The following is a 56,364-nucleotide window of genomic DNA, read 5'->3' on the forward strand; positions in this document are numbered from 1 at the left end:
CTTGAATGTCGTTGCCTGCTGGAAATAGGGGCGATCGGCCAGGTTGTACTTGCGCAGCGCCAATTGCACGCTGTAAGGGTGCGAAATGTAGTGATCGCCCTCTGGCGTCAGCACGAACAACACCGAAAAACCACCGGTTTTACGCAGGCTCTCCAGAATTTCGTGTTTTTCAGGATCGAGGTGTTCGGGAATGCCGTTCAAGGCAAGATCGATGGCCTGGCGTTCGGCGAGATGCCGGAATGCCCGGTTGCTGGCGACCAGCTTGAGCATTTGCAAAGGCTGCTCGATCTCCGCGTCCAGCCGTGCTGCCAAGGCATCGACAAAAGCCTGGTTGTCTTCGGCCCAACGCTCGACGGCCCATTCGTGCAGCGAGCCGCGCAGGAAAAAGAGGAGCAATGCCAGCGACAGCAAGGTCGGCAGCAATACCAGGGCAACGATGTGTCGCCGTTCACCCATCCAGCACCTCATCCACAACAAGTCTCCGCGATTATGCCTCGTTGGACAGCGGGAACAAGCGAGGATTTCCCCTAATGGGACGGATCGCTGACGAAACCGATCTTGCTTAGCCCGGAACGCGCGGCAATCGCCATCACCTGCGCCACCTGCTCGTAGGGCACCAGCCGGTCGGCGCGGATATGCAGCTCCGGCGCCACATCCTGGCCGGCGGCGGCGGCGCAGCGCGCCGGCAGCTCGGCCAGCGTCACCGGCTCGCCGTTCCAGAACATCTCGCCGTTCTCGCGCAGGCCAAATTCGATGTGCTCGGGCTTGGTCAGATTGACCGCACTCGACGCCTTGGGCAGGTCGATCTTGACCGCATGCGTGAGCAGCGGCGCGGTGACGATGAAGATGACCAGCAGCACCAGCATCACATCGACCAGCGGAACGACGTTCATCTCGGCTTTCGGCGTGCCATGCGCCTGACCGCGATAGCGGCGGAAATCGCCCCCGGCCATCAGGCGCCCCTGCCCGCCCCGTCGTTGCGGACGGTGAGCAGCACGTAGAGGTCGTGGGCAAAACCTTCCAAACGCGCCAGCCACAGTCTGTTGCGCCGGCTGAAAGCGTTGTAGGCAAGCACCGCCGGAATCGCCACGGCCAGACCGAGCGCGGTCATGATCAGCGCTTCGCCGACCGGTCCGGCGACCTTGTCGAGCGTACCCTGGCCGGACAGACCGATCTGCACCAGCGCGTGATAGATGCCCCAGACGGTGCCGAACAGGCCGATGTAGGGCGCTGCCGAACCGGCCGAAGCAAGCACCGTCAGGCCATGCTCGGCGGCAGCGGCTTCCTGGTCGATGGCGTTGTTCAGCGTGCGCGTAAGGTACTCGGCCAGGCCGCCGGCCGTCTTCAGGCTGTCCTCACCCCGCGCCGCTTCCTCGGCCGCATCGACCGCGTCGAGCGCCAGCCGGGCAAAGGCGTTGTCGATCTTTTCGGCGTGCAGGCGCGCCGCCAGTTCGCTGCGCGAACCGCCCTGCCAGAACCGCTTGAGAAAGGCCTCAGCCTGCCGCTGGGCCAGGAAATTACCCAGCCAACGGGTGACGATCAGGTACCAACTGGCCACCGACATCAGCAGCAACAGGCCGAGCACGACCCGCCCGACGCCATCGAGATGCCCGAGAAAATGGGCGAAGCCCAGACCTTCCACGACGACCGACTGCTCCATGAATCCTATCCTTCAAGTACGAAATTGAAAGGTTGCAAAGCGGTCGCCTCGACCGCCTGACCATTGCGTTGCGCCGGCGTGCACCGCCATTCGCGCACCGCCGCCAGCGCCGCCTCGTCGAGGCGGTTGAAACCGCTGCTTTGATTGACCGTCGCCTTGGCCACCCGCCCCTGGGCATTCAGGGTCACCCGCAACACCACTTTGCCGGTTTCGCCCAGACGCCGCGACATCGGCGGGTAGGCCGGTGACCGCCGCTCGGGACAGACCACCGACAACTCGCCGCCCAAGGCCACCGGCCCGGCCGGCAAGGGCATCGCCGGTGCTGCCGGCGCCGACTCGACCACCGGCACTTCGGGCAGCGGCGGCGCCACCGGCTCGGCCGGACTGAGCACCGGCGCCTGCGCCACCAGTTGCTGTGCCGGCTGTTTGGGTAAAGGCTTCGGTTCAGGCGGCTTCGGCGCCGGTTTGGGCGCCGCCTGCTGCAGAGCCGGCGGCGCGATGAAATTGACCATCAGGGTCACCGCCTCGTCGGGCATCGGCAACAAGCGCTGCGCCATCAGCCACCCGATGACCAGGACGTGCGCGATCAGGACGAAGGCAATCCCCAGCCAGCGGGTGGCGCGGGTCTGTGGCGGAACAACAGGAGATGACCGACGACTCACGATAAGCGGTGGGGATCTTTGAAGACTCGGGATGATACGCAAGAAGCCGGGCGCTGGCACCCGCCCGACGCACGCCTCGACTGCGACAAATCGTCGCAGCCCGGGCCAGGTCACCGTCGACACAGGCGTCGCCAACCGAGCACCACGCCACTGACGCTGACGGCAAAGCCCCCGAGACTACCGACGATCAGCAAGAGGTCCCACAACGGCCGACGCGCCAGCAGAGGCTGCCAGTCCCAGCTATGCAGCAGGGCAAACAGCCAGCGCTTGACCCGACCATGACTGTTCAGGCGCTGCACCACGGCACCGCTGCGTGGATCGAGGTAAAGCCAGGTCTGCGCAGGATCGTCGAACTGCAGGCGCAGCACCGGCAAGGGACGGTTCTGGTGTCCGCCCATGGTGTGCTCTGCCCGGGAATAATAGTGCCAGTCGTAGGCCTGCTGGACGAAGACATCGCTCACCCGGGCATGCGGCAGCATGGCGGCACCCGCCGCCAGCAGACTGGCCTGCTCATGCTCGCGAAACGGTGCGCAGCGTCCGGGCGACAACAGGCGACTACTGCCCCCGGCAGCGCGGGCGAGAATGAAAGATTCGTCGGCCAGCCGCACCCAGCTCAGTTCGCTGGCCGCAAACCCGGCGGCTTCTTCCAGGCAAGCAAGCATGGCAGCGGGACTCATTTCGTTGTCGGCCACTTGCACCACCGGCATGGGCGGACGCGGCCCACCGGCATCGAAGATTTTCCAGGGATTCATCGAAAGCAGGCCACTGGCGATCCAGGTCACGATCAGCCCGCCGAACGCCAGACCCAGCCAGTGGTGCCAACGCGCCCAGGGCGCCCGGTAAGGGCTGTGACTGCCGCTGGCGTAGGGGCGACGGCGCCAGCGCAGGCAGCCGGCCCAGAGGCCGGTCAGCCCGAGCACGGTCGCAGCCAGCGAGGAATAGATGACGATGCCGCTCCACCAGTCGTCGAACCAGCCGCCGCGTAGCGGGTACAACCAGTGCAGCCAGGCGCCGATCCAGTTCCACCGGCGTTCCGTCAACGTTGCATCGCGGACCACTTCGCCGGTGACGCTGGACACATACAGCCGGGTCCGCGCTTCGTCCTGCATGTCCACCCGGTGCAGCGGACGATGCCCGTCCAGCACTCGCGAATGAGTCCAGGCGTCTTCGTCGACCAAGCCCGCATACGTCGCCATGACGGGCATGAAAGCCTGCGCCGACTGCACCGCCAAGGCCGCGTCCGCGAGTGGCCGCAAGGCACCGCTACGGCCATCGATGGCGGCGAAGCGGTTCTTGTCCAGGGTCGCCACGTAGACCGGTGTGCCGGCAATCGAGGTCAGCCGCAAAGTGCGCACCACGCTGCCTGTCGGCAAAGCGGCCAGCGCCTCGCCCGCCGCCAGGCAGCAGGCGCCGCCGTCAAGCACCGGCAGACGTTGCCAGTGTTCCTGCGGCGTCAGTTTCGGATAACCGACGTACATCATGACGACGCCGGACAGGAACCAGAGCGCCATGAACACGCACAACAGGATGCCTAGCCAGCGATGCGCCAGGTAGAGATAGCGCTTCATGCCCGGCTCAGAAACTGGTCATGATCGACAGGTCGACCGTGCGCGGACGCCCCAAGTAAACCATGTTGGTCCCGGAGAAACTTTCGGCATAAATCTTGTCGGTCAGATTCTTGCCGCGCAAGACGATGCGCGTCCGGCGGTCGAACTGGTAACTGGCGTAGGCCCCGAGCAGGGTATAGGCTTCGCCGCTCAGGGTATTTGCCGAATCGGCATAACGCGCTGAGACATGACGCAGATCGCTGCCCAGTTCAAGCTTCGCCAGCGGGCGGTAGGTCAGCCACAGATTGCCGACCCGCTTAGGAACATTGCTCGGCCGGTTGCCGGCCCGCGAGACAGCCACACCGCCAACGGTTTCGTTGAACTCATCATATTGCGCATCGACCAGCGACAGGTTGCCGGCCACCTGCAAGGCAGGAACGATCCGGTAAGCAAGCGCCACTTCGATGCCGCGCGACGACTGCTGACCGACTGGAATTGTCGTTCCCGGATTGCTCGGATCGCTGACTGCGATATTGCGCCGGACGATGTCGTAGTACGCCACTGTGCCGTTACCCCGGCCGTCGGCAAAGGAAAATTTGCTGCCAATTTCCCATTGTTTGCCGGTGGTCAGATCGAAGTCGCGCACCTGGGTGAAGGTGGCGGTGGTCAGGATGCCGGACGGCGGATCGGCGGCCGTACTGTACTGCACATAGACATTGGCATTCGGCGTGACATCCCAGGCGAGCGCAATGCGCCCGGTGGTCGGGGTATAGCGACGAGCGAAAAATGCCGGATTGGTCGCCGTCACCGTGCGGTGGTTGGTCACTTCCAGATCGATGCGGTCATGCCGCAGCCCGGTCAGCAAGGAGAGCGCCGGGGTCAGCAAGGTACGGTTCTCGAGGAAGGCAGCCAGCGTCTTCACCCGGTTGCTGCGATCCGGATTGAAACCCGGCGTCACGCCCGGCAGGCTGAAGAAATTCTCGGTCGTGAAGTCATAGGGATCGACCGTGCCAAACGGCCCGGCGACCGACAACGGGAAACGCGTCTGTTTGTTGATGCTGTAATCGACACCGCCCGCCCAGGTCGTCGGTCGGCCACCCAGGCTATCCTGCCAGGTGAATTCGAAACGGTTGCCGCTCAGGGTCTGGTCGTGGCGCTGCAGCAGCGCATTCGAGCGAATGACGCCGGTGTTGGTGGCATTGAAGGCATAGGTTTCGACATTGCGATAGTCGCGCAAGGCGTCGTAATGGTAGATCGTGTTGCGCAGCTTGAGCCGCTCGCCCGCCTTGTATTCAAGGATCGAGCGCGCCCAACGCACGGTCTGCTCGTAGATGCCGTCGGCCGAGTTGTAATTCTTGAAGCGCGTTCCCTCGTCGATGCTGACACGGCTGCCGACCGGCTTGAGGATGGGCGTCCCCCAGTAGGGAGGATCCACTTTCTCGTTCTGGTATTCCAGCGCCAGGGTATGCGTCAGGGCCGGCGTCAGCCTGGCCAGCCAGGACGCTGCGACTTCACCGGCGTTGCGCTTGCTACCATCGCTCCAGCCATTAACGGCGCTGCGATTGACGTCGAGGCGCAGCGCCTGATTGTCGCCGATCCGGCGATTAGCGCCGACCGCCAACTGACGCGCGTCGAAGCGGCCGTAAGCGGCTTTCAGGTCGGTCAAATCACCCTCGGTACTGGCCAGGCGAGTCACGTAATTGATCGTGCCGCCCACCGCCCCGGCACCATGCAGAAAACCGGAAGCCCCGCCAACGGCCTCGACCCGGTCATAGATCCAGCTATCGACCGCCCGCCCGGCAATGGCGTCGTATTGCACGGTAATACTGTTGAACAACTGGGTCACGCTGGCGCCGCCAAAGCCACGATAGAACACCGCCCCCGGCGACCCCGGCGCCGAAGAAGAAGTGATGCCCGGCACGCTGTTCAGCGCCTCCTTGGTCGACTCAACGCCACGTCGCTCCAGGGTTTCGCGGTCCACCACCGTCACCGAAGCCGGCGTTTCACGAATGCTCAAGCCCAAGCGGCTGCCGGTCTGGTGTTGTCGCCCCAGATCGAGTGGATCGCCGAGTGCACTGTCGGTCACGGTCATCTCATCGAGAACGCTGTCGGCCGCCAGCGAGACCAGCGGAAAAGCCAGCAAGAACGCCAGCGACAAAGGTTTCAGGGCACCACGCCCGATCGATTCATGAATCCGCATCCGTTCCCCCGGAAAGACATCACCGACCAGACCTGCGGCCCACTACCACTGGCTGTCGGAAGGAGGCGGATGGTAGCCAGCCGGCACCCATTGGAGAATGTGACATATCGTCGCACCCCGGACACTGGCGTATCATCGGCCGCTTCGCCCCTGCCCAGCGCACCAGACCAGACAATGAAAACCGACACCCCGCAAACGATTTACCTGAAGGACTACACCCCGCCCGCCTGGCTGGTCGACACGGTCGACCTCGACGTTTCGATCGAAGCCGACGGCACCGTCGTCAGCGCCACGCAGACCTTGCGCCGCAATCCGGCGGTGGCCGACCAGCCGCTGGTCCTGGACGGCGAGGAGCTGGAGACGCTGGCGGTATCGGTCGATGGTCGTGAGCACCCCTACCTCGCCAGCGCCACTTCGCTGACCCTGAACGATCTGCCGGCGTCCTGCACGCTGCGCACCGTGGTGCGCATCCAGCCGGACAACAACACCCGCCTGTCCGGCATGTACCGGTCCAAGGACGGTTATTTCACGCAGTGCGAGGCGCAGGGTTTCCGCCGCATCACCTGGTTCATGGACCGGCCGGACGTGATGTCCACCTATACCGTGACCCTGCACGCCGACCGCGCGACCTTCCCGGTGCTGCTCGCCAACGGCAATCCGGTCGCCAGCGGCGACGAGGCCAATGGTCGCCACTGGGCGACCTGGGCCGACCCCTTCCGCAAACCGGCCTACCTGTTCGCGCTGGTCGCCGGCAAGCTCGACGTGCTGCGCGACACTTTCCGCACCGCCTCCGGGCGCGAGGTTCAACTCGCCATCTACGTCGAACCCGGCAAGCTCGACCAGTGCCCGCACGCGATGGCGGCGCTGAAAAAATCCATGAAGTGGGACGAGGAACGCTTCGGCCTCGAATGCGACCTCGACCACTACATGATCGTCGCCGTCGGCGACTTCAACATGGGCGCGATGGAGAACAAGGGCCTCAACATCTTCAACACGAAGTATGTGCTCGCTCGCCCGGATGTCGCCACCGACGTTGATTTCGAGAACATCGACCGGGTCGTCGCCCACGAGTATTTCCACAACTGGACCGGCAACCGCGTCACCTGCCGCGACTGGTTCCAGCTCTCGTTGAAGGAAGGTTTGACGGTATTCCGCGATCAGGAATTCGGCGCCGACCTGCACAACCGCCAGACTGCCCGCATCCGCGAGGTGCGCGGCCTGCGCGCCGCGCAGTTCCCCGAGGACGCCGGCCCGATGGCGCACCCGATCCGGCCCGAGAGCTTCGTCGAGATCAACAATTTTTACACCGCCACCGTCTATGAAAAGGGCGCCGAGGTCATCCGCATGATCCAGACGCTGATCGGCCGCGATGCCTTCCGCGCCGGCATGGACGAGTATTTTCGCCGCCACGACGGCCAGGCCGTGACCTGCGAGGATTTCGTCGCGGCGATGGCGGCGGCCAGCGGTTTCGACTTCACGCAATTCATGCGCTGGTACCGCCAGCCTGGCACGCCGCGCATTGCCGCCGACGGTTTCTGGGATGCCGACAGCGCCAGCTACACGCTGACCCTGAGCCAGTCCAACCCGCGCGCCAGCGACGACGCGCCCTACCTGATCCCGGTCCGGGTCGCGCTATTTGCTGCCGATGGCCGCTTGCTGCCGGGCAGCGAGCGCCTGCTGCAACTGAGCGCGAGCAGCCAGTCCTTCGTCTTCGAGAACGTTGCCGAAGAGCCGGTGCCGTCGCTATTGCGCGATTTCTCGGCGCCGGTCTACCTCGATTTCGACGATACGCCAGAGCAACTGACCGTACTCCTGGCGCATGAGAGCGACCCGTTCAACGCCTGGGAAGCCGGCCAGCGCCTGGCGACCCGGCTGATCCTGGCCGCCAGCACGGAAATCGCCGCCGGCCGCACACCGGTGTGGCCAGCGAGCTTCGTCGACGCCGCCCGCCAGTTGCTGCAGAGCCATGCCGAACGCGGTGCCGCTTTCGTCGCCGAAGCGCTCACCCTGCCCGGCGAAACGACGCTGGCCGAACTGATCAGCGTGGTCGATCCGGACGCCCTGCACGCCGCCCGCAACAGCCTGAGCCGCCATCTCGCCGAACAGCTCGAAAACGAGTTCGCCGGCCTCTACGCCAGCCTGACCGTCAGCGAAGCCTACACACCGAGCAGCGAACATGCCGGTCGCCGCGCGCTGCGCAACCTGTGCCTGTCCTACCTGGTCGAGTTCGACGGCGAGGCGGTGCGCGAACTGGCGTTCAAGCAGTTCCGGGAAGCCGACAACATGACCGACCAGTTCGCCGCGCTGGCGGCGCTGGCCAACATCAACGCCGCCGACTGCCGCCAGCGCGACAGCGCGCTGGCCGAGTTCTACGCCCGCTGGCAGGATGAAGCGCTGGTCGTCGACAAGTGGCTGCAGGTGCAATCGACCAGCCGCCGGCCGGACACCCTGGCCACGGTGAAGGCGCTGACCGCCCACCCGGCCTTCGACCTCGGCAACCCGAACAAGATCTACGCGCTGATCCGCGCCTTCGGCGCCAACCTGGTCCGCTTCAACGCTGCCGACGGCAGCGGCTACGCTTTCATGGCAGAACAGATTCTGGCGCTGCACGACCGCAACCCGCAGGTCGCCTCGCGGCTGGCGCGCTGCTTCGACCGCTGGAAGAAATTCGACGCCGGCCGGCAAGCGCATGCACAGGCCGCGCTGAGGCGCGTTCGCGACCATCAGGGCTTGTCGCGCGACGTGCTTGAGGTGGTTACCCGGGCACTGGGCTAAGGGATATCCACAAGAAAATTTGCTGGAAATTATTCCCTTGTCGTGATCAAATGCGAACAACATGACTCGCGCCCGGAGACAGCCGACATCGTCGCCGGAAAGAACGCCCGAAGACTCAGGTGACCAAGCGGAGAACAGCAGATGGGAATACTCGACCAGCTCAAGGCATTGTTCGGCCGTCCGGCGATGGTGCCGGCCAGTCAGCCACTGACGGCAGCCCCGGCGCCTGAACGACGGCTACAGCCGCGACTGAACGCCCGCGACGGCACGCGCGTACTGATCATCGACGACTCCAAGACGGTCCTGGCCGTGCTGCGCAAATTCCTGCGCTCGGCCGGCTACGAAACCATCGAATGCCTCGACGCCGAAACCGGCCTGGTCGCCCTACGCGAACAGAAGCCGGAACTGGTCTTCCTCGACATCATGCTGCCGGGCATGAACGGATTTGCCGCCCTGCGTGCCATCCGGCGCGACCCGCAAACCCGTGAGACGCCGGTGATCATGATGAGCGGCAACGAGCAGGCCATGGAGCAGTTTTTCGGCACCCGCATCGGTGCCGACGACTTCATGAAGAAACCCTTCTCGCGACACGAAGTCTTTTTCCATGTCGAACGCCTGCTCGATGAAGACGGCATTCCCCGACGGGCGGCACCGCGCACCGCAGCGCCGCACCTGCAGCCCGAAATCCGCGTCGTCCGGGCCGCCTAGGCCGTCAGTTCGGCACGGGCAGTCGCCCATTGCCGGCGGCTGACCGGCAGTTTTTCGGAAACGCCGCGCAGCAACGCCCAACCATAAGCCTCGGCATCGTCGCCGGCTGCCTTTTCGAACCCTGCCAGCGCCGGGCGCGCGACCAGCACGGCGCGGTGCAGGCGCAGGAAGCGTTCGGGAAACTCTTCCTCAAGGTGGGTCAACGATTCGTCGAGCAGGTATTCGCGCTCAACCGTCCGCGCCGTGACGTATTTCAGGTCGGCCTTGAAGTAGAGGACTTCAGCCACCGGAACCAGCAGCAGGCGCCCGCGCTCGTGGCAGGACAGGTGGGTCCGGCCGCCACCACGCACCACCTGACCGATGCCGGCAAACAGGGCGCTGTCCGGGCGTTGGCCGGCTACCTTCTGCAGCGCTGCCAGCAGCCGCTGGGCACGTACCGGCTTCATCAGGTAATCGACGGCATTGAGGTCGAAGGCCTGGACCGCATAGTTGTCGTATGCCGTGGTGAAGATCACCGCCGGCGGCCTGTCCAGCCGGCCGAGATGCGAGGCCAGTTCGATGCCGTCCATGCCCGGCATGCGGATGTCGCTGAGCACGACGTCAACTGCCGCCTGCTGCAGGAATTCCAAAGCCTGAACACCGTTGGCCGCTTCGCCGGCAACCTCGACCGGGCATTGCCCGGCAATGTCGCCAAGCAGGGTACGCAGACGCTCGCGCGCCGGCGGTTCATCATCGACCAGCAGGATTTTCAGCGGGGTTTGCGTTGGCATGGCAGGACGATACGGACTTCGTAGGAATTGTCGCCGGCTTCGGTTTCCAGGCGGGCTTCGAGATCGTAATACAAGGCAAGGCGTTCGCGGATATTGGCCAGGGCCATGTGGTTGCCGGCAGCATGCGTCGCCTGAGCAACGGTTGGATTGGCGATACGGACATGCAGTTCGTCGCCGCGCCGACGAATCTGCACACTGACCACGCCGCCGGTCGCCGACGGCTCGATGCCGTGATATACCGCGTTTTCCAGCAAGGGCTGCAGCATCAGCGGCGGGATCGGCAACCCCAGGAGGGTCTCGTCGACCTGCCATTCAGCCGACAGACGCTCGCCCAGACGCAGTTGCTCCAGCTCGAGATACTGCCGGCCAAGCGCAACTTCGTCGGCCAGGCTGACCAGTTCCGCCGGATCGCGCATCGCCGCCCGGAACAGGTCGGACAGCGACTCCAGCGCCGCCTCGGCCTGCTGCGGCTGCGCCCGGATCAGCGACAGCACGGCGTTCAGCGAATTGAACAGAAAATGCGGCCGGATGCGGGCATTCAGCGCCGCCAGCCGCGCCTCTGCCTGGGCCGGCGAAAAGGCCCGCGAGCGAAGCTCGAAATAGGCGAGCAGCAAGCCCGTCGTCGCCAGGGTCAGCAGGATGCTGCGGCTGACCGCCCCGTCAACCAGATTCAATGAGGCCGCGTAGGCGTGCATCGCCCCCGCCATGACCGCCGTCAATGCGAGCACGCAGGCCTGCCCGTGACGCAGGCGCAAGCGCCACAGGACGTCGCGCAGCAAGGACAAGATGCCGAGACAAAGCAGCAGCAAGGGCTCGACAATCGACGCCAGATCCATGAATCGCTCGCCCCAGGAGAGCAGGTCCGGCGCCTGAACCAGCGCCCCAAGCGCCGCCAGCACATTGACCCCGAGCAGCACGCGCAGCATGACCCCGAAGTTGCGCCAGTCGGGCAGCGGGTAAGTCGCCGGAAAGTGACGGATACGCTTCAAGGTTTGATCACGCCTCAGCAAAATTGAATCTGGCAGGATTTTACGGCTGCGTGCCAGCGCTCATGCGCCATCCTTGACAAGGATGGCGCCTCAACCTAGACTGCTTCCCCATTTAAATCAAGGCCTTTCCCGTGTCCGCGGACTTACCGCCCAATCGTCCAGCCACTCCCGCCCTTGCAAACGACACGACTGCAGCGACATATTTCTGGCTAGTCCGCATCCTACCACTTGCCATCGCCACGTTGCTCCTGGCCCTTGTTCATGGCAGCGACATGCCGGCCATGATGTCTGCATTCCAGCAATACACGCGAACCCTGCCAGACGCAGTCTGGGCCTCGCTGACGATGCTGGGCCACGGCAGCGTGCTGCTCGCACTCGTCGTACTGGCCTGGAAATACCGGCCCGACTGGATATTAGCCTGCGTCTGTGGCGGTATCGTCACCGGCGCCTTCAGCAACATTCTCAAAAATCTGATCGGCGGCCCCCGACCGGCAGCCGTCATGCCGGCGGACCAACTGCACGTCATCGGATCCCAGTTGCTCAACCACTCCTTTCCTTCAGGACACACTGCCACCGCCTTTCTTTTTGCCGGCATTGTCCTGATGTCTCGCCGCCCGCCGCCGCTGGCAGCTGTGGCAGTCCTGAGCCTGGCCATCCTGACTGGCCTGTCGCGCATCGCCGTTGGGGCACACTGGCCGATCGACACGATCGCTGGCGCCGCTGGCGGCTGGTTCTCGGCTGCCGTCGGCATCGCCTTCGCCAACAGGCTTCGCTGGCTGGACACTGCCCACGCCAGACTGGCAATCGCACTGTTGATCCTCGGTTCGTCCATCAGTCTGTTTTTCATATCAACCGGCTATCCCCTGGCGTTACCTGTGCAGTATTTCTGCGCATGCCTTGGCGTAATCGTCGCAGGTCAATGGGGGCTCAAAGAATGGTCAAGGCTGCGCTGATCCGCCATCTGCTGTCGCTGGCAATTGCCCTGCTGCTGCTGTGGTGGCTGACCCACAGCGACATGGTCGGGGTTGCCCTGAAGCAATTGACGACACTGCCGGCAAGCCTGCTGCTGACCTTGCTGGTCAGCCAGTCGCTGTCCTACCTGTGCCGCGCCGGCCGCTTGTTCAGCCAGTTGCAAGCACGCGTCCCGCTCGGAATCAGCGGTTACATGCGCCTTGTCCTGCTGCACAACCTGAGCATCAACGTCATTCCTTTCCGCGCCGGGGAGTTGTTCCTGCCGGCGGCGCTGAAACGTTACGGCCTGTCGGTACAGGAAGCGATTGCCACACTGTTCTGGCTGCGCATCCAGGATGCATTGGTTCTGGCCGCACTGGCAATCGCCCTCTGGCCGGCCATTCCCATGCCCCTGCGAATAATGGCCGGCATCGGCATGCTCGTCGCCATCTATCTTGGTCACGCCTACCTGCCTAGCTGGCGCCCCGGCAACCCGCGCCTGGCGCGACTGCTGGAGAAAATCCGCCCGGTCATCGATGCCTCCCCGGTCAGTTGGAGCTGGTGCATCGCCAACTGGTGCAGCAAGCTGCTGGGTCTGAGCATCGTCCTCGCCGCACTGGGCGGGTTCGCCCTCAGCGGCGGCGCCGCCGGCGCGCTCGGCGGGGAGCTTTCCGCGCTCTTGCCGATTCAGGGCGTAGCCGGTTTCGGCACCTACGAAGCGGGCGTTGCCTTCCTCGTCAATCTGGCTGAAGGACAGGGGCGACAAGCACTGGCGTCAGCCTTCGCGTTACACTGCCTGACCCTCTCCCTGGCCATCCTGGCCGGGACTTTGGCCTGGATATTCCTGCCCGGACATAAGCAATCGTCCTCACCCCACCCCGAGTCACCGTCATGAACATGCGCCCAACGCCTTCACACAGCCTTTCCATTGTCGTCCCGCTCTACAACGAAGAGGACTGCGTGGCGCCACTGGTTGCCCGCATGCACGAATGCCTGGGCAACTATCAGTATCCCTGGGAGCTGATCCTGGTTGACGACGGTAGCAGCGACCGGACAGTCGATGAAATCCGCAAGGCCGCCGGCATCTGGGGCAACCATGTCCACCTGCTCGAACTGGCACGAAACTTCAAGCAGACCGCGGCCATGCAGGCCGGCATCGATGCCGCTACCGGCGACATCATCGTCACGCTGGACGGGGATTTGCAGAATGATCCGATCGACATCCCGAAGATGGTCGACAAGCTGCTCAACGAAGATCTCGACCTGGTCTCCGGCTGGCGGGAAAAACGTCAGGACGGCTTGTGGCTGCGCAAGATCCCGTCGCGTATCGCCAACCGCCTGATCGGCCGGGTTACCGGCGTCCGCCTGCACGACTACGGCTGCAGCCTCAAGGTATTCCGGGCTGAAGTGGTCAAACGGATTCGCCTGTTCGGTGAAATGCACCGTTTCATTCCCGCCTGGCTGAGCACGGTCACCTCGCCCCGGCGCATCGCCGAAATGCCGGTCAGTCACCATCCGCGCACGCTGGGCCAGTCCAAGTACGGCATTTCCCGGACCTTCCGCGTCATCCTCGACTTGCTGGCAGTCTATTTCTACATGCGCTTCCGTGACCGCCCCGGACACTTCTTCGGCGGCGTCGGCCTGATGCTGTCGACCGCAGGCTCGGCGGTCATCGCCTACCTGTTCATCCTGAAACTGCTGGGCGAAAGCATCGGTACCCGCCCGCTGTTGCTGGTCGGCTTCTTCTCGCTGCTGGTCGGCGCCCAGTGCATCCTGACCGGTGTGCTGGCGGAGACGCTGTCGCGCATCTACTTCGCCAGCGACGCCGGGCGCTCCTACACCCTGCGCCGCTCGACCAAGCAGGAACACTCCCAATGGCACGCCCCCCAGGAGGAAAATAGGTGATCAGCAAGCAGCGTCTGGTCGACGCCCTGCCCATCATCCTGCCCTTCCTGGCGCTGCTTCCCTTTCTCGGCAACAGCCCGCTGTTCGATGTCGACGAAGGCGCCTTTTCCGCCGCCACCCAGGAAATGCTGGCTCGCGGCGATTACCTGTCCACCTGGCTCAATGGCTCGGCACGTTTCGACAAGCCGATCCTGATCTACTGGCTGCAAGCGCTCTCCGTCAGTCTGCTCGGCGCCAACGAATGGGGATTCCGCCTCCCCTCGGCCCTGGCTGCTGTCGGCTGGTGCATCGTCCTGGCGCGCTTTGCGCGTGAACATTTTGGCCGCGACGCCGCGCTCATGACCAGCCTGGTGGTGCTGACCTGCCTTGGCGTCCAGTTGATCGGCCGGGCCGCTACCGCCGACGCCCTGCTCAACCTGCTGCTGGCACTGGCGATGGTCGACCTGTGGCGGCATATCGAAGGCAAATCGCCCTGGGCTGCCCGTCGACTCGCGCTCTGGGTCGCGCTGGGTTTCCTGACCAAGGGCCCGATTGCCTTGCTGGTTCCCGGCGCAACCATGCTGCTGTGGACACTGTTCAGCCGGCAAACCGATGCCCTCGTGCGACTGCTGCGCTCGCCGGCCAACTGGTTGATCTTCCTGGCCGTTGCCTTGCCCTGGTACATCGCGGCCTACGCCATCCATGGCGATGCATTCATCCAGGGTTTCTTCATGCGGCACAACGTCCAGCGCTTCTCGACAACGCTGGAGGGACATAGCGGCAGCCTGTTCTATTACGTGCTGATCGTTCCCCTGCTGATCTTTCCCTGGCTCCCCTGGTTGTGGCAGGCATTGCGCCGGCTGCGCAACGACATCCGGCAACCCTTGCCTCGCTTCCTCTGGCTCTGGTGTGGCTTCGTCGTCGTCTTTTTCTCGCTCTCCGGCACCAAGCTGCCACACTATGCCCTGTATGGCTGCACCCCGCTTTTCGTGCTGCTGGCGGCCCGCCACGCCGATGTCAGCTCGCGCTGGGCGATCCTTCCCGGCCTGCTGCTGCTGGCCTTGTTTGCCGCCCTGCCGAGCATCCTTGGCCAGACCAGCGTCACCGACGGTTTTTACGCAGCCCAGCTCAGCCGGCTGCCTGAATTGCTGACCTGGCATTACGGGCTGTTTGCTGGCCTGCTGCTGTTGTTCGCCCTGCTCACACCGAAGCTCGCCGTCGCCGCTTGGCAGCGGGCCGGCATGGTCGCCCTGGGCAGCAGCCTGTTTCTTTCCGCCGCGCTGGCACCGCTGCTTGGCGAACTCCTGCAGGGACCGATCCGCAATGCCGGCGTGTTCGCCCGCACCTATCAGGAACCCGTCATCCAGTCGCAAACCCACTGGCCGAGCTTCAGCGTCTATCTGGGCCGACCGACCCCGGTACGTAACGCCGAGCCCGGTGAACTTGCCCTGACCCGAACCGATCGACTGCCCCCCGCAGGCGACTACGACACGCTGTACGCCGAAGGTGGCGTTGCCCTGATCCGTATCCATGCCACACCTGTCGCTCAATAAGCCCGGCATGGGCCACCGTCTCTGGCTGTCCGCGCTGCTGCTCGGCGGACTGCTGCTGGCCTGGCGAATCTGGGCGATCCACCTGTCGGGGATCACCCTGTACGTGGACGAAGCCCAGTACTGGGGATGGGCTCAGGCGCTGGACTGGGGCTATTTTTCCAAGCCCCCCGGCGTTGCCGTCCTGATTGCCGCCTCGACCGCCCTGTTCGGCGACGGTGTCATCGGCACCAAGCTGCTGGCCATGGCCTGCTATCCGCTGACCGCCTGGGTGGCCCTGCTGATCGCCCGCGAGGCCTACGATGAACAAACCGCCATTGCCTCAGGCCTGGCCGTCCTGACCCTGCCCATCTACGCCTGGCTGGGGCTGTTCGTATCCACCGATGCGCCGCTGGTGCTGCTCTGGTCAGCCGCCATCCTGCTCTATACCCGTGCCCTGACCCGGGGCGGCACCGGCAATTGGCTGCTGCTCGGCATTGTCTGCGGCCTGGGCCTGCTGACCAAGTACACGATGCTGGCCTGGCTGGGTTCGGCCATGCTGCATCTGCTGATCGTCGAGCGGCGGCGACTTCTGCAGCCCGCCCCCTGGCTGGCAGCCATGCTGGCCTGTGCTTTCCTGCTGCCCAACCTGATCTGGAACGCCGGCCACGACTTCCCCACCCTGCGGCATACGGCCGACATCACCCTGCAAAGGACTGCCGGCGGCTTGCTGCCCTTGCTCACCTTCCTCGGCGCCCAGTGGCTGGCCTTCGGCCCCCTCCTCGGCACCGCCTTTGCTCCCGCCCTGTTACCGCAGCCGGCCAGCGACAATCAACGCCGCTTGCGGGGTATCCTGATCTGCTTTGCCCTGCCGCTATGGCTGGTCGCCGCCGCGCAGGCAGCCGGCGGCAGCGCCAACGCCAACTGGGCCGCACCGGCCTTCGTTCCGGCCAGCATACTCGCCGTCGCCTGGCTGCTCGGGCGCGGCCACCGGCGCTGGCTGTTCATCGCCTTGAGCCTGAATCTGCTGCTTACGGCCACGCTGTACCACTGGCCGACGCTCAGCGCGAGCTTCTTCCCGCAGGTTGCCACGCCCTACAGCCGGGCGCTCGGCTGGGACAAGGTGGGCCAGCAACTGCGACCGATCGCTGCAGCCCATCCGGGAACGCCCTTGCTCGCCGAGGAGCGTACCCTGCTCGCCCATCTGCAGTACGAACTGCGCGACCAACCCCTGCGCGTCGCCAGCTGGAACCCCCAGGGGACACGCAACGACCACTATCAGCTGACTGCCAGCTTCACCCGGGGAGACGCCCTGATCCTGGTCCCGGACAAGGTGCCCGAACACATCGCCAGCCGCTTCGCCGCCACCCGTCATCTGGCCACGCTCGAAGCCGACACCGGCCCCCGCCGGAAACTACATTTCCAGGTCTACCTGCTGCATGACTTCCAGGGTTATTGAATTTCGCCTGCTGACGCTCCTCGCCGGACTGCTGACAGTCGTTTTCCTGGCCTGGCCGGAGATCGACCTGGCCACCAGCGCCCATTTCTATGCCGGGGAAGGTCGCTGGCTGTACACCAATGAAATGAGCTTGCCGGGAATCGCCTACGACTGGACGACCATCCTCGGCCGCCTCCTGATCGCCGGCGTGATCCTGACCCTGCTGGCTGGCAGATGGCTCCGCCGGATCGCCCCCAATGCCCGGCAGACCAGCATCTTCCTGCTGGTCGGCGCCCTGCTCGGCCCCGGCTTGCTGGTGGACGTCGGACTGAAGGGGCAACTCGGACGGGCACGACCGGTGCAGACGGATGTCTTCGGCGGCCAGGCCAGCTTCACGCCGGCTTTTGTGCCAAGCACGCAATGCAGCAGCAACTGCTCCTTCGTCAGCGGCCATGTCGCCACCGCCGCCTTCGTCATGGCCTTCGGCTGGCTGGGCAGCAGGCGCCAGCGACTGGCCTGGCTGGGAGGCAGCCTGCTGACGGCGGGCTACGTCGGCTGGGCACGCATTGCGGTCGGCGGCCACTATCTGTCGGACGCGATCTTTGCCTGGTTCGCGATCTATTTCGCACTGTGGTTCAGCGAGTGGTGCTTGAAACGCCTGGGCGTCCTGCCCCGGGGGACGCCGACCCCCTGACTGAAACTGCCGTATACTTGCCACCTTCTGGCGATTTCCCTGAAAGTCGCCGTCGATCTGCCCCAATCCAGACCCGAATCATGACTTCCAACGCCAATCAATACACCTGGGCCGGCCGCTTCTCCGAGCCAGTCTCCGATCTCGTCAAACGCTACACCGCTTCGGTCGATTTCGACCAGCGCATGTGGCGCCAGGACATCCGCGGTTCGCTGGCGCACGCCCGCATGCTCGCCAAACAGGGCATCATTGCCGCCGCCGACCTGGCCGACATCGAGCGCGGCATGGCCATCGTCACCGAAGAAATCGAATCGGGCAAGTTCGAATGGTCGCTCGACCTCGAAGACGTGCACCTCAATATTGAAAAGCGCCTCACCGCCCTCGTCGGCGACGCCGGCAAGCGCCTGCACACCGGCCGCTCGCGCAACGACCAGGTGGCCACCGACATCCGCCTCTACCTGCGCGACGCCATCGACGACATCCAGCTGCTGCTGAAGGCTTTCCGCGGCGCGCTGGTCGACCTCGCCGAGAAGGAAGCGGCGACGCCGATGCCCGGCTTCACCCACCTGCAGGTCGCCCAGCCGGTGACTTTCGGCCACCACATGCTGGCCTATTTCGAGATGTTCGGCCGCGACAGCGAGCGCTTCGCCGACTGCCGCAAGCGCGTTGCCCGCCTGCCGCTGGGCTCGGCTGCGCTGGCCGGCACCACCTACCCGATCGACCGTGAATTCGTCGCCGAACAACTCGGTTTCGAAGGTGTCTGCGAAAACTCGCTCGACGCTGTCTCGGATCGCGATTTCGCCATCGAATTCACCTCGGCCTGCGCGCTGCTGATGATGCACATCAGCCGCCTGTCGGAAGAACTGGTCATGTGGATGAGCCCGCGCGTCGGTTTCATCCAGATCGCCGACCGTTTCTGCACTGGCTCGTCGATCATGCCGCAGAAGAAGAACCCGGACGTGCCGGAACTGGCGCGTGGCAAGACCGGCCGCGTGTACGGCCAGCTGATGAGCCTGCTGACGCTGATGAAGTCGCAGCCGCTGGCCTACAACAAGGACAACCAGGAAGATAAAGAGCCGCTGTTCGACGCCGTCGACACGGTCACCGACACGCTGCGTATCTTCGCCGACATGGCCGGCGGCATCACGGTGCGCGCCGACAACATGAAGGCCGCGCTGACCCAGGGCTTCGCCACCGCCACCGACCTCGCCGACTATCTGACCAAGAAGGGCCTGCCCTTCCGCGATGCCCACGAAGCCGTCGGCCTGGCGGTCAAGGCCGCCGAGTTCAAGGGCGTCGACCTGCCGCAGCTGACGCTGGAAGAACTGCAGCAGTTCTCGCCGCTGATCGAGAACGACGTCTTCGCCGTACTGACGGTCGAAGGTTCGCTGGCTTCGCGCAACCACATCGGCGGCACCGCGCCGGACCAAGTGCGCGCCGCCGTGACCCGCGCCCGCGCACGTCTGGCCTGAAAAACCTGCGAGGGGAACCAGGCCTCAGGCCTCGCTTTCCCCGCTTTCCTGGCCGGTGGGAAAATCGCAACTGGCAACGCGGATGCTGACCGTGCGGCAGATGTCCATGAAATCCGGGTCGATGACGCGGTAGAAAATGCTGGTCCCGGCGCGCCGCTTGTCGATCACCTCAGCCTCGAACAGGATGCCGAGGTGACGCGAGATGTTCGGCTGGGACAAGCCGATGATGTCCACGATCTCGCCCACCGTGCGCTCCTGATTGCACAGGCTGGAAAGAATCCGTAAGCGCGTCGGATCGGAAAGCAGCCCGAAATACCTGGCCACCCGGTCGAAAACTGCCTGTGTTTCATCCATGAAACGCGTTGTATCCGGTCAATGAAGGCTCAATCATAAATCCTCTTCACGGCGCGCGCCCGGATCGCTGACCGCCCGCACCCTGGCCTCGTTCAGCGCCGGTGCGCACAACTCGATGAAGCGGTAGGCGAAACCGCGCAGGTAATGGCCGCGCCGGATCGCAATATGCGTGGTGTTCAAGGGGAAGAGGTGCTGGCAGTCGATCATCACCAGGCCTTCGTCGCGCTTGGGGTGAAAGGCCATCGAAGCGACGATGCCGATCCCCAGCTCCAGTTCGACATAGGTCTTGATCACGTCCGCATCAAGCGCCGACATGACGACATCCGGCACCAGCCCGGCCTCGGCAAAGACACGGTCGATGCCGGCCCGGCCGGTGAAGCCCTCGTGATAGGTGATCACCGGATACTCGGCAATCGCCTCCAGGCTGGGCCGGGCAGCCGTTAACAACGCGTGCCCGGCCGGCACGACCAGCGCATGGTGCCAGTGATAGAAATCGAAAGCCGCCAGTTCAGGATGCCCGGCGACAGCTTCGGTGGCGATGCCGATGTCGGCTTCACCCTCAAGCAGCAGGTCAACGATTTCCTGCGGGCTGCCCTGGTGCAATTTCAGATGCACGCGCGGAAAAGCCTTCTTGAACTCGGCGATCACCCGCGGCAAGGCGTACCGGGCCTGGGTGTGCGTTGCGGCGACGGTCAGCTGTCCAACGTCCCGCTGGCTGTACTGTTCGGCCAGCGTCTTGATGTTGCGCGCGTCGTGCAGCATGCGCTCGACCAGGACCAGCAGGTCCTTGCCCGGATCGGTCAGACCAAGCAGGCGTTTGCCCTTGCGCACGAACAACTCGACGCCGAGTTCGTCCTCGAGATCCTTGATGTGCTTGGAAACACCCGACTGCGACGTGAATAGCGCGTTGCCGACTTCGGTCAGGTTGAAGTTGCGGCGCACCGTCTCGCGGATGATGCGCAGTTGCTGGAAATTCATGCGGACGCTCCTTCGCGTTCGAATACCTTCAGGCGGGACGGGACCAACCGCACGGCCTGTCCATCCTTGAGCCCAAGTTCGCTGACCCGCTCGCGGGTCAGTTCAACCTCGAAATGCTGGCCACTCGAACCATTGATGCCATCCAGCTCGACCCGGGCGGTGACACCGAAGGCGAGCACACGGTTGATGCGCGCGGCGATGCCGGCGGTCGACGCCGGATCGGTGTCGATATCCAGTTCATGCGGCCGGGCAAAGGCAACCACCTCGGCACCGTGATCGAAATCGTGCGGCTCGTGCGGCAAGGTGTCGTCGCCGACGCGAACGGCTTCGCCTTCGACCCGACCGTGGAAGAAATTGACCGAGCCGAGGAAGCCATAGACGAAGGGCGTCGCCGGGTGGCGATAGACCTCTTCCGGGGTGCCGATCTGCTCGACCTTGCCGTGGTCCATCAACACGACGCGGTCGGCGACTTCGAGCGCCTCTTCCTGGTCGTGGGTGACGAAGATCGAGGTGATGTGCAGTTCGTCGTGCAGCTTGCGCAACCAGCGGCGCAGTTCCTTGCGCACCTTGGCGTCGAGCGCGCCGAACGGCTCGTCGAGCAGCAGCACGCGCGGTTCGACCGCCAGCGCCCGGGCCAGCGCGATGCGCTGACGCTGACCGCCGGACAGTTGCGACGGAAAGCGGTCGGCCAGCCAGTCGAGCTGGACGAGGTTGAGGAGCTCATGCACCTTGTCCTTGATCTTCGCTTCCGACGGCCGCTGGCCGCGCGGTTTCATGCGCATGCCGAAGGCGACGTTGTCGAACACGGTCATGTGCTTGAACAGGGCGTAGTGCTGGAAGACGAAGCCGACCTGGCGCTCCCGGACATGAGTGCTGGAAGCATCGTCGCCGTCGAGCAGGACCTGGCCGGAATCGGCCTGTTCCAGCCCGGCGATGATGCGCAGCAGCGTGGTCTTGCCGCAGCCCGAAGGCCCCAGCAGGGCGACCAGCTCGCCGGTCGGGAAGTCGAGGGTGATGTCGTCCAGCGCGGTGAAAGCGCCGAACTGCTTGTGAATGTTCTTGACCTGGATGCTCATGATGCGGATTCCTGGGTGTCTCGGTAGGAGCGGGCCGCCTGATGCTCGACCCAGTTCTTGATGACCAGCGTGACCAGTGCCAGCAAGGCCAGCAGCGAGGCCACGGCGAAGGCCGCCGAGAACATGTATTCGTTGTAGAGGATTTCGACGTGCAGCGGCAGCGTGTTGGTCTGCCCGCGGATGTGGCCGGAGACGACGCTGACCGCGCCGAACTCGCCCATCGCCCGGGCGTTGGTCAGGATCACGCCGTACATCAGGCCCCACTTGATGTTGGGCAGCGTGACGTACCAGAACACCTGCCAGCCTTTGGCACCGAGAACCACGGCCGCCTCTTCCTCTTCCTTGCCTTGCGCCTGCATCAGCGGGATCAGTTCGCGGGCGATGAAGGGAAAGGTGACGAAGACGCTGGCCAGCACGATGCCCGGCACGGCAAAGATGATCTTGATGTCGTTGTCGATCAGCCAGCTACCGAACCAGCCCTGGGCACCGAAGATCAGCACGAAGACCAGACCGGCGATGACCGGCGAGACCGAGAACGGCAGGTCGATCAGGGTGATCAGGAACTGCTTGCCGCGGAACTCGAACTTGGCGATCGCCCAGGCTGCCGCGACACCGAAGACCAGGTTGAGCGGCACCGAAACGGCCGCCGCCAGCAGGGTCAGCTTGATTGCCGACAAGGCATCCGGATCGACCAGCGCGGTGACGTAGGTTTCCCAGCCTTTACGGAAGGCTTCGACAAACACTGCGATCAACGGCATCAGCAGGAAGACGGTGAAGAAAGTCAGGGCAATGGCCAGGATGGTCCATTTGACCAGCGGTGTTTCGCTGGTCGCTGCCTTGTTCTCGAAGCGGGCAGCGTGATTGCCGCCCAGGTGCATGGTGGTTGCGCCGGCCATTACCGATCCCTCCCGGTGCGTTTGGCGGTCCAGGCCTGCAGGCCATTGATGATCAACAGCAGGATGAAGGAGAAGACGAGCATCACTGAGGCAATGGCCGTCGCCCCCTGGTAGTCGTACTGTTCGAGCTTGGTGATGATCATCAGCGGCGTGATTTCGGAGACGAAAGGCAGATTGCCGGCGATGAAGATGACCGAGCCGTACTCACCGACCGCGCGGGCAAAGGCCAGCGCGAAACCGGTCAGCAGCGCCGGCAGCAGGATCGGGAAGATGACGTGGCGGAAGGTCTGCCAGCGTTGCGCGCCGAGACTGGCGGCGGCTTCTTCGAGTTCGGTGTCGAGGTCTTCCAGGATCGGCTGCACGGTACGCACGACAAACGGCAGGCCGATGAAGACCAGCGCCACCAGCACGCCGAGCGGCGTGAAGGCGACCTTGATGCCGATCTCCTCCAGATACTGGCCGAGCCAGCCGTTCTTGGCATAGAGCGCGGTCAGCGCAATGCCGGCCACGGCGGTCGGCAGCGCGAACGGCAGATCGACCAGGGCATCGACGATCTTCTTGCCGGGAAAGCTGTAACGCACCAGCGCCCACGCCAGCATCAGGCCGAACACCGCGTTGATGGCTGCCGCCAGCAAGGAGGCGCCGAACGACAGCTTGTAGGTGGCGACGACCTGCGGCGCCGTAACCACCTCGACGAAGCGCGCCCAACCCATCCCGAAGGTCTTCAGGAAGACCGCCGACAGCGGGATCAGGATCAGCAGCGACAGGTAGCCCAGCGTGTAACCGAGCGTCAGATTGAAGCCCGGCAACACGCGGAAGGTTCTTGTTGCGGTCATTACTTCCTCGCGACGATCTGGTCATACAGGGCGCCGTCGGCAAAATGCGCCTTCTGCACCGCCGCCCAGCTGCCCAGCTTCTGCGTGAAGGTGACGCTGCTGACAGCCGGGTAGGTGTTGGATTGCGACATGGCAGGACTCCGGAAAGAAACGATGCGGCAGTGTAGGCACGAGGGCTTAGCAGCCAAACTAATAAAAATCGATTTTTATATTCGTTATTCAGCTAAACGAGGCCGCATCGAGCACTTCGCCGACCAGGAAACTGCCCTGGGCCGCCTGCATCGCACGCAGCATCGCCAGACCATCCGGCCAGGGGCCGAAACCGGAATCGACATTGATGTGACCGACCGCCCCCAGGCAGTGCAGCCGGCTGCCCCAGCGGTCGGCCCAGTAGGCGGCGCTGGCAAAGTTCATCCAGGGGTCGTTGGTGCTGGCGACGACCAGGCTCGGACAAGCCAGCCAGGTGTCATAGAGCCAGCGGGCGATGCTGCTTTCGTCGCGCTGACGGAAACCGGCTTCGGCAAAGCGCTCCGGATCGGCCGGCGCCACCAGCAAGGCGCCAGCCACCCGCTCCGGCCGGATCGATGCGGCAATCACACCGGCGAGGCAGCCGAAACTGTGGGCGACCAGCCAGACCGGGCCGTCGGCCCGGTCGATGGCATCGCCGACACGCCCGGCCCAGCGCCCGAGTTGCGGCGCCTGCCAGGCTATGCCTTCGACCCGCCGGGCTTCCGGCAATTGCCGCTCAAGCCAGCTCTGCCAGTGAGCAGGACCGCTGCCGAGATAGCCCGGCAGGATCAGGACGGGCTGTTTCATGATTCAGCGGCCGTAGATCTGGTCGAAGCTGCCGCCGTCGCTGAAATGCTTCTGCTGCGCCGCCTGCCAGCCACCGAGATCGTCGATGCGGATGAAATTGACCTTGGGAAAACGCGCCACATCGCGGGCATCGGCCAGTTCCGGCTTGATCGGACGGTAGTAGTGACGGGCCGCAAGTTTCTGCCCGACCGGCGAATACAGGTATTCGAGGTAAGCCCGAGCGACGGCTTCGGTCCCGCGCTTTCGCGCCACCGCATCGACCACTGCCACCGGCGGCTCGGCCAGGATGGAAATGGAGGGCACGACGATCTCGAACTTGTCCGGACCCAGTTCGTTGATCGACAGGAAGGCCTCGTTCTCCCAGGCCAGCAGCACGTCGCCCAGCCCGCGCTGGACGAAGGTGTTGGTCGCACCGCGGGCGGCCGGATCGAGGACCGGCACATTCTTCAGCAAGCGGCTGACGTAATCGCGTGCCGCCACCTCGCTGCCGCCCTTCTTCAGGGCATAGCCCCAAGCCGCCAGGTAGTTCCAGCGGGCGCCGCCGGAAGTCTTGGGATTGGGCGTGATCACCTGCACACCGGGCTTGACCAGGTCGTCCCAGTCCTTGATCCCCTTGGGGTTGCCCTTACGCACCAGGAAGACAATCGTCGACGCGTAGGGCGAGGCGTTGTGCGGCAGGCGCTTCTGCCAGTCGGCCGGCAGCTTGCCCGATTTTTCGGCAATCGCATCGATGTCGTAGGCCAGCGCCAGTGTCACCACATCGGCGTCGAGCCCGTCGATGACCGACCGCGCCTGCTTGCCGGAGCCACCGTGCGACTGCCTGACGGTGACCGACTGGCCGGTTTTCTCCTTCCAGTAACGCGAAAATTCGGGGTTGAAGGCCTGGTAGAGCTCGCGCGTCGGATCGTAGGAAACATTTAGCAGGCTCAATTCATTGCTCTGGGCAAACGACAGGGGCGCAACGGCAGCCAGGAGCAAGGCCAGCAACTGGCGACGGCTTGATTTGAAGATCATGGTTTTTTCCTCGGTTTGATTGGGGTCGAGGAAATGTACCCAGCGCCGCCGTCGCGACGAAGCGAGAAAAAATGCTGAGCTTATGAAGCGCTGCCAGTTGCCTCGCTGCATATTAGCGACTTAATATATAAGCACACATCAATAACCAAAGGCAGAACAGCATGTACAGCACCATCGTCGACAGCACCCCGCTGATCAAGGTCAGCACCGGCAAGCACGAAACCAGTTTCGCCCTCAACGGCAGCCTGATGAACCCGCTCGAAGGCTTCTACGCCACCCTGGCCGCCTGCGCCGCCGTCTATGCCAAAAAAGCGTGCAAGGAACTCGGCATCTCGGCCGAAGGCATCGCCATCGACTGCAAGCCCTTCGCCGGCCCCAAGGGTCCGCTGACGCTGGCCAAGTTCAAGACCGACGTGCGTTTCCCCGAGCATTTCAACGCCGAGCAGAAGGCCGCCATCCTCGACAGCATCGCTCATTGCGCGGTCAAGGAAGTGGTCATGGACGGCCCGAGCATCGAATTTCTGGTCGCCGAAGTCTGATTCCGGCAAACCTGGAATGACAAAGCCCGCCAATCGGCGGGCTTTGTCATTGGCGAAACGAAAACTCAGGGCTTGGCGATGTCGGCAAGCAGCGGTTGCAGTTCGCCGGACTGGTACATTTCCTTGACGATGTCGCAGCCGCCGATGAATTCGCCCTTGATGTAGAGCTGCGGAATGGTCGGCCAGTTGGCGTATTCCTTGACGCCCTGGCGGATTTCCTCGTCGGCGAGCACGTTGACCGTGACGAAGTCGGTGACGCCGCACAGCTTGAGCACCTGGACGACGGCGGCCGAGAAGCCGCACTGCGGGAAGCGCGCGTCGCCCTTCATGTAGAGGACGACCGGGTTGTTGGTGACGGTTTCGTGGATGCGTTGCTGAACGTCGGACATGCTGGCTCCAGAGGATTACAGTTGGCCGCCGGACACGCGATCGGTGCCGGCAAGGTCGGGATGGGTGAACGCCGCTTTGAACCCGGCGGCGGTCAATAAGTTCCGGCTGGCTTCGCCCTGGTCGTAACCATGTTCGAACAAGAGCCAGCCACCAGGCTTGAGGAAAGCGGGTGCGGCGGCGACGATGCGGCGGATGCAGGCCAGGCCGTTGCCGCCCGGTTCGAGATCGCTCAGGGCCATCTGCGGCTCGAAGGGGAGGCCGTCCCGGCGCAGGTGCGGATCGCCGTCGGCGACGTAGGGCGGGTTGGAGACGATCAGGTCGAAACGCTCGCCGGTCAGCGGCGCGAACCAGTCACCCAGGCGGAAATCGACAGCGGCACCGAGCCGGCCGGCGTTGTTGCGGGCAACGGAAATTGCCCCGGGCGACAGGTCGACCGCAACAATCCCGGTCTGCGGACATTCGAGCGCCAGCGAGATGGCGACGATGCCGGAGCCGGTGCCGAGATCGACGACACGCGCGGTTTTTTGCGTTTTCAGACGGTCGACCGCAAGATCGATCAAGACTTCGGTTTCCGGCCTCGGGATCAGCACCTCGGGCGAAACCTGGAACACCCGGCCGCGGAATTCGGCTTCGCCGACCAGATAGGCCAGCGGTTCGCCGGCGGCGCGCCGCTCGACCCACTCGGCGAACTGCGCATACGCCGGCGCGATCACCGGGGTTTCCGGACGCGCCAGCAGGTCGGCGTGGGTACAGCCGGTGGCGTATTCGAGCAGCAGGCGGGCGTCGAGCCGGTCGATCTTCTGCCGCGCCGCGGCCAGCGCCTCGCCCAGCGTCATTGCTGCTCGGCCAGTTCGGCCAGCAGGTCGGCCTGGTGTTCGGCAGCCAGTGCGCCGAGCAGTTCGTCCATGTCGCCGTCCATGATCGCGGCGATCTTGTACAGCGTCAGGTTGATGCGGTGATCGGTGATCCGCCCCTGCGGGAAGTTGTAGGTGCGGATGCGCTCGGAACGGTCGCCGGAGCCGATCAGGTTCTTGCGCGTGCTGGCGATGTGACTCTGCTGGGCGCGCACCTGCACGTCCTTGATCCGTGCCGCCAGCACCTTCATCGCCGACGCCTTGTTGGCGTGCTGCGAGCGGCCGTCCTGGCATTCGGCAACGATACCGGTCGGGATGTGGGTGATGCGCACCGCCGAGTCGGTCTTGTTGATGTGCTGGCCGCCGGCGCCGGACGCGCGGAAGGTGTCGATGCGCAGGTCGGCCGGGTTGAGGTTGACGTCCTCGACCTCGTCTGCTTCCGGCATGATCGCCACGGTGCAGGCTGAGGTATGGATGCGACCCTGGGTTTCGGTTTCCGGCACGCGCTGGACGCGGTGGCCGCCGGACTCGAACTTCAGGCGCGAATAGGCGCCGTAGCCGGCGATGCGGCAGATGATTTCGCGGTAGCCGCCGAGCTCCGACTCGCTCGCCGACAACACCTCGACCTGCCAGCGCTGGCGCTCGGCGTAGCGCGAATACATGCGGAAGAGGTCGCCGGCGAACAGCGCCGACTCGTCGCCGCCGGTGCCAGCGCGGATTTCCAGCAGCACGCTGCGCTCGTCGTTGGGGTCTTTCGGCAGCAGCAGTTTCTGCAGTTCGACTTCCAGCTCGGGCAGGCGCGCCTTGGCGGCGGCGATTTCTTCTTCGGCAAAATCGCGCATTTCCGGGTCGTCACGCATCGCCTCGGCCTCGGCGAGATCCTGCTCGGCCTGGCGGAAGGCGTTGAAATGAACGATCACCGGTTCGACCTCGGCGCGCTCGCGCGACAGCTTGCGGAACTGCTCCATGTCGCCGGCGGTTTCCGGTGCCGACAGCATGCGGTCGATCTCGTCGAGACGGTCGACCAGCAGATCGAGTTTTTGGCGGATGCTCGGTTTCATTGATGGGGCCGGGCCGGCGAAAGCGCTGGAAAGGGGCGTTATGGTACCCGAGTTCACCATCCCCCGGGAATCGACCGAGATTGCCTTGTCATTCTGCGAGCCGCATAATCACGCATTCCCGAAAAGCGACGCAATGTCCTCCTTCCCAAATTCCATCGTAGCCCTGGCCGCCACCCTCGAACGTGGCTGGCAAAGCTATCGCAGCTCTGGTGAGTTCGACCTTTTCGTCGAATTCACGCTGTCGCTGAACGGCCTGACCGAACAGTTGCATCGTCAGCACCTGCCCGGCCTGGTACGCGCCTGCCAGGAACTGGAAAACACCGCGCTGACCTTCTTCGCCGACCGCGAGATGCACCCCATCCCGCTCGACCAGGCGGTGGCCATCGAGCGCAAGTTGCAGATCATTCTCGGGGAATTGCGCCGCCACGAAACCCCGGCCATCCTGGCCCGACGCACGCTGGACACGGCGGAAGGACAAATCGGCGACTGCTGGAACCAGCCCCGCCGCGTCCTAATCGTTTCCCGGGAAAACCACCCGTGGTCGGCATCGCTGGCCGAACAACTCGGCTTCTTCGGCTTCACCCCGGAAGAAGCGCGCTGGGGCGAGCAACCGGCCAACGACGAACCGCCGCTGGCCATCACCTTCATCCCCGATGTCGAGGGACGTGCCTACCCGCCGGCCGCCATCTCGGCGATCATCGCCCTGCGCACCCGTTTCCCGACCAGCTATTTCTACTGCCTGTCGGTGCCGTCCAACCTGCAGAGCATCGTCCTGCTCCAGCGTGCCGGCGCCGATGCCTGCGTACCGGTCGGCAACAAGGTCAGCGACGTGCTGTCGCGCATCCTCGACCTGGTCGAAATGCACGAACAGGAAATGCACCGGGTGCTCATCGTCGAAGATTCGGCCACCGCCATCGCCCACATCCGCCGCTCGCTGTCGCAGCACGGCATCGACAGCAAGGCGATCAACGACCCGCGACTACTCTTCGAAGTGGCCAACGAATACCGTCCCGACGCCATCCTGATGGACATGTACATGCCCTTCTGCACCGGCGTCGAAGTCACCAGCGCTTTGCGCCAGATTCCCGAATACCAGGCGCTGCCGGTGATCTACCTGTCGAGCGAGAACGACATCGTGCAACAGGTCGAGGCGCTGCGCCTGGGCGGCGACCAGTTCCTGACCAAGCCGGTCAACCCGATCATCCTCGCCTCAGTGGTCAAGACCAAGATCGAGCGCTACCGGGAAATGCTCTATTCCGGCCAGCACGACAGCCTGACCGGCCTGTTCAACCATTCAACCTCGAAGGTCCAGGTCGAGCGCCTGCTGCACGCAGCGCAACCCGACGGGCAACTGGTCGTGGCGATGATCGACATCGACCGCTTCAAGACGATCAACGACAACTACGGGCACCCGGTCGGCGACCAGGTCATCCGCAGTGTCGCCTGGCTGTTGCGCGGCCGTTTGCGCAGCACCGACCTGGTCGGTCGCTATGGCGGAGAGGAATTCATCATTGCCCTGCCCGGCATCGACCCGGCCCAGGCGATCGGACTGATCGAACAGATTCGCGAGGATTTCTCGCAACTGCCGCACGCCCATGCCCACGGCACCCTGCGTGCCACGCTCAGTTGCGGCGTTGCCGCGCTACCGGACTACCTGACCGCCTCGTCGTTGATTGCTGCAGCCGACGACGCTCTGCTCGAAGCCAAGCGCACCGGACGCAACCGCGTTGTCCTCAACCGGGGCAATCCTCAGGGCCAGTAAGGCCCGACGACCTCAGTCGCCGCTGCGCAGGTGGAACAGTCGTTCGACCGCCGCATGCAACTGCACGCGGTCCTCACCGTCGGCCGCATTGAGGGTGCTGGTCGGTGCGTGCAGGAACTTGTTGCTCAAGCGCTGCGCCAGTTGTTCGACCACTTTCTCCGGCGCTTCGCCCTTGCCCAGGGCCTTGAGCGCGTGCTCGACCTCGTGGCGTCGGATCCGGTCAGCCGAGTCGCGCAAGGCGCGGATCACTGGCACCGTGTCCCGCGACTGCAACCAGCCGACGAACTCGCGGACCCGCTGGCCGATGATGTCCTCGGCTTCGACCACGGCAGCCTGCCGCGACTCCATGCCGCTTTCGACAATCTGGGCCAGGTCGTCGACGGTATACAGGAAAACGTCGTCGAGTTCGCCGACTTCCTCCTCGACGTCGCGCGGCACCGCCAGGTCGACGATGAAGATTGGCCGGTGCCGGCGTGCCTTGATCGCCCGTTCGGCCATGCCCAGGCCGATGATCGGCAGCGGACTGGCGGTACAGGAGACGACGATGTCGTGCTGCGGCAGGGCGTCGGCCAGTTCATCGAGCCGGATGGCCTTGCCACCGTAGCGCTCGGCCAGTTCGCGACCGCGTTCGACAGTGCGGTTGGCGATCGTCACCTGTTTCGGCTGTTCGGCGCAGAAATGCGCTGCGCACAATTCAATCATCTCGCCGGCGCCGATGAACAACACCCGCTGCCCGGCAATCGAATCGAAGATGCGTTCGGCCAGATGCACGCCGGCGGCGGCCATGGAAACGATATTGGCGCCGATCGCGGTTGTGCTGCGCACCTCCTTGGCCACCGAAAAGGCGCGCTGGAAGAGCTTGTGCAGTTGCGTGCCCAGCGTCCCGACCTCTTCCGCGGCACGCACCGCATCCTTGACCTGCCCCAGGATCTGCGGCTCGCCGATGACCATGGAGTCCAGTCCGCAGGCAACACGGAACGCATGGCGGATCGCTGCCGGCTGATCGTGTACATAAAGGAAGGGCGACAGTTCGTCATGCGCGACCTGGTGATAGGCCGTCAACCAGTCGATGACCCGCTGCGGCGACTCCGCAGCGCAATAGATCTCGGTCCGGTTGCAGGTGGACAGGATCGCAACCTCGCGCACCACCTGGGCATGTGCCAGCTCGGCCAGGGCATGGTGCAGCTTGTCAGCACCGAAAGCGACGCGCTCGCGGATGGCGAGTGGTGCTGAATGATGGTTGATGCCTAGGGTGAAGATCACTGGAAAACGCCAGGTGCAAATTTCGGTGGGCGATTATATCACTGCCGTGCGGGCGGGTTTTCCGGGGCGGGCCAAAGCAAACTGGTCGGAAAGCGGGAGAGCGGATATCATTCTCGCTTTCCCGGATGCCAGAACACCATGCGTACGCTCCTTGCCCTCCTGCTTGCTTCCCTGCTCAGCGCCTGCGCCACGAGCGACGATCCGTCCCGTACGCGCCAGGTCGCCCAGACCGGCAACCTCAAGGTGCACCCCGGTCTGCTCGGCCAGCCGGTGCCGACTGAGCTTCAGGTCCCACAGACCGTCGCCGCCCGCGAAGTCGAGCAAGCGCCGATGCGCATGGACGAAGAAGGCCTGCGCACGCAACGCAGCATCTATTTCGACCTCGACAAGGCCGACCTCAAAGCCGATTACGACCCGGTCATCAGCGCCCACGCCCGCTACCTGGCGCGTAATCCGAATGCCAAGGTACGCGTCGAAGGCCATGCCGACGAACGCGGCAGCGCCAGTTATAACCAGCGCCTGGGCCTGAATCGCGCGCAGACGGTACGAGCCACCCTGCTCGGCTACGGCGCTGGCAAGCAACAGGTCAGCATCAAGAGTTGGGGTAAAGCAAAACCCAAGCTGCTTGGCCGCAACGAAGAGGCCTGGGCCGAAAACCGCCGCGCCGACATCGTCTACGAATTGGAAAAATAAACGCCTTTCTGGCGCATCAACAACCCGCCCATCCGGCGGGTTTTTTTCGTCAACATCTGGACACATTGCAAAATCAGCATGACGAACAACACGAGCTATTACTAACGTTATATATTGCTGGGCTAAGCATCTCCATCGCCACGCTTCCGGACACAACATGAAAAACAATCAGCCCGTCACCCAGCATGAAGTGCATTTCCCCCGTGACACCTATCTGGTATCACGCACCGACCTCAAGGGCATAATCACCTATGCCAACGACGCCTTCGTCAACATCAGCGGCTTCACCCGCGACGAACTGATCGGCAAGAGCCACAATCTTGTTCGCCACCCGGACATGCCGGAAGCCGCCTTCCAGGATTTGTGGGGCACGGTGAAGAAGGGACTGCCGTGGCGCGGCATGGTCAAGAACCGCTGCAAGAACGGCGATTTCTACTGGGTCGAGGCCTTTGTCGTCCCGCTCAAGAAGAATGGCCAGATCACCGGCTACATGTCGGTACGCACCCCGGCCCCCAGCGCCAAACGCGCCGCCGCCGAAGCCGCCTACGCTGCTGCCGGACAGAAGGGCCGTCTACCGGCCACCGGTCGTAAATCGCTGTCGCTGCGCGCCCGTATCTGGGCAACCATGGCGGCGCTGGTCGTGTTGATGAGCGTGGTCGGCATTGTCGGCCTGACCAGCCTGAAGAGTACCGACGACGAGTTGATCGCCCTGTACAACGAGAACCTGGTCCCGTCCAACATCGTCAACCGGATGATGTTCCTGCTCTCGGACAACCGCTCGCAGATCATGCTCGGCCTGCAACACGACACGTCCAGCCAGTTTGCCAAACTGCACGACCACCCGATCGACCTGCACATCGACAACACCCTGAACAACCGCAAGGAAATCAACGAACTGCTCGACCGACTCAAGGCCATTTCGCTGACCGACAAGGAAAAGGCGCTGCTCGACAAGTTCGGCGAGACCCGCGAACGCTTCTCTCGCGAAGGCATCAACAAGGCCCGCGACCTACTGCGCCAGGGCAACTTCATGGACGCCAATGTCCTGCTGCTGCGCAACATCAACCCGCTCTACGCCGAGATGCAGCGCGATGGCCAGGCGCTGATCCAGGCCATCGCCGATGGCGCCAATGCCCGCTACGAAGCGGCCGACGCACACTACCGCTGGGTGCGCAATCTGAGCATCGGCCTGCTGGTCGCTGCCGTCCTGCTGGCGGTCATTGGCGGCGCCTTCCTGGTCAATGCCATCGTCGGCCCCATCCGCAAGACCATCGACCAATTCGACCGGATCGCCGAGGGCAAACTGACCGACGAGATCGACATCGAAGGCCGCGACGAAACCGGCCTGCTGCTATGCAACCTCGGCGTCATGCAGGGGACCCTGAAAGCCATGCTCGACGAGATCAACGCCGCCTCGCGCGCCATCGACTCGCGCAGCAAACTGCTTGAAACCCAGATGGCCCAGGTTACCTCGCAGTCCGAGCAACAGCAGGCCAGCGTCGAGGGTGTGGCCGCCGCGACCGAGGAATTCAGCCAGTCGGTCCAGGAAGTTGCCGCCAACGCCCAGGACACGGCCAGTGCCGCCCGCGAATCACAAAACCAGGTCAACCAGAGCAACACCAACATCAGCCAGAGCATGGCGGCGACCAACCGGGTGGTCGATGCCGTCAATGCCTCGAACGGCACCATCGATCAGTTGAACCGCTCAATCGCCAAGATCGGTGACATTACCAGCGTCATCGCCGACATCGCCAGCCAGACCAACCTGCTGGCGCTCAACGCGGCCATCGAAGCTGCCCGTGCCGGCGAGCAGGGGCGCGGCTTCGCCGTGGTGGCCGACGAGGTACGCAAACTGGCCGAACGGACAACGACCTCGACCGCCGACATCAATACCACGGTCAGCGAAATCCAGTCGGTCACCGCACAGGCCGTGGCCAGCATGGACGTCGCCTCGCAGGAAGTCGAAACCGGAATCGGCAAGCTGCGCGAGAGCGTTGCTGGTCTGGAAGGCATCACCCAGTCGTCGAGCCAGGTTTCCCTGATGGCCGGGCAGATTTCCGATGCTGCCCGCCAGCAGGGCATTGCCAGCGAAGAGGTCGCCATCAGCATGCAGCAGATCACCGACCTGATCGAGCAGAACACCAACGCCGCCCGCCAGGCCCGCCAGGCTTCGGCCGAATTGCTGCAGACTTCGAAATCGCTGGCCGACCTGATTTCCGGCTTCGAGCTGTACAAACGCTGATCGCCGGTCGACGGCAACGTAGAATGGGGGCTTCAGACCCCCATTTTTTCGTCTGCCGCACCATGCTCGCCCGCCCCTTCATCCTCTTGTTGTCGCTGCTGGCCCTGACCGCCAGCACCCCGACCTTCGCCCAACTCCCGCCGCCGGTTGTCCGTGCCCTGCAGGCGGCGCAGATCCCCTTGGACAAGGTGGCCGTGATCGTCCAGCCGGTCGACAGTGCGACGCCGACCCTCGCACACAATGCGGAAATGGTCATGAACCCGGCGTCGGTGATGAAACTGCTCACCACCTATGCCGCACTCAATCTGCTCGGCCCCGCTCACACCTGGCAAACCACCATCCTCGCCGAGCAGCCGGTCGAACGCGGCACGCTGCCGGGCAACCTGTACCTGAAGGGCAGCGGCGACCCCCGCTTCACCGTCGAACACCTGTGGCTGCTGCTGCGCCAGTTGCGCACCCGCGGCGTCGACCGCATCGCTGGCGACATCGTCCTCGATCGCAGTGTTTTCGCCAGCATGACCTTCGATCCTGCCGCCTTCGACAACAAGCCGTTGCGCGCCTACAACGTCGGCCCCAACGGCCTGCTGATCGATTTCCAGGCCCTGCGCTTCACCCTGCTGACGACGGACGGACAAGCCCGGGCATGGCTGGAATCGCCCAGTGCCGGCCTGATCGTGGACGACCGCCTGCAGACACTGAACGGCCCCTGCCCCGGCGACTGGCGCGACCGCATCGCGCTCGCGCTGATCCCCGACGGCAGCAGCCGTCGCCTGGAAATCCGTGGCAGCTACGCAGTGCAGTGCGGCGAACGCACGGTCAACCTGGCGCCGCTGTCCGCCGACGCCCATGCCAGCGGCCTGATTCTCGCGTTATGGCAGGAACTGGGCGGGCGCATCGACGGCCAGGTTCGCCCCGGTCAGACCCCGGCTACCGCCGTCGCCTTGGTGCGCCACGAATCCGCAGCACTGGGCGAAGTCGTGCGCGACATCAACAAGTACAGCAACAACGTCATGGCCCGCCAACTTTTCCTGACGCTCGGCAACGATGGCGCACCGGCCAGCAACGAGCGGGCGACGCGCCGCATCATTGACTGGCTACGCACGCGTCGCCTGGACTTTCCCGAACTGGTCATCGACAACGGCTCCGGCCTGTCGCGCAGCGAACGGATCAGCGCCGGCAACATGAACCGCCTGCTGCTCGATGCCTGGCGCAGCCCGGTGATGCCGGAATTCATCGCCAGCCTGCCGCTGGCCGGTATCGACGGCACCATGAAGAAACGCCTGAACGGCGACGCGGCCAGCGGCCGGGCGCATATCAAGACGGGCACACTGAACGGCGTACGCACCGCCGCCGGCTATGTGCTCGACGCCAACGGCCGCCGCCACGCCCTGACTTTTTTCATCAACGACCCGCGCGCCCAAGCCGGCGGCGAAGCCATCGACGCCCTGCTCAACTGGCTGGCCGACAGTCGATGACTTGCTGGTCACGGCTCGAAAAGCGACCGTGAATGGGTTAAAGTGAAGCTATTGGTGCGACAGCGGCACAAGAATCGCTGACGCCAAACAGAAGAGAAGGGAGTCTCTCATGCAACGCCGGCAATTTAGCCTGCTCGCCCTCGGGCTGAGCCTGGCGCCGCAGTTATTTGCCAATCCCTCCCGGCAGCGCAAGCATGTTGTCGCCTTCGCCCAGGACACCATGGCCAACGACTGGCGCGCCGCCCAGGTCCGCGACCTGCAGCAGGCTTTCAGCAAACGCCCCGACATCGAGTTCGTCTTCAGTGACGCCGGCGGCGACACCGCCCGCCAGGTCCAGGACATCGAGCAGTTCGCCGCACGCGGCGTCGACATCCTGATCACCAGTCCGCGCGATGCCGACCTGATGCGCGAACCGATCGCCCGCATCCATCGCCGGGGCATTCCGGTCATCCTGCTGTCACGGCGGGTCAATGGCGAGGAATTCACCCATTTCGTCACCGCCGACAACCGCGCCATCGCCCGTCAGGCTGCGCAATACCTGGCCAGGCGACTGAACGGCAAAGGCCGGATACTGGTGTTGCAGCACATCCCGACCTCGACCCCGGGACAACTGCGTACCGAGGGATTCATGGACGAACTGGCCAGACACCCCGGACTGAAGATTGCCGCCGTCAAGCGTGCCGATTCGCAACGCGCACTGGCCATCCAGAAAGTCGAGGAAGCCCTGGCCGAAAACCTGGCCTTCGATGCCATCTACGCCCAGTCCGACAGCATGGCACTCGGCGCCATCATGGCACTGAAGAAGGCGGGACGCGATCCCCGGCAGATTCCGATCACCGGCATCGACTTCATCACCGAGGCGCGCAACGCCATTCGCGCCGGTGACCTCGACGCCAGCTTCACCTACCCGACTTTCGGCCGGGAAGGCGCCGAGGCCGCGCTGAACCTGATCGATGGCGGCCGGCTGGCAACGCGCGAACGTATCGTCGCATCGATTGCTGTCACCCGCGACAACGTGGAGCGGATCGAACCGATATTCTGATCGTGCGCAAGCTGCCCCTGGCCCATCGGCTCCTCCTGCTGTGGTTTGCCGCAACCCTTGCCGTGCTGGTGGTTGCCGGCTTGCTGTTTTCCGTCCTGCGCGGGCAGCAACAATGGGAAGAACAGACGCGCACGATCGACGCCGCCTGGCATCACCTCGACACGGAAACCGAATATCGTGCCCAGGAACTGGCTGGGATGACGCGAACGCTGAGCGAATCGCCCAAGCTGCAGGCTACCCTGCACCTGTTTGACGGCTACTTCGACAGCGAACGCGGCAACCCCGACATCTTCGACTTCCCTGCCCGCGAACTCGCCTTGCTGCTCGGTGAAAGCGGCCGGACCAGCGGCATCGACTGGTTGCTGGTCAGCGGCCGGCACGGTCCGATCGCCGGCTATGCCATGCAGCAGAATCTCTACTGGTCGCAGCGCAGCGAAGGCGAGCCGGTGCTTTTCGCCAGCAAGGCCAGTCTGGCACCGTTCGAACCGATTGCCAGCATTGACCTGGCAGCACCAGCCAACGGCAGCGATAAGGTCCGTTTCGGGCGTTGCCGCACCGCCCCCGGCATCGCGCTGGTCCATGACCTGCCCGTCGTTTCAGCGGCCGGCGAAATCGGCCGGCTGTCGGTCGGCCGCTGCCTGGATCTCGCCTTCATCGAACGCACCGCCGGCGAAACCGGCCTGGCCTTCGCCATCGGCAACGACGAAACGCTGCATTCGGCACTGATGCCGCCCCAGGCATTGATGACCGACAGCGGCAAGGAACGCGAGCTGAACTTGCGCTGGTTTACCGACCTGCACCTCGGCAGGTCCGGAGAACACACCTTCTCCACCGCCACCGCACAACTGGTCGATGGCCCCGCCGTCAGCTTCCGTTTTGTCCGTCCGGCTGACATCGGTGATGCCTCCACGGGTTTGCTGATCGGCGCCGGCTTCGCCAGCCTGGCTGCCGTTTCGCTGCTGGTATTCATCATCGGCCTGATTTTCATGCGCCGGGAAATCATGAATCCACTCGACCGCCTGATGCAGGCCGTCGACTCGGCCCGCAGCGGGCACTTCGTGCCGGTCGACGGCAAGCTGCCGGACAACGAACTGGGGACGCTGGCGCGTGTCCTCAACGAGACCATGACGGCGCTGACCCGTGAGCGCGCGCACCTGCACACGCTGGTCGACACCATCCCCGACCTGATCTGGCTGAAGGATCCGGAAGGCGTGTACCTGGCCTGCAATCCGCGTTTCGAGCAGTTTTTCGGCGCCAAGGAAGAGGAAATCGTCGGCAAGACCGATCACGATTTCGTCGACGCCGAACTCGCCGACTTTTTCCGCGAAAAGGACCTGGCTGCCGTTGCCGCCGATGGACCAAGCACCAACGAGGAATGGCTGCACTTTGCCGGCTGCGACTATCAGGGCTTGTTCCTGACCACCAAGGTGCCGATGCGCCTGGCCGATGGCACCCTGATCGGTATCCTTGGGATTGCCCACGACATCACCGAACTGCGCGCCGCGATGGATGAAATTGCCGGCCACCGCGACCAGCTGGAGATCAAGGTCCGCGAACGCACCGCTCAGCTTGAAGCAGCCATCGAACTGCAGAAGACAACCGAACTGGCATTGCAGGAAGCCAAGGAAGTTGCCGAGGCGGCCAGCCAGGCCAAGAGTAGTTTCCTGGCCAACATGAGCCACGAAATCCGCACCCCGCTCAACGCCATCACCGGCATGGTGCACCTGATCAGCCGCGCCGGTGTCCCGCCCGATCAGCAGGAGCGCCTGCACAAGATCGACCTGGCCGGCCAGCATCTGCTGAACATCATCAATGCCATCCTCGACCTGTCGAAGATCGAAGCCGGCAAGTTCGAGCTCGAGGAAAACGAACTGCAGCCGGGCAGCATCCTCGCCAATGTTTCCTCGATGATGCTCGACAAGGCGCTGGAGAAGGATTTGCGACTGGAGATCGTCAACGCCGTTCCCGGTCTCGTGCTGCGAGGTGACGCCGGCCGCCTGCAGCAGGCATTGCTCAACTTCGCCGCCAATGCCATCAAATTCACCGACCAGGGCAGCGTTACCCTGAAGGTCAGCAGCGAACAGGAGGACGAGCACGGCGTCCTGCTCCGCTTCGAGGTCCGCGATACCGGCATCGGCATCGACCCGGCGGCCCAGGCCCGCCTGTTCTCCGCCTTCGAACAGGCGGACAACACGATTACCCGACGCTTCGGCGGTACCGGCCTGGGCCTGGTCGTGACCCGCAAACTGGCGCTGGCCATGGGCGGCGACACGGGGGTCAGCAGCCAACCCGGGCACGGCAGCACCTTCTGGTTCACCGCCCGACTGAAACACGGCCACGCCAGCATCACCGCACCGAGCCGCCCGAGTATCCAGGGAGAGAGCGCCGAAACATTGCTCGCTCGCGACCATGCTCACTGCCGCCTGCTCCTCGCCGAGGACGAACCGATCAATCGCGAAGTCGCACTGTCGCTGTTCAGCGATGTGAACCTGCAGGTGGATGTCGCCGAAGACGGTCAGCAGGCACTGGAGATGGCAACCCGCGGCAATTACGACCTGATCCTGATGGACATGCAGATGCCGCGTCTCGACGGTCTCGAAGCGACCCGCCGCATCCGCGCGCTACCGGCGCGGCAACACGTACCGATCCTGGCGATGACCGCCAATGCCTTTGCCGAGGACCGTCAGCGCTGCCTCGATGCCGGCATGGACGACTTCATCGCCAAGCCGGTCGATCCCGACATCCTGTTCGGGACGGTGCTCAAGTGGCTGCGCAAGCGCGCCGCCTCACAAGCCGATAGCGTTTGAACTGCCGAGCGCCAGCCAGCCGCGGACAACGCGGTAGGCAACCCAGAAACCGAGCACCAAGATCACGCCGATGGCGATCGGAATACCGATGATGGTGATCAGAAACAGGCCATAGACACCGAGCCACAGCACGGTGAACCAGAAGGTCCGGATCTGCCAGCGAAAATGGCTTTCCAGCCAGGTGCCGCGAACTTCGCTGCGCATCCAGTAGTTGAGGAAGACCGCCAGCAGCGACGGCACCCCGAAGACAAAGCCGCCGGCGATGGTCGCCGACGAGGTGACGCCGACGACGACGGCAATCGCATGCAGGCCGTAGATCAGGTGGGTGACATTGACCAGCGACGGGCGCACGCCGCCGGGGCCGCCAGGGACAGGCTCGTTCATGATTTCTCCTCGGCCAGCAGTTTCTGCAGGAACAGCGCCTGACCAGCCGCCGGGTCGAGCACATAGGGCGCGAAACCGGCGAGCTGGTACGAAGCCATCGCCTGCTGGTTGTTCGACAACACTTCCAGCGTCAGCTTGCAGCAGCCGAGTGCCCGCGCCTTGGTCTCGGCCCAGGCCAGCAGCGCCTGACCGATACCCTGACGGCGGCGGTCGCGGCGCACCACGATATCGTGGATGTTGAGCAGCGGCCGGGCAGCGAAGGTCGAGAAACCGGCGAAGCAATTGATCAGCCCGACCGGCTTGTCGCCAGCCAGCGCCAGTCCGCCGTGATAGACCGGCACACCCTTCAAGCCTGCGACCAGCGTCGCCTTGACCTCGGGCTTGAGGCCCTGACCGCCGCCCATCGGGTCCTGCGCGTAGTGGTCGAGCAGCTCAAGCAAGGCCGCCGCATGGGTGGTGTTGTTCAGATCGAGATCGATGACGGTCAGGCTCATAAGCCCAGTTTCCCCCAGAGATCGTCCACGCGCTGTTTAACCGCAGCGTCCATGACGATGGGCCGCCCCCATTCGCGCTGGGTTTCGCCCGGCCACTTATTGGTCGCGTCGATCCCCATCTTCGAGCCCAGGCCGGCGACCGGGCTGGCGAAGTCGAGGTAGTCGATCGGCGTGTTATCGACCAGGGTCGTATCGCGCACCGCGTCGAAACGCGTGGTCATCGCCCAGATCACTTCCTTCCAGTCGCGGATGTCGATGTCGTCGTCCACGACAACGATGGTCTTGGTGTACATGAACTGGCGCAGGAAAGACCAGATGCCGAACATGATGCGCTTGGCGTGGCCGGGATAGGCCTTCTTGATGCTGACGATGGCCATGCGGTACGAGCAGCCTTCCGGCGGCAGGTAGAAATCGACGATTTCGGTGAACTGCTTCTGCAACAGCGGCACGAACACTTCATTGAGCGCCACGCCCAACACCGCCGGCTCGTCGGGCGGCTTGCCGGTATAGGTGCTGTGGTAGATCGGGTTCTTGCGCATGGTGATGCGGTCGACCGTGAACACCGGAAATTCCGCCTGCTCGTTGTAGTAGCCGGTGTGATCACCGTAGGGGCCTTCGAGCGCCATCTCGCCGGGATGGATATGGCCTTCGAGAACGATCTCGGCGGAAGCGGGCACTTGCAAACTTGAGCCGAGGCATTGCGTCAGCTCGGTCTTGCCGCCGCGCAGCAGGCCGGCGAACTGGTATTCGGAAAGGCTGTCCGGCACCGGCGTCACCGCGCCGAGTATGGTCGCCGGATCGCAGCCGAGGACCACGGCAATCGGGAAAGGCTGGCCGGGGTTGGCCATCTTGAAATCGCGGAAATCGAGCGCACCGCCGCGATGCGCCAGCCAGCGCATGATCAGCTTGTTCGGCCCGAGCACCTGCTGGCGGTAGATGCCGAGGTTCTGGCGGCTCTTGTGCGGGCCTTTGGTGACGACCAGGCCCCAGGTGATCAGGGGCGCGACGTCGCCGGGCCAGCAATGCTGGATCGGCAGCCGCGAGAGGTCGACGTCCTTGCCTTCCCAGACGATCTCCTGGCAGGGCGCGTTCGACACCTTCTTCGGCGCCATGTTGAGCACCTGTTTCAACACCGGCAGCTTGTCCCAGGCATCCTTCAGGCCCTTGGGCGGCTCCGGTTCCTTGAGGTAGGCAAGCAGCTTGCCGACTTCGCGCAGCGCCTGCACCGAATCCTCGCCCATGCCCAGGGCGACGCGCCTGGGCGTGCCGAACAGGTTGGTGAGTACTGGCATCTCGTGACGCCGGCCCTGCGTATGAGCCTTTTCGAAGAGCAGTGCCGGACCGCCGGCGCGCAGCACGCGGTCGCCGATCTCGGTCATCTCCAGGTGGGTATCGACATCGACCGCAATGCGCTTGAGTTCGCCGGTCTTTTCCAGTTGCGACAGGAAGTCGCGCAGGTCGTGGTATTTCATCGGAGCAGGAAGTCCAGGGCGATGCCGGCGAAGATGATGCCGCCGACCCAGTTGTTGTGCAGGAAAGCCTTGAAGCAGGCCATGCGTTCGCGGCCACGAATCCAGGTGTAATGGACGCCCATGACGCCGGCGGCGATGGCCAGGGCGCTGTAGAACGGCCAGCCCAGCGCGTAGGTACTGCCAACCCAGGCGATCAGCGCCAGCGTCACGGCGTAGCAGAGCATGACGGCGGCGACGTCGAAACGACCGAAGGTGATCGCCGAGGTCTTGATGCCGATCTTGAGGTCGTCGTTGCGGTCAACCATGGCGTATTCGGTATCGTAGGCAACCGCCCAGAAGATGTTGGCCAGCAGCAGCCACCAGGCTTCGGCCGGCACGCTGCCCTGATGCGCGGCGTAGGCCATCGGGATGCCGAAGCCGAAGGCGATGCCCAGGTAGGCCTGCGGAATGGCGAGAAAGCGCTTGGTGAAGGGATAGCTGGCAGCCAGGAAGACCGCCGGAATCGACAGCCAGATCACCAACGGAATCCTCAGTACCAGCACCAGCGCGAAAGCCAGCAGGCAGAGGACGGCGAACAGCGCCAGTGCTTCCTTGGTGCTTACCCGACCGGCAGTCAACGGACGTTCCTTGGTCCGTTCGACATGCTTGTCGAAATCGCGGTCAGCGTAGTCGTTGATGACGCAACCGGCCGAACGCATGAGCACGGTGCCGAGCACGAAGACCAGCAGCACGGCCCAGTCCGGACGGCCATCGGCAGACAGCCACAAGGCCCACAGCGTCGGCCACAGCAAGAGCAGGATGCCGATTGGCTTGTCCAATCGCATCAGCTTCTCGTAGAGATCCAGTCTTTCCTTGATCGCGGCCAGGGTCATGCGTCGATTCTACCTTCTGTGTCACGTGCCCGCCGCGCCTGCTGCCAGGCAACGACGGCCTGCCCGGAATGGGCGAGGATGGCCTGGTAACGTTCAGCAGGCAGCGCGTGACGCAAGGCCGCGAACAACTGCTGCGTGCCGTCCTGGGCCATCGCCGAGGCCGCCGCATCGGCGAGCAGCGAAATCTGGATGCTGGCCAGCGCGTCGGCAATCAACCGCCAGCCGAGTTCCGGCATCTGTTCGTTGAGCCCGAGCAGCAGGCTGCCCAGCGGGCGGACCAGGCCTTCGGCCTGCTCGGCCGTTTCACAGGCGGCCATCGCATGCCACAGCGCGAGATGGATGCTGCGGCGCAGTTCGACCTTGAAATCGACGGCGGCGAATTCATTCCCCGTCAGCGCCGCAAACTGTTGCTGAAAGCGCGCATCGGCATTGGCGTCGAGACGCGTGCGCAGACCGCCGATCAGCGCCGTCAGCGCCGGAATCGCTTGGAGCTGGAATGCCTGCGTGTAAGCCAGCCCCCAGGCGTCGAGCCCGTTGATCAACAGGGCCAGACGCAACGCGCGGGCATCGTCGTCGGCGCCGGCCTGGCTCCAGTTGTAGCAGCGCCCGGCCAGTTCGCCGAGGGCGCCGGCTTCGGCGTCACTGTCCGGCGCGACGGCCATGCGGAACACGGCGGCAAAGGCATCCTGCGCCAGGCGCGCGGCCAGTCGCTGGCTGTCGGTATCGGCCAGGGTGGCCAGCGGGTCGGCGGGAATCGGGGAAGCGGTGGCCATCGTCAGCTTTCGGGCAAAGTCCGGGATTTTACCGCCGCGCCGGCTATTTGGCCGCCCCCCGCAAGCTCAGCACGCGTTCGAACAAGGTCGTCGGCGTTGCCGCCGTCGGCGCCAGCGGCGCGCCGACGTGCAAGCTGATCGGCGAAAACATCCCGCGGCGGAACGGCGTTTGCATCGCCGCACCATCGATGCGCGAGAAAAAACTACCCCACAAGCCGGACAGCGCCATCGGCACCACCGGCACCGGATTGGCCGCGAGGATGCGGGCGATACCCGGGCGGAAAGGCTGCAACTCGCCATCACGGGTGATGTTGCCTTCGGGGAAGATGCCGACCAGTTCGCCATTGGCCAGTGCGGTCGACACCTCGGCAAAGGCCTTCTCCGTCAGCGCCGGGTCTTCCTTGGCCGAGGCGATCGGAATCGCCCCGCAGTGGCGGAAGACGAAGCCGAGCAGCGGCGTGCGGAAGATGCGGTGATCCATGACAAAGCGGATCGGCCGCGGTGACGCCCCCATCAGGATCACCGCATCGGCGAAGCTGACGTGGTTGGCGACCAGCACCGCCGGCCCGGCCAGCGGGATGTGTTCGACGCCTTCGCTGCGCAACCGGTACACCGCCTTGACCAGCAGCCAGGCGACGAAGCGCAGCAGAAATTCCGGCACCAGCCCGTAGATGTACACCACGACTGCCGCATTGAGCAGTGCCGCGATGCCAAACAGCGCCGGGATCGACAGTCCGGCGCCGAGCGCCGCCGAGGCCCCGAGGGCGCCGACCACCATGAACAAGGCGTTAAGGATGTTATTGGCGGCAATGATCCGCGCCCGGTGGCTGGCCTCGCTACGCGTCTGCACCAGCGCGTAGAGCGGGACGATGAAGAAGCCGCCGAAGACACCGATCATCAGCAGGTCGAACAGCACCCGCCAGATCGCCGGGATACTGAGCAGCGCCGTCAGTTCATGCGCCGTCGTGCCGACCAGGCCGACCGGCGAGGCACAGTACAGGTCCAGGCCGAACAGCGTCAGGCCAATCGAGCCGAAGGGCACCAGGCCGATTTCGACATGCTTGCCCGACATCCGCTCGCAGAGCAGCGAGCCGACCCCGATACCGACCGTGAAGATGGCCAGCAGCAGCGTCACCGTCGTTTCGCCACCGCCGAGCACGTTCCTCGTGTAGGCCGGGAACTGCGCCAGGAACAAGGCACCGTAGAGCCAGAACCAGGAAATGCCGAGAATCGACAGGAACACGATCCGGTTACCCTTGGCAAAAGCAATGCTGCGCCAGGTTTCGGTCAGCGGATTCCAGTTGACCTTCAGTTCGGGCGCCGGCGGTGGCGCCGCCGGAATGCCCCGGCTGTAAAGGTAACCGAGCACCGCCACGGCCAGCCCGCCAACAGCGATCCACACCGGCTGACTCACCGCCCCCGCCAGCAGCCCGCCGGCCAGCGTGCCGATCAGGATGGAAACGAAGGTGCCGGCCTCGATCAGCGCGTTGCCGCCAACCAGTTCGTCCTCGCGCAGGTGTTGCGGCAGGATCGAATACTTGACCGGGCCGAACAGCGTCGACTGCAGGCCGAGCAGGAATAGCGCGGCGAGCAGCCAGCTCAGGCTGTGCAGCCAGAAACCGGCGGCGGCGACGCCCATGATCAGGATCTCCAGCACCTTGGACAGCCGCGCCAGGCCGGCCTTGTCGTACTTGTCGGCCAGTTGCCCGGCGGTCGCCGAGAACAGGAAGAAAGGCAGGATGAACAGGCCAGCCGCCAGATTGCCGAGCAACTCGACCGGTATCGTTGTCCACTGCACCGCCTGGAAAGTCAGCAGCACAACCAGCGCGTTCTTGTACAGGTTGTCGTTGAAGGCGCCGAGAAACTGCGTGCCGAACAGCGGCCCGAAACGCTTTTCCTTGAGAAGTCCGAATTGTCCGCTCATGCCGCCTCCGCCATCTGTTTCAGCGTCACGTAATCGATCTTGCCGGTGCCGAGCAAAGGCAGTGCGTCGACCAGCTTGATCTTTCTCGGCACCGCCAGTTCCGGCAGGCCGAGCTCGCGCGCCTTGCTGGCCAGCGCCTCACGGTTCAGTGCCGGGTCGGTGGTGAATAGCACCAGCCCCTCGCCCTTGCTTTCGTCCGGCTGGCTGGATGCGGCGTGCTGTTTTTCCGGCGCGCTGGCGACGGCGAGTTTCTCGACCACTTCCAGGCTGACCATCTCGCCGGCGATCTTGGCAAAGCGCCTGACCCGGCCGACGATCTTCACGAAGCCCTCGTCGTCTATGTCGACCACGTCGCCGGTTTCATACCAGCCATCACCGGCTTCCGAAGTCGGCGCTTGCAGCACGCCGGGCTGTTCGGCCTTGAGATAGCCGGCCATGACGTTGGGACCGCGCACGTGCAGGATGCCGCCGTTATCAATGCCCGGCACCGGCACCAGCTTGTGCTCGATGCCCGGCAGCAGGTTGCCGACGGTACCGGTTTTGTAGGCCATCGGCGTGTTGACCGCCAGCACCGGCGCAGTTTCGGTCGCACCGTAACCTTCGAAGATGCGCACGCCGAACTTCTCGAACCATTGGCTGCGCACCGCTTCGGAAAGCTTCTCGGCACCGGCGACAACGTAGCGCAGGCGGTAAAAATCGTAGGGATGGGCGAACTTGGCGTAGTTGCCGAGGAAGGTCGAGGTACCGAAAAGCACGGTGCAGCCACGGTCATAGGCGACTTCCGGGATCACCCGGTAATGCAGCGGCGACGGGTAGAGGAAAAGGTTGGCGCCGGTCAGCACCGGCAGCAACGCGCCGGCGGTCAGACCAAAACTGTGGAAGATCGGCAGCGCGTTCAACACCTTGTCGTCGACCGAGAAATCGATCACCGCACGGATCTGCGCAATATTGGCGAGCAGCGCCCGGTGCGGCAGCACGACGCCCTTGGGCTTGCCCTCCGAACCGGAGGTGAACAACACCACCGCCGCCTCTTCGGGCGACGCCGACAATTCGAAGGCACGCGGAAAATGGATCGCCCACAGCATCAGCCACAGCTTGTCGCCCAAGCTGATGCGGTCGCGGATATCTTCCAGGTACAGCAACTCAACACCACGCAGCCCGGCCAGCTTGTCGGCGAGCTTGGCCTGCTCGACAAAGGCGCGCGAGGTGACCACCGTCTTTACCTCGGCAGCGGTGCAGGCGGCCTGCATGGCGTCAGTACCGGCCGTATAGTTGAGCATGGCCGGCACGCGCTTCCTGGCACTCAAACCGAAAACCAGGCCAACGGTAGGCACCAGATTGGGCAACAGCAAGCCGACCTTCTCGCCAGGCGCCGATACGCGCTCGATCTGTCGGCCCAGCATCAAGGCCATCTTGAGCAGGTCGTTGTACGAATACTCGATCTGCTTCATGTCCTCCAGCAGGCGCCGGCCGCGCCCGTACACCGTGGCCGCATCGCACAGCGCGCCGTACAGCGTTTGCGTGGGACGCGAAGCAAAGATCATTTCCTGCATCAACTTGCGCATCTGCTCGCCCGCCTTGCGCCGGCGTAATTTTGCGGTCGACGCCGCCGGCATCGGGAAATGCGCTTCCGGCAGCACGGTCAGGCGGATTTTCGGAAACAGCACCTTCGGATATTTGCCCGACAGGCGCGAAAAATACGAGCGCGACGCGCCATCGACGCGTACCGGAATCACCGTCGCGCCGGTCTTGGCAGCGACGAAGGCCGGGCCGTCGTAGACCTTCATCAGCGAACCGGTCTGGGTAATCCGCCCCTCCGGGAAGATGACCACCGGCCGGCCGGATTCGATCAGCCGGATGACCTTCTTCATCGCCATCGGGCTGGTCGGATCGACCGCCAGGTAATCCACCTGCGACAGCAGCAGGCGGAAGTACCAGCGCCGAACAACCCCGGTATGGACCACGAAAACCGGATCAACCGGCAGGAACAGGCCGAGCAACAGGCCATCGAGAAAGGATTCGTGATTGGCGACGATCAGCAGCTTGTGCTGCGAAAAATCGCACTGCCGGAACTGCACATCAACGCGGAACAGCAGGCGGGCGACCACCCGCAGGATTGGACGCAAAACGGCACGCATCAGGTGGACTCCCGAACGTAATCAAGAACGTTGGTAAAGGTGGTTTCCAGCGCCTTACGGTCAATCCAGAACCACACCTCCTTGCCGATCTTCTCCGAGGCCAGCACGCCGGACTCATGAAGCACTTTCAGGTGGTGCGACACGGTCGACCGCGCCAGCGTCGACACTTCGGCAATCTGCCCGACATTCAGACGCTCACCCGGCTCGAACAACAGCAGGATGCGCTGACGATGTTCATCGCCCAAGGCAACGAACATCCTGGACATGACGGCCCACTGCGGGGGGATGGTTTGGCTGTAGTCAGATTTCATGTCGACAAGTTTAGTTATATCGATATGATATAGTCAAGCAAAACCACCGAAATTTTTTGTCTTCAACATTACGGCTAAACTGCGCCTTCAAGCGGCCCAGTTGCCACCTCGACCAGGACCAACGCGTGAATTTCTTCTCAACCGACGTCAAGTTTCTTGCCTTACCTTTTGCCCAAGCCAATTACCGCAATGACCTGCGGCGCACGCTCCTGGCGCTGAGTGCCATTGGCGTGCTGACGGTGTTCGTGCTGCTCGGCGGCACCCTGCTGAGCATCCTGCCCAGGCTGCCATCGCTCGACCTGGTCACCGACTATCGCCCGAAAATCCCCTTGCGCATCTATACCGCCGACGGCGCGCTGCTCGGTGAGTTCGGCGAGGAACGCCGGGACTTCACGCCGATTCAGGAAATTCCGCCGGTGTTGAAGGATGCCCTGCTGGCGATCGAGGATGCGCGCTTCTACGAGCACGGCGGGGTCGATTACCGGGGCGTGGCGCGGGCGGTGGCTGCCGGGCTGACCGGCGGCATGCGCCAGGGGGCATCGACGATCACCATGCAGGTGGCGCGCAATTTCTTCCTGACGCCCGAGAAGACGCTGCGCCGCAAACTGACCGAGGTGATGCTCTCCTACCGCATTGAATCGGCCTTGAACAAGGACCAGATCCTTGAGCTCTACATGAACCAGATTTACCTCGGCCAGCGCTCCTACGGCTTTTCCAGCGCCGCCCGCACCTACTTCCGCAAGCGCCTGCCCGAGCTGACGCTGGCTGAGGCGGCGATGCTCGCCGGCATTCCGCAGAACCCGTCCAAACACAACCCGGCGGTCAATCCGGCGCGGGCCAAGGCACGCCAGGAACTGGTGCTCAAGCGCATGCTGCAACTGGAGACGATCACCCAGGCGCAGTTTGACGAGGCCGTCGCCCAACCGCTGGCGGTCAGCCAGCGCATGCAGTTCGAAGCCCAGGCCGACCATGTTGCCGAACTGGTTCGCCAGGAGCTTTATGCACGCTACCAGGGGGCCACCTATACCCAGGGTTTCAACGTTTACACCACGCTCGACAAGGCTGAACAAAACGCTGCCTACGAATCGCTGCGGCGCAACGTGCTGGCTTACGACCAGCGCCACGGCTACCGCGGCCCGGAAGCTTACGTCGAGCTGCCAGCCGACGCCAACGAACGCGAGGAAACCATTGATCAGGCGCTGGCCAAACACCCGGGCAGCGACAAGCTTATCGCCGCCGTCGTCACCGAGGTTTCAGCCAAGCGCATACGCGCCGAACCAGCCTTCGGCGACACCCTGGAGATCACCGGCAATGGCCTGCGCTTCGCCGCCCGCGCCCTGCAGCCGAAAACGCCGCTGGCCGAGCGCATCCGCGTCGGCTCGGTGATCCGCGTCAGCCAGGACGCCAAGGGCCATTGGGCGATCGCCCAGATGCCGGAGGTGGAAGCAGCTTTCGTCGCTCTCGACGCCGAGGACGGCTCCTACCGAGCGCTGGTCGGCGGCTTCGACTTCTACCGCCGGCAGTTCAACCACGTCACCAGCGCCTGGCGTCAGCCAGGGTCGATCATCAAGCCTTTCGTCTATTCAGCGGCGCTGGAAAAGGGCTTCTCGCCGGCCACGCTGATGAACGACGCGCCACTGTCGCTGCCCGGTGGCGCCGACGGCCAGCCATGGGAGCCGCGCAACGACGACGGCTACGACGGCACGCTGACGCTACGCCGGGCGCTCGCCCGCTCCAAGAACGTGGTCGCCGTGCGCCTGCTGCAGGCGATCACGCCGCAGTATGCGCGCGACTATCTGACGCGCTTCGGCTTCGACGCCGCCAAACACCCGGACAACCTGACGCTGACGCTGGGCAGCGGCTCGGTAACGCCCCTGCAGATGGCCCAGGCCTACGCGGTGTTCGCCAACGGGGGCCACCAGGTCAGCCCGCGCCTGATCGAGAAGATCACCGACGCCCGCGGCCAGGTGCTGTGGGAAGCCCCGGCGCCGTCGAAGGAAGACAGGCAACCGGTGATCGATCCGCGCAATGCCTTCATCATCGACAGCATGCTGCGCGAAGTGGTGAGCAGCGGCACCGGCGCCGCTGCCAGCCAGCGCCTGGGGCGCAGCGACCTGGCCGGCAAGACCGGCACTACCAGCGACGCGGTCGACGGCTGGTTCGCCGGCTACGCCGCGAACGTGGTGGCGGTGGCGTGGATGGGTTACGACCAGCCGAAATCGCTCGGTGCCCGCGAATTCGGCGCCACCCTGGCACTACCGATCTGGGCCGACTACATGCGTCAGGCGCTGGCCGGCAAGCCCGCCAGCGAGCGGACGGCGCCGCCGGGCGTTTCCTACGTCGACGGTGACTGGGTGTACGACGAATTCACGGGCGACGCCGGGGTCAAGGCACTGGACGTGGAGATGTCGCCGCTTGATTCCATTTTCGATGCGATACGGAAGATATTTGGGGACTGAGCAAGGCCCCCTGATTTATACCTGGGCGCGCATGCGCTCGGCCCGGGCTTTCGGGCTCGGGTGGGTGGACAGCCATGACGCCCCACCGCCGCCCAGCGCATCGAGTTTCTCCAGCGCCGTCACGCAGGCCGCCGCCGGATAGCGCTGGGACTTCATGAACTGCATCGCCAGATCGTCGGCCTCGTTCTCGTTGGCCTGCGAATGCTGGGCGCGAACGACCTGCTCAAACAGGTCGCCAAGTTGCGATTCGGCAAGCTGCGCGGTCTTGCCGCCGGTCGATGCCACGGCACTGCGCAGGGCGCTGGTGCGCATCGCGGTCTGGATGCGGGACTTGGTGTGACCGGCCTTGACGTGGCCGATTTCGTGACCGATCACGTAGCGGATCTCGTCGTCGGTGAATTTGTCCATCAGCCCGCTGTAGACGCGGATGGTGCCGTTGGCCATGGCAAAGGCGTTCACTTCCGGCGTCAGGTAGGCCTTGATGTCGAGCTTGAGACCGTCGTAGCTGTCCAGCCCCTTGGCCAGTTTGGCGATGCGTTTGCCGTAGGCATCCTTCGGCCCGGCCAGCTTGTTCTTGGCATCGGAATCGGCGGCCATCTGGTCGAAGTAGGACTTGAGGTCGGCGTCGCTGAGCGTCTCCGATTCCATCAGCGTCTTGCCGGCTTCGAGCACCTTGCCGAAATTGAACTGGGCCAGCACCGGATTGACGGCACTGACACCGGACATCAAAGTACCCAACAGCACGAAATCGCGACGTTTCATCAAAGCTCCCGACGGTAAAAACTGGAAAGGCGCGATTATATGCCATCGACACATTTCCAATGCAATGCAGCAGTCGGGCAGCAGGCGCTACAATGCGCGCTTCGCGAAGCTCCCAGATGACCATGCGCCCCTCCCGTTCCGAATTCCTTGACCACGCCGGCGTCCGCCTGCACATCCGTCGCTGGGGTAATCCCGAAGCGCCAACGCTGTTCCTGCTGCACGGCTGGATGGATGTTTCCGCATCCTGGCAGTTCGTCGTCGATGAATTGCAGCAGGACTGGAACATCGTCGCCCCCGACTGGCGCGGTTTTGGCCCGTCGCAATGGCTGGACCGCCCGTACTTCTTCGCCGAGCACATGGGCGACATGCTGGCCATCATCGACCGTTACGCGCCGCAAGGGCAGGTGCGCCTGGCCGGGCACAGCATGGGCGGCATCATCGGCACACTTTACGCCGGGCTGTATCCGGATCGCGTCGAAAAACTGATTTCGCTCGAAGGTTTCGGCATTGCGCCGACCACGCCGGACATGGCGGCCGGCCGTTACCGCCACTGGCTGGGCGAGTTGAAGAATCCGCCGCGCCTGCATGTCTATCCGGATCGGCCGGCTTTCGCCCGGCGCCTGATGAAGACCGACCCCTACCTGACCCCGGCACGCGCCGATTTCCTGTCGCGGCACCTGGCCCGGATCGGCGATGGCACGACCAAGGGCGGCGAGTACCGGCATGGCATCATCTGGAACGGCGACCGCTGGCACAAGGCGATGTCGCCCAACCTGTTCCGCCTCGAAGAGTCGATGGCGATCTGGCGCGACATCACCTGCCCGGTACTCTGGGTCGCCGGTCGCCAGTCGTGGATCGTGCGCGATTTCGCCACCCGCCCCGGCGACTGGGAAGCGCGCCGCGCCTGCTTCGCCGATGTCCGCGAAGCCTGGATCGACCAGGCCGACCACATGCTGCACCACGACCAGCCAGAACAGGTGGCGGTGCTGATCGAGGACTGGTTTACGACTTGAGCAATTCCTCGCGGGCGCCCAGCCAGCGTTGCAGGTGTTTTTCGGCCAGGGCCGGATGCTCGGTGAGCATTTCCTCGGCAATCTGGCGCGCCATCTCGACCAGATCAGCGTCCATTTCGAGATCGGCGTAGCGCAGCAGCGGCACGCCGCTCTGGCGGGCCCCGACGAATTCGCCGGGACCGCGAATCTGCAAGTCCTGGCGGGCAATCTCGAAACCGTCGGTATGCTCGAAGATGATCTTCAGGCGCTGGCGGGCGACCTCGCCGAGCGGCCCGGCGTAGATCAGCACGCAACTCGATTCGTACTGGCCGCGACCGACGCGGCCGCGCAACTGGTGCAGTTGCGAAAGGCCGAAGCGTTCGGCGTGCTCGATGACCATCAGGCTGGCATTCGGCACGTCGACGCCGACCTCGATCACCGTCGTCGCCACCAGCACGTCAATCTCGCCGGCGGCGAAGGCGCTCATCACCGCCTGTTTCTCGTCGGCCTTCAGCCGTCCGTGCACCAAGCCAACGGACAGCCCCGGTAGATCGGTCGAAAGCTGTTCGTAGGTTTCTTCCGCCGTCTGCAACTGCAGGGCTTCCGATTCCTCGATCAGCGGGCATACCCAGTAGGCCTGGCGGCCTTCCTCGACGTGTTTCTTGACGAAGCCGACGACATCCTGGCGCCGGTTGTCGGCGACCAGCCGCGTCTTGATCGGCGTGCGGCCGGGCGGCAGTTCGTCGAGCACGGTGACGTCGAGGTCGGCGTAATAACTCATCGCCAGCGTGCGCGGGATCGGCGTCGCCGACATCATCAGCTGGTGCGGATTACTGCCTTTCTTGCGCAACGCCAAACGCTGGGCGACGCCGAAGCGGTGCTGTTCGTCGACGATGGCCAGGCCCAGCTTGGCGAAGTCGACACCATCCTGGATCAGCGCGTGCGTACCGACCACCAGTTGCGCGTCGGCCGCCGTCGCCGCCAATTGCTCACGCTTGGCCTTTGACTTCAGGCTGCCGGACAGCCAGGCGACGCGCACGCCGAGCGGTTCCAGCCAGTCGCGCAGTTTCAGGTAATGCTGCTCGGCCAGAATTTCGGTCGGCGCCATGAACGCCGCCTGCCAGCCGGCGGAAATCGCCTGGCAGGCGGCCAGCGCAGCGACGATGGTCTTGCCGGCGCCGACATCGCCCTGCAACAGGCGCTGCATCGGGTAAGGCTGAGCAAGGTCGCCGGCAATCTCGGCCATCGCCCGCAACTGCGCGCCGGTCAGACCGAAGGGCAGGCGGTCGAGCAGGCGGGCGCCGAGGTCGTCCTGCGCCACCAGCACCGGTGCGCCCTGCTCACGGCGCGCCAGGTAGGCGCGGCGCAGCGACAGTTGCTGGGCCAGCACCTCGTCAAATTTGACCCGTCGCCAGGCCGGATGATGGCGGGCATGCAGCGTGTCGACATCGGTACCCGGCGGTGGCCGGTGCAGGAAATGGATGCTGCGCGCCAGGCCAGGCAGCTTGAGGCGCTGGCGGATTTCGTCGGGCAGCGTCTCGGACAGGTCACCATCGGCCAGCGCCCGGCCGATCAGCTTCTGTAGCGCTGAACTGGTCAAGCCGGCGGTCGACGGGTAAATCGGCGTCATTTCCGCCGGCAGCGGCTCGCCCTCGGCGATCTTGCGGAAACGCGGATGCACCATCTCCAGCCCGTAGAAGCCGCCGCGCACCTCGCCGAAGACGCGCACCAACGAGCCTTCGCTGAGCGCCGCCTGCTGGTTCGGGTAGAAGCTGAAGAAGCGCAGCGTGATTTCGCCGCTGTCGTCGCAGGCGCGCACGACCATCTGTCGGCGCGGCTTGAACTGGATCTCGTTGTTCAGCACACGCAGTTCGAGCTGCACCGCCTCGCCGCTGAAGGCGCGGGCGATCTCGGTGATGCGCGTTTCGTCCTCGTAACGCAGCGGCAGATGCACCAGCAGATCGGCCTCCGTATGGAGACCGAGCTTGGCCAGCTTTTTCTTCAGCGCATCGGAGGCGCGGATCGGCGCCAGCGACATCCAGCGATCAGCCGAGGAACATCACCGCGTCGGCCTCGACCAGCGCGCCGCGCGGCAATTCCTTGACGCCGACGGCGGCACGCGCCGGGAACGGCTCGCTGAAATAGCGCGCCATCGTTTCGTTGACCTTGGCGAAGTTGCCAAGGTCGGTGAGGAAGACATTGAGCTTGACCACGTCGGCCAGCGAGCCGCCGGCAGCTTCGGCAACGGCCTTGAGATTTTCGAAGACGCGAACGATTTGCGCGTCGATACCGTCTACCATCTGCATGGTCGCCGGATCGAGACCGATCTGCCCGGACAGGTAGACGGTATCGCCGACGCGCACGGCTTGCGAATAGGTGCCGATGGCAGCCGGTGCGTTCGGCGTGGCGATGATGGTCTTGGCCATGTGGAATTCCTTCTGATGATTGGCGAAAGCCGCTATTTTAGACCCGAGCCCCCATGAACCCGCGTATCGAATCCCTGGAAAAAATGATCGACGGCCCGCGTGACGGCGCCCTGCTCCGCTTCTCGTTGGGCAATGAGTACCTGAAGGCGGCGGCGCCGCAACAGGCGGCAAATTGCTTCCGTGCGGCAGTTGAACGCGACCCGCAGTATTCGGCGGCGTGGAAGGCGCTGGGCAAGGCGCTCGCCGAAGCTGGCGATGCGGCCGGCGCCATCGCCGCCTATGAAGCGGGAATCGCCGTTGCCGAGACCAAGGGCGATATCCAGGCCGCCAAGGAAATGAAGGTGTTCGCCAGGCGCCTGCAGAAAGCCGGTTAGCGCCCGCCCTTGGGCGCGATCAGGATCGAGTCGATGCCCAGTTCGCGCAATTTCTCCTGGGCTTCGGCGGCTTCCTTGCGGGTGCGGAAAGGTCCGACCTGAACCCGGGTTTCGATGCTCGATTGAACCCCGCTCAGCGTCAGCTTGGCATGCAGTTCCTCGGCCCGCTGGGCACTGGTGAACACGCCCGCCTGCAGGACAAAACCCGAGAACAAGCGGGGCGCAGCCGGCGTGGTCGGCGTGGACTCGACGACCCGGGCCGACGGCACCGGGGCTTTCGGCACGCTGACCGGCGGCGCAGGCGCAATCGGCGGTGCCGAGGTCATTTCGGGAACGATTTCCGGGCTGGCCGGTGCCACAGGGCGCACCCGCGGCCGTGCCACCGGTGGATTTGCTGGCGCGACCGTGGGCTCAATCGCCGGTTGCGCAGCGACCTCGGGCGGCGGCGGCGCCCCGACCGCAGCCTCAACCGGAACGGCACCCACAGGTGCCGCTTCCTGCACGACCGGCGCCTCATCGGCCACCGGCTCGACCGGTGTCACCGGCTGCGTCACCATCTTCTTGGGCGCGACCGGTACCGGCTCGGTGAACACTCGGACTTCCTGTTCGTCGGCTGGCTGGGACAAATGGTCGAACACCGCCAGCATGCCCAGCAAAACCGCCACCAGGCCACCGGCCATGGCCAGCCGCCGGATCATCTGGTTACGTAGATCAGGGGCTACCGCCGTCTCGTTCGCACTATCACCTGCCGGCTTGTCCGTCATGCTCATTCCTCACTGAACCTGGCTGCGAGCGAGTGCCACCACCAGCTCGGCTTCGGCACGCGCAATGCCGCAGCGTTCGGCAATCGCCGCTGCGTCGTAACCTGCTGCCGCCATCTGTACCGCATCGCCGTAAATCGGTGAAACGGTCTGCGCAGCCCGCAGATGCGCGACTTCCTGCAGCATGTCCTCGCGCAAGGCGGCCAGTTCACCGCGCATCGCATCGACTTCGTCGCGCAACTGGCCCAGTTCGCGCGCCAGACCTTCGGTGACCAGTTCGCTGGCCAGTCGAGCGGACGATGAGGCAAAACTGTCAGCCGACAGGGTATCGCTACGGCGGTCTGGCAACGTCGATTCATCCTCGTTTCCGGCCGCAGCGGGGATTTCCGTTGGCTCGGCTTTCCCCGCAGCAAGGCTGGTGGATGGCGCTGCCGACATGCCTCCCAGCCGACGCATCCGCCACAGAACAACGGCGATATACAGCGCAACCAGAACGATCAGCGCAAGTACGGCCTCGCGCACGCCGATGGTGAGACCGGCGATTTCGAGCGAAGGCAGACTGGCGCCGAACACGACCCCTTAGAACCCGATCGAATACTGGACACCCACGACGTGGGCTGCGCTATCGTACTTCCCGATCACACCTTGCTCGATACTGACATCACGCATGTAGCGATAAGCATAGCCGACATCAAGCAGGCTGCGACCAAAGGTCCACTGCCCGCCCACCGACAGCCACAAGCTACTGCTATCCGGCATGCGCACGGTACGCTTGCTGTCGGTTACCGGCGAACGGTCATAGGCAATACCGAATTTCAACTTTGCCTGATCGTTGTACTTGTAGGCGG

At 64.3% G+C, this 56,364-nt stretch carries 53 protein-coding genes (2 of these 53 only partly in view); 19 read left to right on the forward strand and 34 right to left on the reverse strand.

Annotated elements, in window-relative coordinates:
* The 6 genes from AADV58_RS16175 to AADV58_RS16200 form a co-directional block, all read right to left on the reverse strand.
* On the reverse strand, positions 1–456 hold the 5' end (the start) of the coding sequence (locus AADV58_RS16175; protein ID WP_051295285.1) for a response regulator. The gene continues 2,172 nt to the left of window position 1, outside the view; the window shows 456 of its 2,628 coding nt (coding positions 1–456); it begins with the start codon at positions 454–456; the stop codon falls past the left edge of the window.
* Positions 457–527: 71 nt separating this feature from the next.
* Positions 528–953, reverse strand: a complete 426-nt coding sequence (locus AADV58_RS16180; RefSeq protein WP_028994252.1) for an ExbD/TolR family protein — start codon at positions 951–953, stop codon at positions 528–530.
* The gene (locus AADV58_RS16185) at positions 953–1,660 is read right to left on the reverse strand and encodes a MotA/TolQ/ExbB proton channel family protein (protein ID WP_043420876.1); all 708 of its coding nucleotides are present in this window, start codon (positions 1,658–1,660) and stop codon (positions 953–955) included. Before AADV58_RS16185 ends, AADV58_RS16180 begins: the two co-directional genes overlap by 1 nt.
* A 5-nt stretch (positions 1,661–1,665) precedes the next feature.
* Entirely contained in the window at positions 1,666–2,322 is a 657-nt protein-coding gene (locus AADV58_RS16190; RefSeq protein WP_051295284.1) for an energy transducer TonB, read from the reverse strand.
* Between the two features lie 110 nt (positions 2,323–2,432).
* Positions 2,433–3,890 carry a PepSY domain-containing protein gene (locus AADV58_RS16195; RefSeq protein ID WP_028994250.1) on the reverse strand — a complete coding sequence of 486 codons (1,458 nt, stop codon included), beginning with the start codon at positions 3,888–3,890 and terminating at the stop codon, positions 2,433–2,435.
* Between the two features lie 7 nt (positions 3,891–3,897).
* Positions 3,898–6,069, reverse strand: coding sequence for a TonB-dependent receptor (locus AADV58_RS16200; protein ID WP_341743704.1), 2,172 nt, complete (start codon positions 6,067–6,069; stop codon positions 3,898–3,900).
* Between the two features lie 174 nt (positions 6,070–6,243).
* On the opposite strand from AADV58_RS16200, the gene pepN reads away from it, so the two are divergent.
* Both pepN and AADV58_RS16210 read left to right on the forward strand, forming a co-directional pair.
* Positions 6,244–8,844: an aminopeptidase N gene (gene pepN / locus AADV58_RS16205; RefSeq protein WP_028994248.1), complete on the forward strand. Its 2,601-nt coding sequence runs from the start codon at positions 6,244–6,246 to the stop codon at positions 8,842–8,844.
* A 141-nt stretch (positions 8,845–8,985) separates the two neighbouring features.
* A complete protein-coding gene (locus AADV58_RS16210; RefSeq protein ID WP_081700100.1) occupies positions 8,986–9,552 on the forward strand; it encodes a response regulator in 567 nt (188 codons plus the stop codon).
* Here AADV58_RS16210 and AADV58_RS16215 read toward each other — a convergent pair.
* The gene (locus tag AADV58_RS16215) at positions 9,549–10,322 is read right to left on the reverse strand and encodes a LytR/AlgR family response regulator transcription factor (RefSeq protein ID WP_028994247.1); all 774 of its coding nucleotides are present in this window, start codon (positions 10,320–10,322) and stop codon (positions 9,549–9,551) included. The two genes, AADV58_RS16210 and AADV58_RS16215, sit on opposite strands and share 4 nt — an antisense overlap.
* Positions 10,301–11,311, reverse strand: coding sequence for a sensor histidine kinase (locus AADV58_RS16220; protein ID WP_245580503.1), 1,011 nt, complete (start codon positions 11,309–11,311; stop codon positions 10,301–10,303). Before AADV58_RS16220 ends, AADV58_RS16215 begins: the two co-directional genes overlap by 22 nt.
* A gap of 272 nt (positions 11,312–11,583) precedes the next feature.
* Here AADV58_RS16220 and AADV58_RS16225 point away from each other — a divergent pair, with 272 nt between their 5' ends.
* From AADV58_RS16225 to argH, 7 genes are all read left to right on the forward strand, one after another.
* Entirely contained in the window at positions 11,584–12,264 is a 681-nt protein-coding gene (locus AADV58_RS16225; protein ID WP_157272444.1) for a phosphatase PAP2 family protein, read from the forward strand.
* On the forward strand, positions 12,231–13,157 hold the full coding sequence (locus AADV58_RS16230; RefSeq protein ID WP_157272443.1) for a lysylphosphatidylglycerol synthase domain-containing protein: 927 nt from the start codon (positions 12,231–12,233) through the stop codon (positions 13,155–13,157). Before AADV58_RS16225 ends, AADV58_RS16230 begins: the two co-directional genes overlap by 34 nt.
* Complete coding sequence (locus AADV58_RS16235) at positions 13,154–14,167, forward strand: glycosyltransferase family 2 protein (protein WP_043420874.1); 1,014 nt, start codon at positions 13,154–13,156, stop codon at positions 14,165–14,167. The genes AADV58_RS16230 and AADV58_RS16235 overlap by 4 nt, the downstream gene beginning before the upstream one ends.
* Positions 14,164–15,699 carry an ArnT family glycosyltransferase gene (locus AADV58_RS16240; RefSeq protein ID WP_051295281.1) on the forward strand — a complete coding sequence of 512 codons (1,536 nt, stop codon included), beginning with the start codon at positions 14,164–14,166 and terminating at the stop codon, positions 15,697–15,699. The genes AADV58_RS16235 and AADV58_RS16240 overlap by 4 nt, the downstream gene beginning before the upstream one ends.
* Before the next feature lie 7 nt (positions 15,700–15,706).
* Positions 15,707–17,134 (forward strand): glycosyltransferase family 39 protein, encoded by a 1,428-nt coding sequence (locus tag AADV58_RS16245; protein WP_028994244.1) that lies wholly within the window; start codon positions 15,707–15,709, stop codon positions 17,132–17,134.
* Positions 17,115–17,807, forward strand: a complete 693-nt coding sequence (locus AADV58_RS16250) for a phosphatase PAP2 family protein (protein ID WP_051295280.1) — start codon at positions 17,115–17,117, stop codon at positions 17,805–17,807. Before AADV58_RS16245 ends, AADV58_RS16250 begins: the two co-directional genes overlap by 20 nt.
* A gap of 80 nt (positions 17,808–17,887) precedes the next feature.
* Positions 17,888–19,276 carry an argininosuccinate lyase gene (gene argH / locus AADV58_RS16255; RefSeq protein WP_341743705.1) on the forward strand — a complete coding sequence of 463 codons (1,389 nt, stop codon included), beginning with the start codon at positions 17,888–17,890 and terminating at the stop codon, positions 19,274–19,276.
* Positions 19,277–19,300: 24 nt separating this feature from the next.
* Here argH and AADV58_RS16260 read toward each other — a convergent pair whose 3' ends face one another.
* The 8 genes from AADV58_RS16260 to AADV58_RS16295 form a co-directional block, all read right to left on the reverse strand.
* Positions 19,301–19,630, reverse strand: a complete 330-nt coding sequence (locus AADV58_RS16260) for an ArsR/SmtB family transcription factor (RefSeq protein ID WP_051295279.1) — start codon at positions 19,628–19,630, stop codon at positions 19,301–19,303.
* A gap of 33 nt (positions 19,631–19,663) precedes the next feature.
* On the reverse strand, positions 19,664–20,608 hold the full coding sequence (locus AADV58_RS16265) for a CysB family HTH-type transcriptional regulator (protein ID WP_028994242.1): 945 nt from the start codon (positions 20,606–20,608) through the stop codon (positions 19,664–19,666).
* Entirely contained in the window at positions 20,605–21,684 is a 1,080-nt protein-coding gene (locus tag AADV58_RS16270) for a sulfate/molybdate ABC transporter ATP-binding protein (protein ID WP_028994241.1), read from the reverse strand. Before AADV58_RS16270 ends, AADV58_RS16265 begins: the two co-directional genes overlap by 4 nt.
* Complete coding sequence (gene cysW / locus AADV58_RS16275) at positions 21,681–22,580, reverse strand: sulfate ABC transporter permease subunit CysW (RefSeq protein WP_341743706.1); 900 nt, start codon at positions 22,578–22,580, stop codon at positions 21,681–21,683. Before cysW ends, AADV58_RS16270 begins: the two co-directional genes overlap by 4 nt.
* The gene (gene cysT, locus AADV58_RS16280) at positions 22,580–23,416 is read right to left on the reverse strand and encodes a sulfate ABC transporter permease subunit CysT (protein ID WP_028994239.1); all 837 of its coding nucleotides are present in this window, start codon (positions 23,414–23,416) and stop codon (positions 22,580–22,582) included. Before cysT ends, cysW begins: the two co-directional genes overlap by 1 nt.
* Positions 23,416–23,547 carry a hypothetical protein gene (locus AADV58_RS16285; RefSeq protein ID WP_281170378.1) on the reverse strand — a complete coding sequence of 44 codons (132 nt, stop codon included), beginning with the start codon at positions 23,545–23,547 and terminating at the stop codon, positions 23,416–23,418. The genes cysT and AADV58_RS16285 overlap by 1 nt, the downstream gene beginning before the upstream one ends.
* Positions 23,548–23,635: 88 nt before the next feature.
* Positions 23,636–24,232: an alpha/beta hydrolase gene (locus AADV58_RS16290; protein WP_341743707.1), complete on the reverse strand. Its 597-nt coding sequence runs from the start codon at positions 24,230–24,232 to the stop codon at positions 23,636–23,638.
* Between the two features lie 3 nt (positions 24,233–24,235).
* Positions 24,236–25,246, reverse strand: a complete 1,011-nt coding sequence (locus AADV58_RS16295; RefSeq protein WP_341743708.1) for a sulfate ABC transporter substrate-binding protein — start codon at positions 25,244–25,246, stop codon at positions 24,236–24,238.
* Between the two features lie 161 nt (positions 25,247–25,407).
* Between AADV58_RS16295 and AADV58_RS16300 the strand changes: the two genes are divergently transcribed.
* Positions 25,408–25,785, forward strand: coding sequence for an OsmC family protein (locus AADV58_RS16300; protein ID WP_028994237.1), 378 nt, complete (start codon positions 25,408–25,410; stop codon positions 25,783–25,785).
* Positions 25,786–25,850: 65 nt separating this feature from the next.
* On the opposite strand, the gene grxD is transcribed toward AADV58_RS16300, so the two are convergent.
* The 3 genes from grxD to prfA are packed head-to-tail and all read right to left on the reverse strand — an operon-like array spanning position 25,851 to position 28,090.
* Positions 25,851–26,174 (reverse strand): Grx4 family monothiol glutaredoxin, encoded by a 324-nt coding sequence (gene grxD, locus AADV58_RS16305; RefSeq protein WP_028994236.1) that lies wholly within the window; start codon positions 26,172–26,174, stop codon positions 25,851–25,853.
* Between the two features lie 15 nt (positions 26,175–26,189).
* A complete protein-coding gene (gene prmC / locus AADV58_RS16310) occupies positions 26,190–27,011 on the reverse strand; it encodes a peptide chain release factor N(5)-glutamine methyltransferase (protein WP_028994235.1) in 822 nt (273 codons plus the stop codon).
* Positions 27,008–28,090 carry a peptide chain release factor 1 gene (prfA, locus tag AADV58_RS16315; protein ID WP_028994234.1) on the reverse strand — a complete coding sequence of 361 codons (1,083 nt, stop codon included), beginning with the start codon at positions 28,088–28,090 and terminating at the stop codon, positions 27,008–27,010. The genes prmC and prfA overlap by 4 nt, the downstream gene beginning before the upstream one ends.
* 133 nt (positions 28,091–28,223) lie before the next feature.
* On the opposite strand from prfA, the gene AADV58_RS16320 reads away from it, so the two are divergent.
* The gene (locus AADV58_RS16320) at positions 28,224–29,852 is read left to right on the forward strand and encodes a diguanylate cyclase (RefSeq protein WP_051295334.1); all 1,629 of its coding nucleotides are present in this window, start codon (positions 28,224–28,226) and stop codon (positions 29,850–29,852) included.
* Positions 29,853–29,864: 12 nt separating this feature from the next.
* On the opposite strand, the gene hemA is transcribed toward AADV58_RS16320, so the two are convergent.
* On the reverse strand, positions 29,865–31,115 hold the full coding sequence (hemA, locus tag AADV58_RS16325; RefSeq protein ID WP_028994232.1) for a glutamyl-tRNA reductase: 1,251 nt from the start codon (positions 31,113–31,115) through the stop codon (positions 29,865–29,867).
* 138 nt (positions 31,116–31,253) lie between these two features.
* Here hemA and AADV58_RS16330 point away from each other — a divergent pair, with 138 nt between their 5' ends.
* The 5 genes from AADV58_RS16330 to AADV58_RS16350 all read left to right on the forward strand — a co-directional run bounded on the left by AADV58_RS16330 (position 31,254) and on the right by AADV58_RS16350 (position 39,374).
* The gene (locus AADV58_RS16330; RefSeq protein WP_341743709.1) at positions 31,254–31,808 is read left to right on the forward strand and encodes an OmpA family protein; all 555 of its coding nucleotides are present in this window, start codon (positions 31,254–31,256) and stop codon (positions 31,806–31,808) included.
* 157 nt (positions 31,809–31,965) lie between these two features.
* On the forward strand, positions 31,966–34,050 hold the full coding sequence (locus AADV58_RS16335) for a methyl-accepting chemotaxis protein (protein ID WP_028994230.1): 2,085 nt from the start codon (positions 31,966–31,968) through the stop codon (positions 34,048–34,050).
* 23 nt (positions 34,051–34,073) lie between these two features.
* Entirely contained in the window at positions 34,074–35,525 is a 1,452-nt protein-coding gene (dacB, locus tag AADV58_RS16340) for a D-alanyl-D-alanine carboxypeptidase/D-alanyl-D-alanine endopeptidase (protein ID WP_281985615.1), read from the forward strand.
* A gap of 109 nt (positions 35,526–35,634) precedes the next feature.
* Positions 35,635–36,567 carry a substrate-binding domain-containing protein gene (locus tag AADV58_RS16345; protein ID WP_341743710.1) on the forward strand — a complete coding sequence of 311 codons (933 nt, stop codon included), beginning with the start codon at positions 35,635–35,637 and terminating at the stop codon, positions 36,565–36,567.
* Positions 36,568–36,569: 2 nt separating this feature from the next.
* Positions 36,570–39,374, forward strand: a complete 2,805-nt coding sequence (locus tag AADV58_RS16350; protein ID WP_341743711.1) for a PAS domain-containing hybrid sensor histidine kinase/response regulator — start codon at positions 36,570–36,572, stop codon at positions 39,372–39,374.
* On the opposite strand, the gene AADV58_RS16355 is transcribed toward AADV58_RS16350, so the two are convergent.
* The 8 genes from AADV58_RS16355 to AADV58_RS16390 are packed head-to-tail and all read right to left on the reverse strand — an operon-like array spanning position 39,354 to position 47,697.
* On the reverse strand, positions 39,354–39,758 hold the full coding sequence (locus AADV58_RS16355; RefSeq protein WP_028994228.1) for a DUF4870 family protein: 405 nt from the start codon (positions 39,756–39,758) through the stop codon (positions 39,354–39,356). The two genes, AADV58_RS16350 and AADV58_RS16355, sit on opposite strands and share 21 nt — an antisense overlap.
* Positions 39,755–40,252, reverse strand: coding sequence for a GNAT family N-acetyltransferase (locus tag AADV58_RS16360; protein ID WP_028994227.1), 498 nt, complete (start codon positions 40,250–40,252; stop codon positions 39,755–39,757). Before AADV58_RS16360 ends, AADV58_RS16355 begins: the two co-directional genes overlap by 4 nt.
* Positions 40,249–41,724, reverse strand: coding sequence for a 4-hydroxy-3-polyprenylbenzoate decarboxylase (ubiD, locus tag AADV58_RS16365; RefSeq protein WP_028994226.1), 1,476 nt, complete (start codon positions 41,722–41,724; stop codon positions 40,249–40,251). Before ubiD ends, AADV58_RS16360 begins: the two co-directional genes overlap by 4 nt.
* A complete protein-coding gene (gene ubiA, locus AADV58_RS16370; protein ID WP_341743712.1) occupies positions 41,721–42,596 on the reverse strand; it encodes a 4-hydroxybenzoate octaprenyltransferase in 876 nt (291 codons plus the stop codon). Before ubiA ends, ubiD begins: the two co-directional genes overlap by 4 nt.
* A complete protein-coding gene (locus AADV58_RS16375; protein ID WP_341743713.1) occupies positions 42,593–43,369 on the reverse strand; it encodes a hypothetical protein in 777 nt (258 codons plus the stop codon). Before AADV58_RS16375 ends, ubiA begins: the two co-directional genes overlap by 4 nt.
* A gap of 43 nt (positions 43,370–43,412) precedes the next feature.
* Complete coding sequence (locus AADV58_RS16380; protein WP_341743714.1) at positions 43,413–45,293, reverse strand: MFS transporter; 1,881 nt, start codon at positions 45,291–45,293, stop codon at positions 43,413–43,415.
* On the reverse strand, positions 45,290–47,431 hold the full coding sequence (gene aas, locus AADV58_RS16385; protein WP_341743715.1) for a bifunctional acyl-ACP--phospholipid O-acyltransferase/long-chain-fatty-acid--ACP ligase: 2,142 nt from the start codon (positions 47,429–47,431) through the stop codon (positions 45,290–45,292). Before aas ends, AADV58_RS16380 begins: the two co-directional genes overlap by 4 nt.
* Positions 47,431–47,697, reverse strand: a complete 267-nt coding sequence (locus AADV58_RS16390; RefSeq protein ID WP_245580502.1) for an ArsR/SmtB family transcription factor — start codon at positions 47,695–47,697, stop codon at positions 47,431–47,433. The genes aas and AADV58_RS16390 overlap by 1 nt, the downstream gene beginning before the upstream one ends.
* Before the next feature lie 170 nt (positions 47,698–47,867).
* On the opposite strand from AADV58_RS16390, the gene AADV58_RS16395 reads away from it, so the two are divergent.
* The gene (locus AADV58_RS16395) at positions 47,868–50,201 is read left to right on the forward strand and encodes a penicillin-binding protein 1A (protein WP_341743716.1); all 2,334 of its coding nucleotides are present in this window, start codon (positions 47,868–47,870) and stop codon (positions 50,199–50,201) included.
* Positions 50,202–50,216: 15 nt separating this feature from the next.
* Here AADV58_RS16395 and AADV58_RS16400 read toward each other — a convergent pair whose 3' ends face one another.
* Complete coding sequence (locus AADV58_RS16400; RefSeq protein WP_028994220.1) at positions 50,217–50,963, reverse strand: M48 family metallopeptidase; 747 nt, start codon at positions 50,961–50,963, stop codon at positions 50,217–50,219.
* Between the two features lie 116 nt (positions 50,964–51,079).
* On the opposite strand from AADV58_RS16400, the gene AADV58_RS16405 reads away from it, so the two are divergent.
* Positions 51,080–51,976 carry an alpha/beta hydrolase gene (locus AADV58_RS16405; protein ID WP_341743717.1) on the forward strand — a complete coding sequence of 299 codons (897 nt, stop codon included), beginning with the start codon at positions 51,080–51,082 and terminating at the stop codon, positions 51,974–51,976.
* On the opposite strand, the gene recG is transcribed toward AADV58_RS16405, so the two are convergent.
* Together recG and AADV58_RS16415 are read right to left on the reverse strand one after the other, a co-directional pair.
* Positions 51,966–53,993: an ATP-dependent DNA helicase RecG gene (gene recG / locus AADV58_RS16410; protein ID WP_281983487.1), complete on the reverse strand. Its 2,028-nt coding sequence runs from the start codon at positions 53,991–53,993 to the stop codon at positions 51,966–51,968. The two genes, AADV58_RS16405 and recG, sit on opposite strands and share 11 nt — an antisense overlap.
* Before the next feature lie 7 nt (positions 53,994–54,000).
* Positions 54,001–54,381, reverse strand: a complete 381-nt coding sequence (locus AADV58_RS16415; RefSeq protein WP_028994217.1) for a RidA family protein — start codon at positions 54,379–54,381, stop codon at positions 54,001–54,003.
* A 53-nt stretch (positions 54,382–54,434) separates the two neighbouring features.
* On the opposite strand from AADV58_RS16415, the gene AADV58_RS16420 reads away from it, so the two are divergent.
* Positions 54,435–54,755: a tetratricopeptide repeat protein gene (locus AADV58_RS16420; RefSeq protein ID WP_028994216.1), complete on the forward strand. Its 321-nt coding sequence runs from the start codon at positions 54,435–54,437 to the stop codon at positions 54,753–54,755.
* On the opposite strand, the gene AADV58_RS16425 is transcribed toward AADV58_RS16420, so the two are convergent.
* The 3 genes in view from AADV58_RS16425 to AADV58_RS16435 are tightly spaced (at most 9 nt apart) and all read right to left on the reverse strand, a layout consistent with a single transcriptional unit that may run on beyond the window.
* Positions 54,752–55,519 carry an SPOR domain-containing protein gene (locus tag AADV58_RS16425; protein ID WP_341743718.1) on the reverse strand — a complete coding sequence of 256 codons (768 nt, stop codon included), beginning with the start codon at positions 55,517–55,519 and terminating at the stop codon, positions 54,752–54,754. The two genes, AADV58_RS16420 and AADV58_RS16425, sit on opposite strands and share 4 nt — an antisense overlap.
* 9 nt (positions 55,520–55,528) lie before the next feature.
* On the reverse strand, positions 55,529–56,089 hold the full coding sequence (locus AADV58_RS16430; RefSeq protein WP_051295276.1) for a DUF2802 domain-containing protein: 561 nt from the start codon (positions 56,087–56,089) through the stop codon (positions 55,529–55,531).
* Between the two features lie 6 nt (positions 56,090–56,095).
* On the reverse strand, positions 56,096–56,364 hold the end of the coding sequence (locus AADV58_RS16435) for an OmpP1/FadL family transporter (protein WP_341743719.1). 829 nt of this gene lie beyond the right edge of the window; only the last 269 of its 1,098 coding nucleotides appear in the window; its start codon lies off the right edge, out of view; it ends in the stop codon at positions 56,096–56,098.

Origin of the sequence: Azonexus hydrophilus (assembly GCF_038368255.1) — a bacterium.
Lineage (GTDB): Bacteria > Pseudomonadota > Gammaproteobacteria > Burkholderiales > Rhodocyclaceae > Azonexus > Azonexus hydrophilus.

Excerpts from the sequence above, each read along its gene's own strand:
- AADV58_RS16180 (WP_028994252.1), bottom strand. The coding sequence starts at position 953 with ATGGCCGGGGGCGATTTCCGCCGCTATCGCGGTCAGGCGCATGGCACG.
- AADV58_RS16185 (WP_043420876.1), bottom strand. The coding sequence starts at position 1,660 with ATGGAGCAGTCGGTCGTCGTGGAAGGTCTGGGCTTCGCCCATTTTCTC.
- AADV58_RS16195 (WP_028994250.1), bottom strand. The coding sequence starts at position 3,890 with ATGAAGCGCTATCTCTACCTGGCGCATCGCTGGCTAGGCATCCTGTTG.
- AADV58_RS16200 (WP_341743704.1), bottom strand. The coding sequence starts at position 6,069 with ATGCGGATTCATGAATCGATCGGGCGTGGTGCCCTGAAACCTTTGTCG.
- pepN (WP_028994248.1), top strand. The coding sequence starts at position 6,244 with ATGAAAACCGACACCCCGCAAACGATTTACCTGAAGGACTACACCCCG.
- AADV58_RS16210 (WP_081700100.1), top strand. The coding sequence starts at position 8,986 with ATGGGAATACTCGACCAGCTCAAGGCATTGTTCGGCCGTCCGGCGATG.
- AADV58_RS16215 (WP_028994247.1), bottom strand. The coding sequence starts at position 10,322 with ATGCCAACGCAAACCCCGCTGAAAATCCTGCTGGTCGATGATGAACCG.
- AADV58_RS16225 (WP_157272444.1), top strand. The coding sequence starts at position 11,584 with ATGCCGGCCATGATGTCTGCATTCCAGCAATACACGCGAACCCTGCCA.
- AADV58_RS16230 (WP_157272443.1), top strand. The coding sequence starts at position 12,231 with ATGGGGGCTCAAAGAATGGTCAAGGCTGCGCTGATCCGCCATCTGCTG.
- AADV58_RS16235 (WP_043420874.1), top strand. The coding sequence starts at position 13,154 with ATGAACATGCGCCCAACGCCTTCACACAGCCTTTCCATTGTCGTCCCG.
- AADV58_RS16245 (WP_028994244.1), top strand. The coding sequence starts at position 15,707 with ATGGGCCACCGTCTCTGGCTGTCCGCGCTGCTGCTCGGCGGACTGCTG.
- AADV58_RS16250 (WP_051295280.1), top strand. The coding sequence starts at position 17,115 with ATGACTTCCAGGGTTATTGAATTTCGCCTGCTGACGCTCCTCGCCGGA.
- argH (WP_341743705.1), top strand. The coding sequence starts at position 17,888 with ATGACTTCCAACGCCAATCAATACACCTGGGCCGGCCGCTTCTCCGAG.
- AADV58_RS16260 (WP_051295279.1), bottom strand. The coding sequence starts at position 19,630 with ATGGATGAAACACAGGCAGTTTTCGACCGGGTGGCCAGGTATTTCGGG.
- AADV58_RS16265 (WP_028994242.1), bottom strand. The coding sequence starts at position 20,608 with ATGAATTTCCAGCAACTGCGCATCATCCGCGAGACGGTGCGCCGCAAC.
- AADV58_RS16270 (WP_028994241.1), bottom strand. The coding sequence starts at position 21,684 with ATGAGCATCCAGGTCAAGAACATTCACAAGCAGTTCGGCGCTTTCACC.
- cysW (WP_341743706.1), bottom strand. The coding sequence starts at position 22,580 with ATGGCCGGCGCAACCACCATGCACCTGGGCGGCAATCACGCTGCCCGC.
- cysT (WP_028994239.1), bottom strand. The coding sequence starts at position 23,416 with ATGACCGCAACAAGAACCTTCCGCGTGTTGCCGGGCTTCAATCTGACG.
- AADV58_RS16285 (WP_281170378.1), bottom strand. The coding sequence starts at position 23,547 with ATGTCGCAATCCAACACCTACCCGGCTGTCAGCAGCGTCACCTTCACG.
- AADV58_RS16290 (WP_341743707.1), bottom strand. The coding sequence starts at position 24,232 with ATGAAACAGCCCGTCCTGATCCTGCCGGGCTATCTCGGCAGCGGTCCT.
- AADV58_RS16295 (WP_341743708.1), bottom strand. The coding sequence starts at position 25,246 with ATGATCTTCAAATCAAGCCGTCGCCAGTTGCTGGCCTTGCTCCTGGCT.
- AADV58_RS16300 (WP_028994237.1), top strand. The coding sequence starts at position 25,408 with ATGTACAGCACCATCGTCGACAGCACCCCGCTGATCAAGGTCAGCACC.
- grxD (WP_028994236.1), bottom strand. The coding sequence starts at position 26,174 with ATGTCCGACGTTCAGCAACGCATCCACGAAACCGTCACCAACAACCCG.
- prmC (WP_028994235.1), bottom strand. The coding sequence starts at position 27,011 with ATGACGCTGGGCGAGGCGCTGGCCGCGGCGCGGCAGAAGATCGACCGG.
- prfA (WP_028994234.1), bottom strand. The coding sequence starts at position 28,090 with ATGAAACCGAGCATCCGCCAAAAACTCGATCTGCTGGTCGACCGTCTC.
- AADV58_RS16320 (WP_051295334.1), top strand. The coding sequence starts at position 28,224 with ATGTCCTCCTTCCCAAATTCCATCGTAGCCCTGGCCGCCACCCTCGAA.
- AADV58_RS16330 (WP_341743709.1), top strand. The coding sequence starts at position 31,254 with ATGCGTACGCTCCTTGCCCTCCTGCTTGCTTCCCTGCTCAGCGCCTGC.
- AADV58_RS16335 (WP_028994230.1), top strand. The coding sequence starts at position 31,966 with ATGAAAAACAATCAGCCCGTCACCCAGCATGAAGTGCATTTCCCCCGT.
- dacB (WP_281985615.1), top strand. The coding sequence starts at position 34,074 with ATGGGGGCTTCAGACCCCCATTTTTTCGTCTGCCGCACCATGCTCGCC.
- AADV58_RS16345 (WP_341743710.1), top strand. The coding sequence starts at position 35,635 with ATGCAACGCCGGCAATTTAGCCTGCTCGCCCTCGGGCTGAGCCTGGCG.
- AADV58_RS16355 (WP_028994228.1), bottom strand. The coding sequence starts at position 39,758 with ATGAACGAGCCTGTCCCTGGCGGCCCCGGCGGCGTGCGCCCGTCGCTG.
- AADV58_RS16360 (WP_028994227.1), bottom strand. The coding sequence starts at position 40,252 with ATGAGCCTGACCGTCATCGATCTCGATCTGAACAACACCACCCATGCG.
- ubiD (WP_028994226.1), bottom strand. The coding sequence starts at position 41,724 with ATGAAATACCACGACCTGCGCGACTTCCTGTCGCAACTGGAAAAGACC.
- ubiA (WP_341743712.1), bottom strand. The coding sequence starts at position 42,596 with ATGACCCTGGCCGCGATCAAGGAAAGACTGGATCTCTACGAGAAGCTG.
- AADV58_RS16375 (WP_341743713.1), bottom strand. The coding sequence starts at position 43,369 with ATGGCCACCGCTTCCCCGATTCCCGCCGACCCGCTGGCCACCCTGGCC.
- AADV58_RS16380 (WP_341743714.1), bottom strand. The coding sequence starts at position 45,293 with ATGAGCGGACAATTCGGACTTCTCAAGGAAAAGCGTTTCGGGCCGCTG.
- aas (WP_341743715.1), bottom strand. The coding sequence starts at position 47,431 with ATGCGTGCCGTTTTGCGTCCAATCCTGCGGGTGGTCGCCCGCCTGCTG.
- AADV58_RS16390 (WP_245580502.1), bottom strand. The coding sequence starts at position 47,697 with ATGTCCAGGATGTTCGTTGCCTTGGGCGATGAACATCGTCAGCGCATC.
- AADV58_RS16400 (WP_028994220.1), bottom strand. The coding sequence starts at position 50,963 with ATGAAACGTCGCGATTTCGTGCTGTTGGGTACTTTGATGTCCGGTGTC.
- AADV58_RS16405 (WP_341743717.1), top strand. The coding sequence starts at position 51,080 with ATGACCATGCGCCCCTCCCGTTCCGAATTCCTTGACCACGCCGGCGTC.
- recG (WP_281983487.1), bottom strand. The coding sequence starts at position 53,993 with ATGTCGCTGGCGCCGATCCGCGCCTCCGATGCGCTGAAGAAAAAGCTG.
- AADV58_RS16415 (WP_028994217.1), bottom strand. The coding sequence starts at position 54,381 with ATGGCCAAGACCATCATCGCCACGCCGAACGCACCGGCTGCCATCGGC.
- AADV58_RS16420 (WP_028994216.1), top strand. The coding sequence starts at position 54,435 with ATGAACCCGCGTATCGAATCCCTGGAAAAAATGATCGACGGCCCGCGT.
- AADV58_RS16425 (WP_341743718.1), bottom strand. The coding sequence starts at position 55,519 with ATGACGGACAAGCCGGCAGGTGATAGTGCGAACGAGACGGCGGTAGCC.